Source organism: Cryobacterium sp. HLT2-28 (assembly GCF_004402495.1).
GTDB lineage: Bacteria > Actinomycetota > Actinomycetes > Actinomycetales > Microbacteriaceae > Cryobacterium > Cryobacterium mannosilyticum.
The window spans coordinates 115,344-170,674 of record NZ_SOFH01000023.1 but is presented as its reverse complement, the minus strand read 5'-3'; the positions used below and the strand labels follow the sequence as shown (position 1 = coordinate 170,674).

Genomic DNA, 55,331 nt, shown 5'->3' with positions numbered 1-55,331 from the left:
TTTAGCGCTCGGGTGAGGAGTTCGGCCGTCATGTTCGTCTGCCCGACGCAATGGTGTAAAACGCGTGGGTAAAAAATGGCACCCATGCCCCTTAAAGTGACTAAACCTCATTAGTGTTTACCGTGAACAACCTAGTCCAACGGGACCTCCCCGTTGGCCGCTTACCAAGGAGACCATCGTGAAACGATATTCCATGGGGATACTCGGAGTTTCGACCGTTGCGTTACTCGCTGTGGCCGCACTCGGATCCGGCGCTGCGCAAGCGCACACTCCGCAACCGGCAGGCCCAGGCAAAACTGTAACGCTGACCGCCGATCTCACGGAACTCAACGGCTCTGGGGCATCCGGCATCGCTACCGCGACAATTCGCAACCAGAGGATCAAGCACATAGACGTGCACGCCTCCGGGCTGACACCCGACGCTCCGCACGCGCAACACATCCACTTCGGCGACCAGGCGCTCCACGAGTGCCCCACCCCGGCGCTGGACAGCAACGGTGATGGCCGCGTGAACACGGCGGAAGGTATTCCGGCGTACGGACCGGTCGTCGTTTCGCTGAACACAACGGGCGACACAACTCCGGCCAGCTTCCTGGATGTGACGCGTTTCCCGGTGTCCGAGGACGGCAGCTACGACTACAGCCGCGATAACATCCGCATCACCGCGGTCGCGGGGACGGGCTTCACCGGGCCCGACGGAGCCGGAACAGCCAGACAGATTGCCGAGGCCATCCGCAAGGGCGAAGGCGTTGTTGTGATCCACGGCATCGATTACAACGGCAACGGCGAGTATGACTTCAGCTCAGGTGCAAGCGAACTCGACCCGAACCTGCCTGCAGAAGCGACGGACCCGGCCGCCTGCGGAGTGCTGCACTGAGTCACCAGCCCAGGAACCTGCCGTGGGCAACAATCGCCGGTGGTCCGCCTTCACAGGCGGGCCACCGCTCGCTACCGGTCCGTTGCGCGCAACTCCGGTCTCGACGTGTTGCTTCCGCCGGTTGAATCCGCCTTGTCTCCGTCGGTCTCCGGTGGATCCGGCGATCCTGTCAGCCTGGTGGGCGCACTGCTGCCGGTGTCACTGCGAGTGACCAGCCGACGAGGCGCCGGGGCCGTCGCGGGGCGGGGGGATCTGCTGTGGGGACGCTGGCAATCGATGTACGGAATGACCGAGGCTCCGCGTGCTTGGTAGGTTCGTCGTATGCAAGAAGTGCAGGCGCGAATCATCGCGGAACTGAACGTGTCCCCGACCATTGAGCCGGCGCTCGAGTTGCGCCGCAGAGCCCAGTTCCTCGTGGACTACCTCCGGCGCACCGGGGCGAAGGGCCTCGTGCTCGGGATCAGCGGCGGCCAGGATTCGAGCCTGGCCGGACGGCTCTGCCAGCTTGCCGTCGAGCAGCTGGCCGCCGAGGGGCACCCGGCGACCTTCCTCGCCGTGCGCCTGCCCTACGCGGTGCAACGCGACGAGGACGACGCCCAGCTCGCCCTGGAATTCATCCGGCCCCAGTCGAGCGCAGCCTTCAACATCCAGCGCGCCGTCGACGGGATCGACGCCGAATACCTCGTCAGCATGGGCCGGGAGCTCCCCGACTTCGACAAGGGCAACGTCAAGGCCCGCGCCCGGATGGTCGCCCAATACGCCCTCGCGGGCGCACAGGGGCTCCTCGTCGTGGGCACCGATCACGCGGCCGAGGCGGTCACCGGGTTCTTCACCAAGTACGGAGACGGCGGAACGGACATCCTGCCGCTCACGGGGCTGACCAAACGGCAGGGGCGCGCGCTCCTGGTCGAACTCGGCGCCCCCGAGCGGCTCTACCAGAAACAGCCGACCGCAGACCTGCTCGACGACACCCCCGGCCAGACCGACGAGGACAACCTGGGCCTGCGGTACGAGCAGATCGACGACTACCTCGAGGGGCGCCAGGTCGACGATGCCGTGGCCGACGCCATCGAGAAGCGCTACCTGGCCACCGAGCACAAGCGCCGCGTGCCGGCGTCGATGTTCGATGAGTGGTGGCGTTAGGGCGGATCGTCAGGGCGGATGGATCTAGGACGCGGCGTACGGCGCGGGCCGCACTTCGAGCGCCTGCACGTCGTCGAGGAGGCGCTGGGTCTCCGTCGACGGTGAGGCCGGGGTGGTGGCGTAGTTCAACGGTGCCGGCACCGGCGCAGCCTGCGGGGTCGAGTACTGGTCGTGGTGTTGTTGCGCGGCCCACGCATCCTGCTCGGCGAGCAGGCTCTTCTCGGAGGTGGTGTTCGCCACCTTCCACCGGTCCAGGTCGCTGAGGAAGACCTTGCGCGCCCGAGCAGGCTTGTGCTGCCATTCGATCAGACGGTCACGGAACTCGAGCAGAGCCGGTTCAAGCTGGTAGCCGAAGGTGGCGGAGGTGCGCTTGAGCTCGGCCAGCTGGTGCGCGGCCCAATTCGCGGCCACGGCCGACCCCTTGATCGGCAGGAGGCGCAGCTGGATGTCGGCCTGGCCGACGGCGCGGTCCGCCATGACCTGTTCCTGCGGGCTCAGCGAGTTCCAGACGGATGCCTCGGTCGCCGCGTCCACCAGGGCGCCGATGACGGCCGCCTTCAGCTCTCGATCATGCTGGGCGAGCAGGTGGCGGATTGCTCCTCGGGAGATCCACGCGGCCAGCAGGCTGGCCACGATGATCGCGACGACGAGCACCACGGCGCTGAACACCATGGTCTGATTGCTGGCTGCCGTGAGCCAGGACACGAAACTATTCCACCACTGCATGAGCGGCACTTTACCGGGACCGATCCCGGTTCGCGGGGAACACGCCCGGCGTGCCTGAAAGGTCGTGTCGGCGAAGATGCAGAAGACTCACCGGAAGCAATCCGCGGCGTCGTCGATGTTCCAGAAGGTGCCGAGGGCCGTCGTCCGGGTGGACGCCAGGAGACGCCGCGCGGCGAAGCGCTCGTCGAGGCCGTCGGTGCTTCGTTCGATGTGGCCGAGCACCGCCCCGCTACGGGTGACCACGCGCCAGAGGCCGTCGGCGACGGGCAACAGGGAGAGGCCGCGGACGGTTCCGGTCGCCGGCCCGGGAGGACGGCCGGGCTGAAGAGGAAGGCGGGACTGAAGAGGATGGCCGGACTGAAGAGAACGGTTCGGCAGGGCAGCAGCTGTGGACAAGGAATCCTCCGATATCGGCCGGCCGCGGTTGATGGTGTCTCCACGCTACGGCCGGCCACCGACATTCAATCCGGGGCTGCGGCGACCGGCTCGCTCCCGAGGGCGAGGGCGAGGTCCGGGCTGGCGAGGTCCAGATCGACCGCCTTGTTCACCCGGGCCGTCTGCGCGACCACGATGCCGGCGACACCGAGCAGCGCCATCGCCGCGACGCGAGGAGAGCGTAGAGGTATCCCACCGACTAACGCAGTCCGGTGCCGTGCACGGCGAACGGTTCGATCGCCGCGATCTCGTCCGGGGTCAACGTCGGGGCGTCCAGGGCCGCCACGGTCTGCTCCAGCTGGCCGACGCTGCTCGCCCCGACCAGCACACTGGTCACCGACCGCTGGCGGAGGATCCAGGTCACGGCAAGCTGGGCCAGGGTCTGGCCGCGCTCGGCCGCGATGGCGTTCAGGCCGCGGACCCGCTCGAGATAGGTATCGGTGAGGACATCCGAGGACAGGAACCGGCTTGTCGCCGCCCGGGAATCCGCCGGGACGTTCCCCGACAGGTACCGGTCGGTCAGGAGACCCTGGGCCAGCGGTGAGAAGCAGATGCTGCCCACGCCGAGCTCATCGAGCACCGGGAAGAGGCCGTCTTCGACATGGCGGTCGAACATCGAGTAGCGCGGCTGGTGAATCAGGAGCGGCACGTTGTACTCGGCCAGAGCGGCGGCGGCGGCCCTGGTCTGTTCCGGCGTGTAGCTGGAGATGCCCACGTAGAGGGCCTTGCCCTGCTGCACGGCGGAGGCCAGGGCTCCCATCGTCTCCTCGATCGGGGTCTCCGGGTCGGGGCGGTGGGAGTAGAAGATGTCGACGTAGTCCAGTCCGAGGCGGCCGAGGCTCGCGTCGAGGGAGGACAAGAGGTACTTGCGCGATCCGAAGTCACCGTACGGTCCGGGCCACATGTCGTAGCCGGCCTTGGTTGAGATGACCAGTTCGTCGCGGTAGGGAAGGAAGTCTTCGGCGAAGATCCGGCCGAAGTTCGTCTCGGCCGAGCCATAGGGAGGGCCGTAGTTGTTGGCCAGGTCGAAATGGGTCACTCCGAGGTCGAAGGCCCGGCGCAGGATGGCCCGTTGGGTGTCTGTCGGCCGGTCGTGCCCGAAATTGTGCCAGAGACCGAGTGAGAGTGCCGGAAGCTTGAGGCCGCTCCGTCCGGTGCGGCGATAGGTCATCTCGGAATAGCGGTTCTCAGCAGCAACGAAGGTCATGCAGTTACTCTAGGACCGTGCAAACTTTTGTGGTCGCAGGTGGATGTTTCTGGTGTCTCGACGCCGTGTATCGGGTGCTTCGCGGGGTGACCGACGTCGTGTCGGGCTACACCGGGGGAGACACGCCCGATCCCAGCTATGAGTCGGTCTGCACCGGCCGTACCGGGCACGCGGAGGCGATCGCGGTCACCTTCGATCCGGAGGTCATCCCGGCCGGCGTGATCCTTGACGTCTTCTTCACCCTGCACGACCCGACCCAGCTCAATCGTCAGGGCGCCGACGTGGGAACCCAATACCGCTCCGCGATGTTCTACGCCGACGACGAACAGAAGCAGCTCTTCGAAAAGGCGCGCACGCGTGCCGCCGAATGGTGGGGCGAGGGCATCGTCACGACGATCCAGCCGCTCGGCGAGTACTTCGTCGCGGAGGACTACCACCAGGACTTCTTCGCCAAGAACCCCGGCCAGGGCTACTGCATGGCCGTTGCCCTGCCCAAGGTGAACAAGATCCGCAAGTCCTACGCGCAGTACATTCTTCCCTAGCCCTCCACAGGCAGCGGCACGGTTCCCTCGTCCACGTGGATGGCGGACCGGGCACGCACCGGCACGGCCCTGTCGCAGACTCGGAGCACGCGACCCGGGGGTGACGGAGACAGGCACGAGCGTTCGCTCCCGGGTCGCGCGCGCCGAGCCGTAGCCCGGCGCCCGTCGAGGTGCAGGGAGCACGCAATGAGCGACATCATCACGGTGACCGGGATCGTGGCGACAACACCGCGCCACGTCGTCACGAGCACCGGGCTGGCCATCACCACGTTCCGGCTGGCTTCCGGTCAGCGCAGGTTCGACCGGGCGAAACAGTCCTGGGTGGACGCGGAGACGAACTGGTACACGGTCTCGACCTTCCGGCAGCTGGCCCACAACGTGGTGCGGTCGGTGCGCCGCGGTGAACACGTCGTCGTTGCCGGCCGGCTGGCTGCGCATCCGCGACTGGCACAACGCCGACAAGAACGGCACCGCGGTCGAGATCGAAGCGGACAGTGTGGGCCACGACCTGACCTGGTGCACCACGATCTCCCAGCGTGCGGCCGCGGCGCCCGGGCGGCTGTCCGGGGAGCCGTCCCAGCCTGCAGAGCCGGCAGAACCGTCGGAGCCGTCCTCGGCACAGGAACAAACGGCACAGGATCAGGCTGAGTCCCGCGGCTTCCTGCCGAGGGAGGACGCCGGCCTGGTCACCCTAGACTCTTAGGGTCGGCCGCATCCGTGGCCCCTGGAAGGACGCCCCGTGCAGGTTGGACCTGGGATGGACCCGCGGCGCAGGGCAGGGGCGGTGGTCCCTCGGATGCTCGGTACCGCGGCCGTGCTCGCCCTCGGGGCAGGGCTCGGCCTGGGCCTGTCCGGCTGCGCCGCTGCGCCGCCCGCGACATCTCCGGCACCGTCGCCGAGCGCCTCCGCGCCGGCCGCCTCAAGGCCGGCCGTGGCCCCGTCTCCGTTGCCCGCCCCGACCCTGCGGCCCGACCAGGACGCGCGCACCAATCTCGCCTATTTCGATTTCGTGGCGTCCGGCGTTGTGGCCGCCAACCCGGCGGCCGGCGGTCGCGACTTCATCGACGCGCTCGTCGCGGCCGGCTTCGACCGGGCCCGGATGGAGGTGACCTTCGACGAGACCAGTGCTGCGCTCGCCGCTGACTCGATCCAGTTCGCCGTGCGCTTCGACGCGGAATGCCTGATCGGGCAGAACGGGCCGGCCACCGGCGGCTATCACGGCGCCGTCATGCCGGTGCTGGCGAGCGGCACGTGTCTGGTCGGGGCCACGCGGCAAATAGACTGGTAAGCACTATGGCCGAATTTATTTACTCGATGGTCCGCGCACGCAAGGCGGTTGGCGACAAGCTCATCCTCGACGATGTGACGATGTCTTTTTTCCCCGGCGCCAAGATTGGCGTGGTCGGGCCGAACGGAGCCGGAAAATCCACGATCCTCAAGATCATGGCCGGCCTCGACACGCCGAGCAACGGTGAAGCGAAACTGTCACCCGGCTACAGCGTCGGCATCCTCATGCAGGAGCCCGAACTGGACGAGACGAAGACCGTGCTCGAGAACGTGCAGGAAGGCGTCGGCCCGATCAAGGCCAAGGTCGACCGGTTCAACGAGATCAGCCTCGCCCTCGCCGAGCCGGACGCCGACTTCGACGCCCTCCTGGCCGAGATGGGCACCCTGCAGGAGGCCATCGACGCCGCCGACGCCTGGGACCTCGATTCCCAGCTCGAACAGGCCATGGACGCCCTGCGCACCCCGCCGGGAGACTCGGCCGTTTCCGACCTGTCCGGTGGTGAGAAGCGCCGGGTGGCGCTGACCAAGCTGCTCCTGCAGAAGCCCGACCTGCTCCTCCTCGACGAGCCCACCAACCACCTCGACGCCGAAAGCGTGCTGTGGCTCGAGCAGCACCTCGCGCAGTACCCCGGCGCCGTGCTCGCCGTCACCCACGACCGGTACTTCCTCGACCACGTGGCCGAGTGGATCGCCGAGGTGGACCGCGGTCACCTCTACCCCTACGAGGGCAACTACTCCACCTACCTCGAGAAGAAGCAGGAACGACTGCTGATCGCGGGCAAGAAGGACGCGAAGATGGCCAAGCGCCTCGCGGACGAGCTCGAATGGGTGCGCTCGAACGCCAAGGGGCGCCAGGCCAAGTCCAAGGCCCGCCTCGCCCGGTACGAGGAAATGGCGGCGGCGGCGGAGAGCACCCGCAAGCTCGACTTCGAAGAGATCCAGATCCCGGTCGGCCCGCGCCTCGGCGCCCAGGTCATCGACGCGAAGAACCTCACGAAGGGCTTCGGCGACCGTGTCCTCATAGACGGGCTCAGCTTCACCCTCCCGCGAAACGGCATCGTCGGCATCATCGGCCCGAACGGTGTCGGTAAGACGACACTGTTCAAGTCGATCGTGGGCAAGGAGCCCCTAGACGGCGGCGAGCTCAAGATCGGTGAGACCGTCGCGATCTCCTACGTCGACCAGGACCGCACCGGAATCGACCCGAACAAGACCCTGTGGGAGGTCGTCTCGGACGGCCAGGACTACATCCAGGTCGGCAAGACCGAGATCCCGTCCCGTGCCTACGTGTCCACCTTCGGATTCAAGGGCCCCGACCAGCAGAAGAAGGCCGGCGTGCTCTCCGGTGGAGAGCGCAACCGTCTCAACCTGGCGCTCACCCTCAAACAGGGCGGCAATCTGCTCCTGCTTGACGAACCCACCAACGACCTGGACGTCGAAACGCTCGGCTCGCTCGAGAACGCGCTGCTCGAATTCCCCGGCTGCGCCGTGGTGATCACTCACGACCGGTGGTTCCTCGACCGGATCGCAACCCACATCCTCTCCTATGAGGGCACCGACGAGAACCCGGCGAACTGGTACTGGTTCGAGGGAAACTTCGAATCCTATGAGCAGAACAAGATCGAGCGCCTCGGCCCGGATGCCGCGAAGCCGCACCGTTCCGCCTACCGCAAGCTCACCCGCGACTAGGGCCACGATGAAGCTTCATGTGCCGATCACGCTGCGCTGGTCCGATCTTGACGCGTACGGCCATGTCAACAATGCCGCGATGCTGCGCCTCCTCGAGGAGGCGCGCATCCAGGCGTTCTGGCTGGACGAGGACGCGACCGAGCCGGCGCTGGGAGCGGGCACCGCGGTGCTCGACGGCCGGCCGGGGGCCGCGACGCTGACCCTGATCGGCAGGCTCGAGGCCGAATACCTCGCACCGATTCCCTACCTGCGGCAACCGGTCGTCGTGCGGCTCTGGCTGGGCAAGCTCGGCGGGGCCAGCCTCGAAGTCTGCTACGAGGTGTGGAGCCCCGACGGAGTGCTTCCCGCGGTGCTCTACGCCCGGGCGAGCACCACGATCGTGCTGGTCGACGCCGCCACCGAGCGGCCGCGCAAGATCAGCCCGACCGAGCGCGACGCCTGGACGCCGTACCTGGACGAGCCCGTCAGGTTCTCCCGGAGGGCATCCGTTCCGGAGGACTAGCCCGGTTTCGGAGGGCTACCGCGGGGTCTCGCTGAACGAGCCCTGCCAGATCGCCCGGCTGCCTGATTCGCCCACCAGCACGGTTTGCCAGGTGGCCACGCCACCGAGTCCGAGGGCCAGCAGCACCAGCAGCACGTTGACCGCCCGTCGCCCGGTCCCCGGGCGCGCACGGCGTCGCCGGTCCTGCACGGTGTGCCAGAGCCAGACCAGGACGCCGAGCAGCCCGAGGGAGAGCGTCCAGGGCCAGAGCGCCCCGCCCAGGCCCGCATGCACGCCGATCAGCGGGGTGGGGGCCACCCGGGCCTGCAACCAGGCACCGGCCTGGCTGGTCAGCGGCACCAGCACGATCACCGCCAGCCCCAGCGCCGGCAGCACGATGCCCAGGCGGCGTCGCACCCCGGGGAAGACCGCGGCGAGGAGCACGGCCAGGGCGGTCACCGGCACGAGAACGACGACGAGGTGCACGAGGAGGACGTGCAGGGGGAGACCGTTGACGGAGTAGAGGTCCATGGCCGCCCGGCTCCTAGGTGGCGGTGACCGAGTCGCCGGTCACCGACACCGGCACCGCGACCAGCGGGCTCGGGGCCGGTCCACCGAGGACCTCGCCGGTCATCGCGTCGAACTTCGAGCCGTGGCACGGGCAATCGAATTCCTTGCCGACTGGCTTCACTACGCAACCCCGGTGGGTGCACACGGCGCTGAATGCGATCACCTTCCCCGCGGTGGGCTGGCTGACCAGGATGGGCTTTCCGTTCAGTGACGCCTCGAGCGAGCCGCCGACCGGGATGTCGGCCAGCTTGGCGACCTCCGTCGAACCTCCCGTGTCGGACGTCGTGGCGCCCTCCTGGTCGGTGGGTGCGGCATCCCCGGTCGCGGCCGGCCCTGTGCTGCAACCGACGAGTGCGACGGCGGCTCCCGAGCCTCCGATCAGGAGGGCGGCCCGGCGGGAGATGCCCACGGCGGTATCGGCTGGAATCGTGGTGGAGTTCGTCATGGTTCTCCTTGACCGGGTTCGCGAATAGGTTGGGGTCGGCAGGGCGATGCTACCCAGTGGACCTGTTACTCAGTACAACGACACGGTGGCGCTTTCGGTTCAGCGTCCGGGTGAACCCCGCCGGCGGGTCCGACGTGTTAATGACGGGAGGTGCATGGTGACGGACGAGCGGGCCGAACTCCTGCGTGCCCTCCACGATGAACATGCCCCGGCGCTCTGGCGTTATGTGGTGCGACTGACCGGGGACGCCGCCCTCGCCGACGATGTGGTGCAGGAAACCCTGCTCCGGGCCTGGCGCCTGCCCCGCGTGCTCGACCAATCGGAGACGTCCGCCCGGGCCTGGCTGTTCACGGTGGCCCGCAACCTCGTCATCGACGACCGCCGGTCGGCCAGGCACCGCCACGAGTTCACGACCGATCAGCTCCCCGAACAGCTGACTGTCGACCAGACGTCCGCCCTGCTCGATTCCTGGCTGGTCGCCGACGCGCTGGCAGGGTTGTCCCCCGAACACCGGGCCGTGGTGATCTGCGCGTACTACCGCGGCCAGTCGGTCGCCGAGACCGCCCGGCTGCTGGACATTCCGCCCGGCACCGTGAAGTCCCGCCTGCATTACGCGCTCCGGGCGATGCGGCTGACCCTGCACGAGCGGGGGGTGAGCGAACGATGACCACCCCGGATGCCTACGCCGACTGGGATGCCGCCTATGTGCTCGGGGCGCTGACCTCCGGTGAGCGGCACGAGTTCGAGCGTCACCTCGCCGAGTGCCCCGACTGCGCCCGGATGGTCGCCGAGCTCGCGGCACTGCCGGGGCTGCTCGGCACCGTTCCGGCCGAAGAGGCGCTCGCGCTGGACCGGCAGGCAGCGGAGCCGCACCCCGACTCGGCGCCGCGGGACGCCGACCGTGCCGGCGGGCCGGGCCTGTCCGGCCTGTCCGGCCTGTCCGGCGAGAGCCTGCCGCGGCTGATGGACCGGGTGCGGCGGCGCCGTCGTCGCGTGCGCGTGCTCGTGGCCGGGGCCGTCGTGGCGGTGGCCGGTGCCTCTGCAGCCGCCGCCCTCGTGCTGGCCACGGTGCTCCCGGGGGCTCCCGGCGCGCCGGTCGCGGCTCCCGTTGCCTCCCCGGCTCCCGCAGCCTCCGCGGCGCCGGGCAGTGCCCAGCCCCGGGCAGCCCGCACGGTGATGGAGCAGGTCGTGCCCAGCCCGCTCAGCGCCAGTTTCGTGCTGACCGGCGAGGCCTGGGGAACCAGGATCGACTCGTCGTGCAGCTACGCGCAGACCGGCGGAGGCTCCGGCTCCGCCGAACGGGCGTATTCGATGTACGTGACCGACACCCGCGGCAGGGTGACCCTCGTGGCGACCTGGCTGGCCGGCCCGGGCACCGCGATCGAGGCCGTAGGCACGACCAGCGTCGCCCGGCACGACATAGCCTCCGTCGACATCCGTCTCGAACCGGACGGCCTGGTGCTGCTGGCCGGCCGGCCGCAGTCCTGAGCTGAGCGGGACTACTCGGCGTTGGTGGGCACCCTGAGCATGCCCTCCTGGGCCACCGTGGCCAGGAGGAGCCCGGACCGGCTGAAGATGCTTCCGGTGGACAGGCCGCGGCCACCCTGCGCCGAGGGGGAATCCTGCACGTAGAGCATCCACTCGTCGGCACGTCCGAAGCGGTGGAACCACATGGCGTGGTCGAGGCTCGCGACCTTGAGCCCGGGGGTGGCCCAGGCGATGCCGTGGCGCCTCATGATCGGCTCCATGATCGAGTAGTCGCTCGCGTAGGCCAGCGCCGCGCGGTGCAGGTCGGGGTCGTCCGGCAGTGGGCCGAGCGTCTTCATCCACACGGCCTGGCGCGAGGTGTGCTCGCCGTTCACCGTCAGGTAGATCGGCGACGGGATGTGGCGCATGTCGAACGGGCGTTCGCTGGCCCAGTAGCGCGCGATCGAGTGGTCGACCCTCTCCAGGGACTCCGCCGCGGTCGGCAGGGATTCCGGGTCGGGCAGGTCGGTCGGCATGTCGATGTGATGTTCGAGGCCCTGGTCGTCGTCCTGGAACGACGCGATCATCGAGAGGATCGGCCGCCCGTCCTGGTAGGCCTGCGTGCGGCGGGTCGCGAAGGAGCGTCCGTCGTGGATCCGGTCGACCGAGAACGTGATCGGCTGGCCCACGTCGCCCGGACGGAGGAAGTAGCCGTGCATCGAATGAACGTGCCGGTCGTCCGGCACCGTGCGCATCGCCGCGACGAGCGACTGGGCCAGGACCTGTCCGCCGAACACCCGGCCGAGCGGCATCCATTGCGACGGCCCGGTGAAGATGTCCTCGTTCGTGCGGGCACCCGTGTCGGTGAGGTCGAGGGCGGTCAGGAGACCTTGCATCGGCTCGTCCATGTGGCCTCCTCAGGCGCGTGAAGGGGGGTTCGTGTGAGCCCCGTCGTACCTTGGTAGTTTAGGAGCAGATGAGCAAGTCATTTTCTCTCACGGATTCCCATTCCCTCAGCGACCTCCAGGTGTACCTGTCGCGTGCCAGCCGGGTGGAGGACGGTTCCGTGCGCCTGATTTCGGCGGCCGGGGTGCTCGCCGTCTACACGGCCATCCTCTACCCGCGCGGACTCCTTGACGGTAGCCCGACGGTGCTCGGCCTGCGCACGTTCGCGCTCGGCACGCCGGTCGAGCTCGATGCGGTCGTGCCGGTGCGCTCACTGCTCGACCGGCTGGCCAGGCTCGTGTCCGCCGTGACCCTGCCGGACGCGCCGGTCAACGTGACCGTGCCGCTCGAGGTGACCACCGTGACCTGGGCCGGGATCTCCCCGCCCAAGGGCGGCTGGACTGCCCTGGGCGAGACGGATGCCGCCCTGCTGCAGGCATCCGCGGACGCCGGGATCGAGGAGGTCGCCGCGGTGATCCCGACCGGGACGGGCGGCCAGATCGTGCAGCGCGTACGCTCCGAGGTGTGGGGCCGGCCGATCCCCGGACTGGAGATCGTGCCGGCCGGCGCGGCCTTCGCCGCCGTCAGTCTCGGCTTCCTGCCGAAGGAAGAACCCGTGCGCCTGTTCGAGACCGGCCCGTGGACCCGGCTGAGCACGAGCCGCGGCCACATCCTGGTGCGCCGCAAGCCCTGGTCGCTCCGCAGCTGACCGGCGTCGTCCGGCGGCGCAGTTGCGGAGAAAGCACCCTCCCGTCCACGTCGAGGGTGCTTTCCCCGGAACTCAACCGCTGAGCGGGTGAGCGTGTTGCTACTGGCCGGCCGTGATTCCCGCGGGCTCGACTTCGGGCTCGACTTCGGGTGCGGCGTCGGCATCGGGGGCGGCTTCGGACGTGTCCCGGCCCCGCCCGCCTCGGTAGCGCCAGATGCCGATCCCGACCACGACGGCCGCGAGGAGCAGCGACAGCAGCAGCGACTGGCGCGTCGATTCCTCGACTATCAGCATGCCGCCGAGCAGGGCCAGGATGCTGACGATCGCGAACCAGGTGAGGTACGGGAAGGCCCACATCTTCAACGACAGGTTCGCCTGCTCGACGGGACTCATCCGGCGGCGGAGCACCAGCTGCGAGACCGCGATGACGAGCCACACGAAGAGCGCGATCGCCCCCGACGTGTTGGCGAGGAAGAGGAAGACCGTGTCGGGGGCGACGTAGTTGAGCGCCACGGTGATGAAGCCGACGACGGTCGCGGCCAGCACCGCGCTGCGCGGCACGCCTGTCGCCGAGATCGTCGCCCAGCTCTTCGGCGCGTCACCACGCGTCGACAGCGAGAACAGCATCCGGCTCGCCGTGTACAGCCCCGAGTTCAGGCAGGAGAGCACGCTCGTGAGCACGATGACATCCATGATGGTGCCCGCTCCGGGGATGCCGAACAGCTCGATGACGGCGACATAGGGGCTCTTCGCGACCGAAGCGCTGTCCCACGGCAGGAGCGTGACGACGACGGCGATGGAGCCGATGTAGAAGATGAGGATGCGCCAGACCGTTGACTTGACGGCCTTCTTGACGGCGTCGACCGGGTGTGCCGACTCTCCGGCCGCGATCGTGGCGATCTCTGCGCCGAAGAACGAGAACACGACGACGAGGACGCCGCCGAGGACGGCGCCTGGGCCGTTCGGGAAGAAGCCGCCGTGGCCCGTCAGATTGCTGAGGCCGGGAGCCTGGACGCCGGGAAGCAGGCCGAAGATCGCGGCGACGCCGAGCAGGAGGAAACCGATGATCGCGACGACCTTGATCGATGCGAACCAGAACTCGAATTCGCCGAACGACTTGACGGAGGCGATGTTGGTCAGCGTCAGCAGCACCATGAGCACCAGGGCCCAGACCCACTGGTCGACGCCGGGAACCCAGCGATGCACGATCGCCGCGCCCGCGGTCGCCTCGATTCCGAGGACGATGATCCAGAACCAGGCGTACAGCCAGCCGATGCTGAAGCCGGCCCAGCGGCCGAGGGCGCGCTCGGCGTAGGTCGAGAACGACCCGGTCTCCGGGCTCGCGGCGGCCATCTCGCCCAGCATGCGCATGACGAGGATCACGACGAAGCCGGCGGCCGCGTAGGCGACGAGGATGCCGGGCCCCGCCTGCTGGATGGCGGCGCCGGACCCGACGAACAGGCCGGCGCCGATGACGCCGGCGATCGCGATCATGGACAGGTGGCGGGGCTTGAGAGTCTTGGACAATTCCCCCGGCCCGGCCTTGTTTTTCGAATCAGGGGTACCAGCTCGAGGCATCATTGCCATTAAGTTCCAAAAAGTTGTGGGGACATCCCGCGCGCCCATCGGCGATCCGCAGGGCAATCGGACGATTGACTTCGGTCACGGTACAGGACGGCCCGGGGAGCGCCAAACCGGGACCGGCCCCCGGCTGCGACGTATCAGGGCGCCAGGACGTCTCCGGTTGCGAGCAACGCGGCCCACACATCGGCGCGGGCGTGGAAGGTGCCGAGGTCACGGCCGAGCAGCTGCTCGGCCTGGCCGATCCGGGCGCGGACGGTGTGCCGGTGCACCCCGAGCACCTCGGCCGCCGGCCCGAACTGGCCGTTCTGCTCCAGCCACACCCGCAGCGTGGCCAGGAGCGCGGTGCCATGGGCGGCGTCATGGTCGCTCAGCGGCGCGAGGGCCGCGCGGGCGACCTCCGAGGCATCCGTCCTGGCCAGGAAGGCGAGCACCCCCTGCCGGGAGATCAGGTCGAAGGCCACAATCCCCGGTTCGCCCTCCTGCGCACGCTCGAGCGCCTGGCGGGCCTGGGCGAGCGCCCTGGGCAGTGACCGGTACGGGGCCGGGTCTGAGACCCCCACGTGCAGGCCGAACCCGACCAGATCGTCGAGCAGAGGGCCGGCCTCGGAGTCGAGGCAGACGACGACGCCGGCACCGACCCGGGCGTAGAAGAGGTGCCCGCCGCGCTCCTCGACCCGGAGCTCGAGGAACTCGGTCAGCGCATCCAGGCGCTCCGGGGGAGGGTCGGCCACAGCGACCCGCACCGGCTCAGCCGGGAAGGCGCCCCACAGCTCGGCCGAGATCGTGTGCGCCAGCTCGACCTGACCGCCGAGCAGCGCGTGCAGCAGCCCGGAGCGGAGGTGCCCCCGGGCGCGGGCGAGCGCCGTGTTCTGCTCGAGGGCGAGCCCGGCGAGCGCGATCACGCTGGTCACGACCTCCTGGCCGGCCAGGTCGAGCGGGGTGCGGCCGCCGAGCGCGAGCACGCCGCGTAGCTGGTCGCGGCGCCCGAGCGTCTGCAGGTTGAGCGTCTCGTCGCCGTCGTCGACGGTGAGGCTGGCGCGCTGGCCGCGGCGGAGCATCCGCGCGGCCTCGTGCTGCGCCCGGTCGAGGGAGCCGGGGGAAGCGGATGCCCCGGTGAACGCATCGCGGGGGAAGACCCGGTCGAGCGCCCCGCTCGGGTCGAACAGGGCGACCCAGTGGCCGAGCTGACGGGACAGCTCGCTCAGGGTGGCGCTGAGGCCGTCGGGGCGGAGGGCTGCGAGCGAGATGGCGCGCTGCGCGGCCAGCGTCCAGGTGTCCCTGGCGAAGCGCAGTTCGGCGACGAGGTCCCCGGCGGTGCGGGCCACGGCGATGAACGGCGTGCCGTAGGGCACCTCGACGAGGGGGATGCCCCTGGCCAGGCAGGCGGCGACCAGCGCGTCGGGCGTGCCGTCGCGCACGACCTCGGTGCCGAAGCCGAGGCAGGCGATGCCGAGGTCGGCCAGCCGGTCCACGTAATCGGTGTAGAAGGCATCCGTGGTCGCGTCGGAGGTGAACTGACGACCGGTGGTGAGCAGCATCTGGCTGGCGGAGAGGAACGGGGTCGGATCGGGCAGGTCCGAGCTGTGCACCCAGTCCACCGGCGCATCGAGCGCGCCGGCCGGGAGGTCGGACTCCGGGGTCAGCAGGCGCAGGTCCAGGCCCGGCTGGGCGAGGAGGCGGCGCAGGGGAGGGAGCAGCGGTGGGGCCACGGACGGAGACATGCGACGAGTGTACAGGGCGGCGAAAGATCGGACGTAGGTTGTACATAATGGCAGGCGCGGGTGGGGGCTGCCGTGCATAGCATTGCGCAATTGGCATCGTCGCCGGCAGCGCGGCGATGCACCTGTGTCGCAGAACTGGAGCAGCCATGACCATCGTCGAAACCCCCACATCCACCGTGCCGCTCGGCGGACCGAGCCTCCCGCAGGAGCGTCGCCTGGTGACGAGCATCCCCGGCCCGAAATCGCAGGCTCTGCAGGCGCGCAAGGCGCAGGCGGTCTCGGCCGGCGTGGGGGTGACCCTTCCGGTCTACATCGTCGCGGCCGGCGGCGGCGTGCTCGTCGACGTCGACGGGAACTCGCTGATCGACCTCGGCAGCGGCATCGCCGTCACCGGCGTCGGCAACAGCGCTCCGCAGGTGGTCGAGGCCGTCGCGGCCCAGCTCGCCCAGTTCACCCACACCTGCTTCACCGTCGCCCCCTATGACTCCTACATCGAGGTGGCCGAGACCCTCAACCGGCTCACCCCGGGCGACCACGCCAAGCGCAGCGCCCTCTTCAACTCGGGGGCCGAGGCCGTGGAGAACGCCGTCAAGATCGCCCGGCACTACACCGGCAAGCAGGCCGTCGTCGCGTTCGACCACGCGTACCACGGCCGCACCACCCTGACCATGGGGCTGACCGCGAAGAACCAGCCCTACAAGAACGGCTTCGGCCCGTTCGCCGCCGAGCTCTACCGCGCGCCGATGTCCTACCCCTACCGCGACGGCGGCCTGGACGGCGTCGTCGCCGCGAAGCGGGCCATCTCGCAGATCGAGAAGCAGATCGGCGCCGAGAACCTCGCCGCAGTGATCATCGAACCGATCCAGGGCGAGGGCGGCTTCATCGTCCCCGCGCCGGGCTTCCTGCCCACGCTCGTGGACTGGTGCCGGGCCAACAAAGTCGTCTTCATCGCCGACGAGGTGCAGACCGGTTTCGCCCGCACCGGCGACATGTTCGCCAGCGACCACGAGGGCATCGTTCCGGACCTGATGGTGATGGCCAAGGGCATCGCCGGCGGCCTCCCGCTCTCCGCGGTCACCGGCCGCGCCGAGATCATGGACTCCCCGCAGGTCGGCGGCATCGGCGGCACCTACGGCGGCAACCCGCTCGCCTGCGCCGCGGCCCTGGCCACCATGGCGGCGTACGAGTCCGAGAACCTGGTCGCCCGGGCCAGGGAGATCGGCGCCATCCTCACCGGCCGGCTGAACGCCATCCGGACCGCCGACAAGCGCGTCGGCGACGTGCGCGGCCGTGGCGCCATGATCGCGGTCGAACTGGTCGACGCCGCGACGGGCGAACCGGATGCCGCCCTCACCGGACGCGTCGTCGCCGCCGCCCACGCGCAGGGTGTCATCCTGCTCACCTGCGGCACCTATGGCAACGTGATCCGTTTCCTGCCGCCGTTGAGTATCCCCGATGGACTCCTCATCGAGGGCCTTCAGGTCGTCCAGGCCGCGCTGGCCGCCGCATGAGCCTCCTCGAGGCCGCACCGACGGCCCTCCTGACCGCACCGGCGACCCCGCTCGCCACCCCGCTGATCGATGCCCGCGCCCAGCTGGCCAGCGCGATCGACGTGCTCGGCTACGGCGCGGGGCTGCAGTCCCTGCTCTCCACGCCGCGCCGGGAGATGACCGTGGCCGTGCCGCTCCGCCGGGACGACGGCAGCACCAGCCTGTTCACCGGCTACCGGGTGCAGCACAACCTCTCCCGCGGACCGGCCAAGGGCGGTCTGCGCTACAGCCCGGGAGTCACCCTCGACGAGGTGCGCGCCCTGGCGATGTGGATGACCTGGAAATGCGCCCTGATCGACGTGCCGTTCGGCGGCGCCAAGGGCGGGGTCACCATCGACCCTCGCCAGTTCTCCCAGGCCGAGCTGGAACGGGTCACCCGGCGCTACACCAGCGAGATCCTGCCGATCATCGGCCCGGAGAAGGACATCCCCGCCCCCGACATGGGCACCGACGAACGCACCATGGCCTGGATCATGGACACCTACTCCGTCAACGTCGGCTACACCGTTCCCGGCATCGTGACCGGCAAGCCGATCAGCCTCGGCGGGTCGCACGGTCGCGCCAGCGCCACCTCCCGCGGGGTCACCCACATCGCGCTCGCGGCGCTCCGGCACCGCGGCATCAGCCCGCACGGCGCCACCGCCGCGGTGCAGGGCTTCGGCAAGGTCGGCCACGACGCCGCCGTGTTCCTCACCGACGCCGGCGTGCGTGTGATCGCGGTGAGCGACCAGTACGGCGCCGTCTACAACCCGAACGGACTGGACTTCACCCGGCTCGGCGCCTACGTCGCCGCCACCGGACGGGTCGTCGGCTACGACGGCGCCGAGCCGTTGGGCGGCGACGCCCTGCTCGAACTGCCCGTCGACCTGCTCGTGCCGGCCGCCGTCGAAGGAGTGCTGCACGAGGGCAACGCCGCCCGGGTCAGCGCCCGGATCATCGTCGAGGGCGCGAACGGTCCCACCTCCCCGGCCGCCGACCGCATCTTCGCCGAGAACGGCCAGCTCGTCGTTCCCGACATCCTCGCGAACGCCGGCGGTGTGCTCGTCTCCTACTTCGAGTGGGTGCAGGGCAACCAGGCCTACTGGTGGAACGCTGACGAGGTCGAGCACAAGCTGGAAGAACGGATGCTCGGCGCCTGGCAGCAGGTCGTCGAATACGCCGCGGCCCGGGACCTCTCCCTGCGCGCCGCCGCGACCGTGCTCGCGGTCGAACGCGTCGCCGAGGCCCACCTGCTCCGCGGCCTGTACCCCTGACAACGGCCCGGCGCGGCCGTGCCGGACGAGAGAACCTGCGTGAACCAGAACCAACCGAAAGAGAACATCGTGTCCCGTCGTGAAACCGACCTGCTCGCCCGCGTCCCCGACGGGCTCTACATCAACGGGGCCTGGCAGCAGGGCGGCGGCGACCCGATCGAGGTGACCGACCCGGCGACCGGGCTCGTGCTCAAACGGATCGCGAACGCGGATGCCGCCGACGGCATCCGTGCCCTCGACGCCGCGGTCGACGCGAGCGCGGCCTGGGCGGCGACCGCCCCGCGGGTGCGCGCCGAGATACTGCGCCGCGCCTTCGACCTGCTGCAGGAGCGCCGCGACGACTTCGCCCTGCTGATGACGATGGAGATGGGCAAGCCGCTGGCCGAGGCGAACGGCGAGGTCACCTACGGCGGCGAATTCCTGCGCTGGTTCAGCGAGGAGGCCGTGCGGATCAGCGGCCGCTACGGGCTGAACCCCGAGGGCACCGGGTCGATGGTCGTCTCCCAGCACCCGGTGGGTCCGTGCCTGCTGATCACGCCGTGGAACTTCCCGCTGGCCATGGCGACCCGCAAGATCGCGCCGGCTCTCGCCGCGGGATGCACCGTCGTGATCAAACCGGCCGAACTGACCCCGCTGACCACCCTCTACTTCGTGCAACTGCTCGAGGATGCCGGGGTGCCGGCCGGGGTCGTGAACGTGATCACCACCTCCGCCTCCTCGGCCGTGGCCGGGCCGATCATCGCCGACCCGCGGCTGCGCAAGCTGAGCTTCACCGGGTCGACCCCGGTCGGTCGCAAGCTGATCCAGCAGGCCGCCCAGGGCGTGCTGCGCACCTCGATGGAGCTCGGCGGCAACGCCCCGTTCGTCGTCTTCGAGGACGCCGACCTGGACAAGGCCGTCGACGGAGCGATGCTCGCCAAGTTCCGCAACATCGGCCAGGCCTGCACCGCCGCCAACCGGTTCATCGTGCACGAATCGATCGCCGCCGAGTTCGGCCGCCGGCTCACCGAGCGGGTCGCCGCTCTCACCATGGGCCGCGGCACCGAGGAGGGCGTCACCATCGGGCCGCTCGTCAACGAGGCCGCCGTGGCGAGCACCGACGCGCTCGTGCAGGACGCCCTGTCGAAGGGTGCCACCCTGCTCGCCGGCGGGGTGCGCCCCGAGGGCCCCGGCTCGTTCTACGCGCCGACGGTGCTCACCGGCGTCGCACCCGGCAGCGCCATCCTGCACGAGGAGATCTTCGGACCGGTCGTCGGCATCGTCACCTTCGCCGACGAGGACGAGGCCGTGCGCCTGGCCAACTCCACCGAGTACGGCCTGGTCGGCTACGTCTTCACGAGGGATCTCGCCAGGGGACACCGGATGATCGGCCGCCTGGAGACCGGGATGATGGGCCTGAACACGGGGCTCGTCTCCAACGCCGCGGCGCCGTTCGGTGGCGTCAAGCAGTCCGGCCTGGGCCGCGAGGGCGGGCTCGAGGGAATCCACGAGTACCTCCAGGCCAAGTACACCCTGATCCCGGTCTCCTGACCCCGATCGAACCCGAAGACACCAACTCACACTGCAGGGGAGCAATCATGACCACGATTGAACGCGACATTGTCATCATCGGAGCCGGGGCATCCGGCCTCACCGCCGCGACCGAGCTTCGGAAGGCGGGCCTCACCGTCGCCGTGCTCGAGGCCAGGGACCGGGTCGGCGGCCGGCTTTGGACCGACGACATCGACGGCGCCATGCTCGAAATCGGCGGCCAGTGGGTCTCGCCTGACCAAGACGCGCTAAAGGAGACGATCGCCGAACTCGGCCTCGAGACCTTCGCGCGGTACCGCACCGGCGAGAACGTGTACATCAACGCCGCCGGGGAGCGCACCCTGTTCGAGGGCGAGATCTTCCCGGTGTCGGCCGAGACCGAGCGTGAGATCCTCCGCCTGATCGAACTGCTCGACGGCCTCGTCGCCCAGACCGACCCCGACCGCCCCTGGGCGCACCCGCGCGCGAAGGAACTCGACGAGATCTCCTTCAGCGCCTGGCTGGAGAACGAGACGACCGACCAGGAGGCCCGCGACAACATCGGCATGTTCATCGCCGGCGCCATGCTCACCAAGCCGGCGCACGCGTTCTCCACCCTGCAGGCGCTGCTGATGGCGGCCAGTGCCGGCAGCTTCAGCAACCTCGTCGACGCCGACTTCATCCTCGACGAACGAGTTGTGGGAGGCCTCCAGCAGGTGCCGATCCTCCTCGCCGAACGGCTCGGCGACGACGTGCACCTCGGCCAGGCCGTGCGCACCCTGCGCTGGAACGAGGACGGCGTCGTCGCCGTCACCGATGACCTCGAGGTGCACGCGCGCCGCGTCATCGTGGCTGTCCCGCCGGTGCTCTACAGCCGGATCTCGTTCGAGCCTCCGCTGCCGCGCCGCCAGCACCAGCTGCACCAGCACCTCTCGATGGGCTTCGTGATCAAGGTGCACGCCGTCTACGAGACCCCGTTCTGGCGAGAGGACGGCCTCTCCGGTACCGCATTCAGCCCCTACGAGCTCGTGCATGAGGCCTACGACAACACGAACTTCGGCGACAGCCGTGGCACCTTCGTGGGCTTCGTGTCGGACGAGGCCGCCGACCTGGTGTTCACCCTCACGCCGGAGGAGCGGAAGACCCGCATCCTCACCTCGCTCTCGCACTACTTCGGCGAGAAGGCGCTCACGCCGGTCGTCTACTACGAGAGCGACTGGGGCACCGAGGAGTGGACCCGCGGGGCCTACGCGGCGAGCTTCGACCTGGGCGGGCTGGCCCGCTACGGCGCCGATCTGCGCACCCCCGTCGGGCCGATCTCCTTCTCCTGCAGCGACCTGGCCGGAAAGGGCTACCAGCACGTTGACGGCGCCATCCGGATGGGACGCGACACCGCCGCGGCGATCGTCGCCTCCGCCGAACTCGTCTAGCGCTCTCGCGCCGCGGCGACCTCAGGTTGTCGCGGCGCACCTTTGGGCAGCGGGCGCACGTTCTACCGTGCGCCCGCTGCCCAAAGGTGCGCCATGAGGCCGCGGTCGGGCGGGGCGGACCTACAGCGCCGCGGCGACCGCGCGGCCCGCGGTGCGGCCCGAGAACAGGCAGCCACCGAGGAACGTGCCCTCGAGCGAGCGGTAACCGTGCATGCCGCCCCCGCCGAAGCCGCTGGCCTCCCCGGCCGCGTACAGGCCGGGAACGGGCTGCCCATCGGGACCGAGCGCGCGCGCGAACAGGTCGGTCTCGATGCCGCCGAGGCTCTTCCGGGTGAGGATGTGCAGCTTGACGGCGATCAGCGGCCCGTTCTTCGGGTCGAGCAGTTTGTGCGGGCTCGCCACGCGGATGAGCCGGTCGCCGCGGTAGTGCCTGGCCTGCCTGATCGCGGTGATCTGGGCATCCTTCGTGAAGTCGTTGTCCAGCTCCCGGTCGCGAGCCCGGATCTCCCGTTCGATCCGGGCGAAGTCGAGGCGCACCTCCGGTGAGCGGCGCTGCATGCCGGCCAGCAGTTCGTGCAGGGTGCCGGCGACGACGAAATCGGCGCCCTTCGCCTTGAACGCCTCCACCGGTCCCGGCGCCCCGGGGGTGACCCGTTTGGCGAGCAGGGCGAGGTCCTTCCCCGTCAGGTCGGGGTTCTGCTCGCTGCCGGAGAGGGCGAACTCCTTCTCGATGATCTTCTGGGTGAGCACGAACCAGCTGTGGTCGTGGCCGGTGCCGAGAATGTGCTCGAGAGTGCCGAGGGTGTCGAAGCCGGGGAACAGCGGCGCGGGCAGCCGTTTGCCGGTCGCATCGAGCCAGAGCGACGACGGACCGGGCAGGATCCGGATGCCGTGGGCCGCCCAGACCGGATCCCAGTGCTCGATTCCCTCGGTGTAGTGCCACATCCGGTCCCCATTGATCAGGCGGGCGCCGGCCCGCTCGCTGATGCCGAGCATCCGGCCGTCGACGTGCGCGGGAACGCCGGAGAGCAGGTGCTCCGGGGCGGCGCCCAGCCGGGACGGCCACTGGGCGCGCACGAGGTCGTGGTTGCCGCCGATCCCGCCGCTTGTCACGATCACGGCCGAGGCCGCCAGCTCGAACTCGCCGACCCGGTCGCGGGAACTCGCCGCGCCGCGGGCGGCAGGGCTCGGCGCGAGCACGCCGCCGCGCACCCCGGTCACGGTCCCGCCGGTGACGACGAGGTCGTCGACCTGGTGCCGGTGCAGCGCCGTGACGTGCCCGGAGGCCACGCCCGCCCGCACCCGGGCGATGAACGGCGCGAGTAGGGCGGGCCCGGTGCCCCAGACGATGTGGAACCGCGGCACCGAGTTGCCGTGCTCGAGCGCCGTGTAGCCGCCCCGTTCGGCCCAGCCGACGACCGGGAAGAACCGGATGCCGCGCTCGTGCAGCCAGGCGCGCTTGTCCCCGGCCGCGAAGTCGAGGTACGCCTCCGCCCACCGCCTGGGCCAGTAGTCCTCGTCTCGGTCGAAACCGGCGCTGCCGAACCAGTCCTGCCGGGCCAGCTCGGACGAGTCGTGCACGCCCAGGCGGCGCTGCTCAGGGGAGTCGACCAGGAAGAGCCCGCCGAAGGACCACCAGGCCTGGCCACCGAGCGAGGACGCCGGTTCCTGCTCGACCAGGATCACCCGTTTGCCGGCGGCAACCAGTTCGGCCGTCGCGACGAGGCCGGCCAGGCCGGCCCCCACGACGATGGCGTCGGCCTCGGCCGAACTGCTGGACGGGGGGACGGCGCTCATCGTGGCTCACCCTCACTCGTCAAGTTCGACGGACATTTTGCCGGAATCGGCTCAAAATCGCCCTGTTGAGCGCCGGAACACGAAAATGTCCGTCGAATTCGACAGGGGCGGCTACTCGTCGAACGTGTTCAGCATGGCGTGGGCGGCCCGTTCCAGGTAGTCCCAGAGGGTCTCCCGCTGCAGCGGCGGCAGGTCGGCGCTGTCCACGGCCTCCCGCATGTGCGCGAGCCAGCGGTCGCGTGCCTCCGGGTTCACCTTGAACGGCTGGTGTCGCTGGCGCAGCCGCGGGTGGCCACGCTGCTCACTGTAGGTGCCCGGCCCGCCCCAGTACTGCTCGAGGAACATGGTCAGGCGTTCCTCGGCCGGACCGAGGTCGGCCTCGGGGTACATCGGCTTCAGCACCGGGTCGGTGGCGACGCCGCGGTAGAACTCGGCGACGAGCCTCGCGAAGAACGGCCGTCCGCCGACCTGTTCGTAGAACGAGGCACCGATCGCGGCGCCGTTCTCGCCGTCACGCAGATGCACGCGAGACGGAGTGGCGGCGGCCGCCGCGGCCGGGGCGGATGCCGGCATAAGCGTGGGCGTGGGCGCGGGCGTGGGCGTGGGCGTGCGGTTGGACTCAGGCGTCATCGCGGATCTCCGGATCTGGTGCCGACTTCGGCGAGCTCGGGGTGGGGTGTTCGGCGTCCAGCTCCGCGGCGGACTTCACGGGCTTCCCGGCCGGCGCCTCGGCGGGTTTCACTGCAGCGTTCCCTGCCGGCTTCCCGGCCGGCTCCTGGGCTGGGGCGCTGCCGCCGGATGTCGTGTCTGCCGGGTGCTCGGCGGCATTCGTCGCGGCATCCGTGGCCGCGACACGGCCCTTGCGCGGGGCGCGGGGGAGTCGGGATTTCTTCCGCACCTGCACCGGCGCGGTGAACGGGGCGGTGATCGCATCGGGAACGGCGGCGGCGGCCTCGGCGGCGGCGTCGGACGGTTCATCGGTGCCGGGGATTGCTGCCGCGTTCACGGAGCCGTCCGGTCCGGTCATCACGACGCTGTTCAGCGGGGTCAGCCCGATGCCCAGCCCGTCCAGCGCCTTCTTGAGGTGCAGGCGGAGGTCGCGCGCGAAGTCCCACTTGGCCGAAACCCGGGTCTTCACCACGAGGCGCACGACGAGGGCCTCGGCCGAGATCGACTCGAGTCCCCACACCTCGGGCTTCTCCAGGATGACGGGGCGCCACTTGCGGCTGGAGGCGAGCGCCCTGGCCACCCGGAGCAGCTCGGCCTGCACAGCCTCCACATCGGAGGCGTACGGGATGGCGAGGTCGATGATCACCCTGGCCCAGCCCTGGGACATGTTGCCGACACGGAGGATCTCGCCGTTGCGCACGAACCACAGGGTGCCGTCGACGTCGCGCACCTGGGTGACCCGGATGCCGACCGTCTCGACGACGCCGGAGGCGAAGCCGACGTCGACGATGTCGCCGACGCCGAGCTGGTCCTCCACGACCATGAACAGGCCGTTGAGGATGTCCTTGACGATGTTCTGCGCGCCGAAGCCGAGCCCGGCGCCGAGCGCGGCCGTGAGCAGGGCGAAGGAACCGAGGATGTCCGTGTTGACGATGTTCACGATCAGCAGCACGGAGACGATCAGCAGGGTGACGTTGACGATGTTGGTGAGCACGGAGCCGAGCGTGCGGGTGCGCTGCACCACGCGCACGGCGGCCACCGGGGAGACGCTCAGCGCCTGGGTGTCCATCACGTTCTGGGTCTTCTTCACGCCGGAGACGATCTGCCCCACGACCCGGTCGATCACGAAGTGCAGCCCCCAGCGCAGCAGGAAGGCTCCGATGACGATTGCGGCGATGTTGATGACCTTGAGCCACAGATCGACGGTGAAGAATTGGGTGAGTTCAAGCCAGATTGCGTCGAAATTCATATTGGTACCAGTCTACCGAGAGCCGCCGGGCAGAGGCTGGGACCCTCGCCGACAACGCGGGACGGGATACCCAAAACCCCCGCCGTGCGCCCGGTGCGGGCGGCGGCGAGGGCCGTGAGGCGTTCCAGACGGATGCTCCGGGCCGGTTAGACCGCGTCCCGCGCCTGGGCGGCGAGGGCGCGCTCCACCCCGGCCAGGTTCTCGATCACCAGGCGGCGCAGGGCGAGCGGCTCCGGGTTGGCGTCGAGCCAGGCGCGGGTCGCATCGGCCAGGGCCTGGTCGGCCAGCGGGGACGGGTACAGGCCCAGGATCAGCTTCTCCGCGATCGAGAAGCTGCGCGACTCCCACACCGACTGCAGCATGGCGAAGTACCGGTCCACGAACGGCTCGAGCAGCGTGGTGTCGTTGGCCCGGAGGAACCCGGCCGCGGTCACGCGCACGATCGTGTTCGGCGCGGTGTCGACGTCGATCAGTGACGACCAGGCAGCCTGCCTGCCCTCCGGCGTCGGGATGGCCGCGCGCGCCTGGGCGGCCGACTGGGCGCCCGTCGCGGTGTTGTCACGGGCCAGGGCCGCGTCGATCTCGGCCGTGCCGGCCTTGCCGCCGGCGACGAGCGCGATCAGCAGCTCCCAGGCCAGGTCGGTGTCGATCGTGAGGCCGTCCAGCGGTGCGGAGCCGTCCAGGAGCGCCGCGACCGAAGCCAGGTGGCTGCCGGTGGAGGCGACCGAGGCGAAGAACTTGACGAACTGGAACTGGGCGTCGGTGCCGGGTTCGGCGTGCCGGGCGAGGGACCAGAGGGCGTCGCCGACCTCGGTGACCGTGTTAGCGCGGAACTCCTCGGCGACATAGTGGGTCGCGGCGAGCACGACCTGGCCGAGCACGGTGCGCAACGTGGTCGACTCGGTTTCGGTGGCGACGTTGCCCAGCACGAGGCTGATGAAGTCGCGTGGTGCCGTCTCTGCGTCGCGGGTCGCGTCCCAGACGGCGCCCCAGACGATCGCCCGGGCGAGCGGGCTCTCGATCGAGGACAGGTTCTCGAGGGCGACGTCCTGCGACGCGGCGTCGAGGCGGATCTTCGCGTAGGCGAGGTCGTCGTCGTTGAGCAGGACGAGGGCGGGACGGGCCAGTCCGACGAGCTCGGCGACATCCGTTCTCGGCCCGTCGACGTCGATCTCGACCCGGTGGGTGCGCACGAGGGAGCCGTCGGCGAGGTCGTAGAAGCCGATCGCCAGGCGGTGCGGGCGGATCGTGGGGTAGTCCGCTGCGGCGGTCTGCAGCACGGTGAAGCCGGTGATGGTTCCGGCCGGATCGACCGTGACCTCGGGGCGGAGCGTGTTCACGCCCGCCGTTTCGAGCCAGAGTTTCGTCCACTCGGTGAGGTCGCGGCCGCTGGAGGCCTCGAGCTCGACCATCAGGTCGTTCAGTTCGGTGTTGCCCCACTCGTGCTTGGCGAAGTAGGAGGCAACGCCGGCGAAGAACGCGTCCCTGCCGACCCAGGCCACGAGCTGCTTGAGCACCGAGCCGCCCTTGGCGTAGGTGATGCCGTCGAAGTTGACCTGCACGTCTTCGAGGTCGTTGATGGTGGCCGTGATGGGGTGCGTCGACGGGAGCTGGTCCTGCTTGTAGGCCCAGCTCTTCTCCATCACGGCGAAGGTGGTCCACGCCTCGGTCCACTCGGTGGCCTCGGCGGTGGCCATGGTCGACGCCCATTCGGCGAACGATTCGTTCAACCACAGGTCATTCCACCACTTCATGGTGACCAGGTCGCCGAACCACATGTGCGCCAGCTCGTGCAGCACGGTGACCACGCGGCGCTCCTTGATGGCGTCGGTGACCTTCGAGCGGAAGACGTAGGTCTCGGTGAAGGTGACCGCGCCGGCGTTCTCCATCGCGCCGGCGTTGAACTCCGGCACGAACATCTGGTCGTACTTGTCGAACGGGTATGGGTAGTTGAACTTCTCCTCGAAGTAGGTGAAGCCCTGGCGGGTCTTCTCGAACAGATAGTCCGCATCGAGGTACTGGAACAGGCTCTTCCGGCTGAACAGGCCGAGGGGGATCGTGCGTCCGTCGCTCGAGGTCAGTTCGCTGCGCACGACGGAGTACGGGCCGGCGACGAGGGCCGTGATGTAGCTGGAGATGGTGTGGGTGGGCGGGAAGACCCAGGTCTTCGCGCCGTTGCCGGCATCCGTCGGGACGGGCGTGACGGAGTTGGAGATGACTTCCCAGGCCCCGGGCGCGGTGACCGTGAAGGCAAACGTCGCCTTGAGGTCGGGCTGCTCGAACACGGCGAAGACGCGGCGGGAGTCCGGCACCTCGAACTGGCTGTAGAGGTAGACCTCGTTGTCGACCGGGTCGACGAAGCGGTGCAGGCCCTCGCCGGTGTTCGTGTAGACGGCGTCGGAGACGACCGTGAGGGTGTTCTCGGCGGCGAGGCCGTCGAGCTGGATCCGGATGCCGTCGCTGACGGCTGTAGGGTCGAGGGAGACCCCGTTGAGGGTCACCGAGTGCACTGCGCTGGTGATCGCGTCGATGAAGGTGGACGAGCCGGGCGTGGCCGAGAACTCCACCGTCGTCGTGCTGCCGAACGTCTCCGCACCGGTGGTGAGGTCGAGGGCTACCGCGTAGCTCCGCACGGCAATGAGCGCCGCACGCTCCTGGGCTTCGATCCGGGTGAGGTTTTCTCCAGGCAACTTATTCTCCATCTCAGTTTCGACCGGGGCTTCTGGCTCCGGACGCACGACGGTTAAGCCTAGCCACTATTGCGGCGGAGGCAGGGAAAACGCGGGCAGGAGCCCGGTCCGGTGCGTCCCGTGACCCGCCGGGAACGGAATAGGAGCGGCCGGGCGGTGGTTGGCCGGGAGATGAAAGCAATAACCTATGCGCGCTACGGCAGCCCCGATGTCCTCGAACTCACCGATCAGCCGATGCCCAAGGTCGCTCCTGGCATGGTGCTGGTGCGGGTCAAGGCTGCGGCGGTCAACCCGGTGGACTGGAAGGTCATGGCCGGTTATCTGGACCCGCTGATGGACATCCAGTTCCCGGCGATCCCCGGCTGGGACGTCGCGGGCGTCGTGGAATCGGTGGGGATCGACTCGCCGGAGTTCGCCGTCGGTGACGAAGTCATCGCCTACGGCCGGAAGGACTACGTGCAGGGTGGAACGTTCGCCGAGTTCGTCGCGCTTCCAGAACGTATCCTGGCACGCAAGCCGGCGTCGCTGGGCTGGGAGCGGGCGGCCGGGCTGCCGCTGGCCGGGCTCACCGCCTACCAGGTGCTGACCCGCCTGGGCGTGGGCGCCGAGGACACGGTCCTGATCCACGGCGGTGCCGGCGGCGTCGGACTGCTCGCGATCCAGATCGCCGTCGCCCGCGGCGCCCGGGTGATCGCCACGGCCTCCGAGGCGACCCACGCTTTCCTGAGCGCGCTCGGCGCTGAGCCGGTGCGCTACGGCGACGGCCTCACCGAGCGGGTGCTCGCGGCCGCTCCCGGCGGCGTCGATGTCGTCGCCGATTTCGTCGGCGGCGTGCTCGAGACCACGCTCGCCGTGCTCGCTCCCGGCGGCCGGCACGCGTCCATCGCCGACGGCACGGTCGAGCAGCACGGAGGCACCTGGATGTGGGTGAACCCCGTGGCCGCCGACCTTCGGGCGGTCGCCGCCCTGGTCGAGGCCGGAACCCTCACCGTTGAGGTGGCCCTTTCATTCCCGCTCGAGGAGGCCGCGGATGCCTTCCGCCTGAGCATGGAGGGCCACACCCGCGGCAAGATCGTGGTGCGGGTGAGCTGAGGCCGGTCCCGGCGGCCGGCGCGGCCGCCGGGGTCCGCCCACGGGATGAGTTGCGCCGACTACCTGTGGGGCGCCCTGGGCACTCGGTCCCTCGCATCGGATGCGATCAGGTCCGCGCGGGGAGCGCCTGCCAGCCGTCGGCGCGCAGCCTGCCCTGGCGTTCGCGGCGCCAGGAGTCCGACTCCGCCACGGCGGCGAGGTGCAGCACCACCCCGACGGTGGGCTCGTCGGAATAGTGCGCGAACGGGGCATGCTCGACGTGGTGCACCACAGTCCGTTGGGCGGAGAACCCCGTCAGTTGCCCGGGGACGAAGCTCTCGCCGGCCCGCGGAACGGCGTCGACGAGCGTGCGCCGGTGCAGTGCTTCGCCGGTGAACTCCGTGCAGGCGTCGTCGCCGAAGACCAGCAGTCGCACGTCGATCGCGGTGCGGTTCTTCGTGACCGAGTGCACCGGGCGCCCAGCGACCGCGGGAGCGCGTTCGGCGACCTGACCCCGGGTGATCGCACCGGCCTGGTATTCGACCATCGCCGTTGCCACCGCACCGAGACTGACCCGCTCGGCGTCGTTGCCGATCAGGAACTCCACCTCGTCGTACACCGGGTGAACGGGCTCCACGATCAGCACCGCGCGGGCGTCCGGGGTGATCGCATGATCGCCGCGGCGTGCCCGCCCTGCGCCGCTTCCGAGGAGCGTCTCCACCTCGTCGTAGACCGGGCTGCCGAGTTCGAGCACAAGAACCGGCCGTTCCCGCGGCACAATCCGCTCGGTGGTGGCGCGAAGCGTGCTGCGCATTTCACGCAGGAGAGCTTCCCTGAGTTCTGTGGAGATTTCGGTCATCGTCGGCTTTCCGTTTCGTTGCATCGTGCAGTGGCGGGGTCGTGCCGTTCGGGGATTCGGGCGGAGGCTAGGCTCCGGGCGCTGCCACCTGGGTTTGGGGGAGGGCGATGTCCCACCCCTCCTTGCGCAGTTCTCGCTGTCGTTCCAGTCGGCGCTCGCCCGATTCGGCCAGTGCTGCCACATGCACCACGACCAGGACCGTCGGTATGGCGCAGTTCTCCGGGAAGGGCGCGTGCTCGACGCGTTCCACCATCGGCCGCAGCGTGTCGAATCGACTCAATTGGCCGGGGGAGAAGAATTCTCCGGCGCGGGGCACGGCATCGACCAGGGTGCGGCGGTGCAGCGCCTCGCCCGTGTAGTGCGTGCAGTCCTCGTCGCCGAACACCATCACCCAGAGGTCGATGGCGGTGCGGTGCGCGGGGGGCGCCTCGGCAGGTGCTGCGGGGGTGCTGCGCGCATCCGCTGGAATGCGCCGCAGCCGTGCCATCCGGGTCTGGTGCTCGACCAGGGCGGTGGCCACGAGGGCGAGGCTCTCATGCTCGGCGATGGTGTCCAGGCGGGACTCGACCTCGTCATAGAGCGGACTCGCGGCGACCGGGTGGGCGCTCACGTGCGCCCGAGGACGCCGGGCGAGCGGTGGTTCGCTCGGGGCGAGGGAGGCCAGCATGTCGCGCAGCGACAGCTCCCTGGTCGGCGTGGGCGTCTCAGTCATCCGGTGGTTCCGTTCCGGTCGTCATCGGCAGTCGGCGGCACGCACAGCGTTGCGCAGGTCCGTTTGACCTCATCCGGGTCGGGAGCGAGCAGCCTGTCGGCAGGGCGTGGAGACCGCAAACGAGCACTGACCCCCCAAACTAGTCACAGTTGGGATGAGAACCTAACGGACCTGTCGCTTGGGCGCGCCGTGAACGCGGGCGGCGGCCCGCCGGTCGGAGGACGCCTCGGGCGTGACCCACCGGGCGACCCCGGCCAGAATTAGGAGCACGGCCCCGACGACGGCCGCGCCCAAGAACGCGGCGCCCGCGCCTGCCGCCTCGACGAGCACCCCGGCCAGGGCGCTTCCGGCCGCGGCCCCGACGTTGTGCGCCGTATTGACCCAGGTCGTCGCCTCGATCTCCCGTCCGCCGCGGCCGAAGTCACTCGCACCGACGTAGGCCACGATCATGATCGGGGACAGGCAGAGCCCGGCCAGCGCGATCAGGACGCCAAGCGCCAGCGTCGACGTGGCCAGTCCGGCGGCGGCGATCCCGGCCGCGAAGAGAGCGGCGATGACGAACAACTGTCGTCGTGCCGATGACCGGATCCGCAGGGCGCCGTAGACGAGCCCGCCGACCGCGCTGCCGGCGGCGAAGAGAGCGAGCACGATTCCCGCCTCGGCGGTCGAACCGGCATGGCCGGTCGCGCCGCCCGGAGCGGTGGCGCCAATCCAGGCTGGGACCGCGATGTAGACCGTGCCGACGAGGACCCCGGCCGCGAGTACGGGCAGCAGCAGGGCCGCGAAGCGCGGGTCGGTCAGAAGAGCATCGCCCGGCGTGCGCCCGTCGGCCTCGGCCGGGGCCTGGCCGGGCAGCATGGCCGGGGAGGAGACCATCAGCGCGGTCCCGACCACGATCAGGGCCGCGGGAATGAGCAGGGCCGTGCTGGGAGAGATCCAGAGCAGGATCGCCCCGGCGAGCACCGGGCCGGCCAGGTAGAGCACCTCCTCCAGCACGGCGTCGAGGCTGAGGGCCTTCCGGAGGAGTCCGGGGGCCGGCAGGAGAGCCGCCCAGAGCACACGCATGATCGGTCCGAGCGGCGGCGCGACGGCGCCGACGACGCCGGCCAGCGCGATGCTCCACCAGGCCGAGTCGCCGGTCCCGGTCGCGAGGGCGAGCAGGCCGAGGGACGCGGCGAAAGAGAGTGAGAGCGTGAGCAGCGTCCGTCGGCGGCCGAACCGGTCGATCAGCCGGGCCCGCAGCGGCGCCAGGAAGCCGGCGGTGGCCCCGTAAGCGCCCATGGCGGCCCCGGCAACCGCGTAAGACCCGGTGGCTGTTTCGACCGCGATGAGCATCGGCAGGCCGACGAGCGCATACGCGAAGCGGCCGGCGAGGGCGCTCGCGAAGACGAAAGGAACCCCGGGTGTCGTGAGCACGGCGGCGTAACCCGGCCGGGCGGCGTCGAGGGGCCGTGACGGCGGAATGGGTACTGAGGAAGAGGAGGGCATGGACGAAACTCCGAAGAATGTGCGCGCCGTGCGCGAGTGAAGGAACCGGGTGGTCGAAGCCGAACCGGTCGCTAATCACACAAGGGGAGCATTCGGCCACCATAGCCGATCGGATGCCGCCCGGCCGGTTTCACCAGGTGGCGGGCTTGTAGTCCTTGAGGAAGACACCATAGAGGTCTTCGCCGGCCTCGCCGCGCACGATCGGGTCGTAGACGCGCGCCGCACCGTCGACGAGGTCGAGCGGGGCGTGGAACCCCTCCTCGGCGAGGCGCACCTTGGTGGGGTGGGGGCGTTCGTCGGTGATCCAGCCCGTGTCGACGCTCGTCATCAGGATTCGGTCGGAGCGCATCTCTTTCGCGCTGGTGCGGGTGAGCATGTTCAGCGCGGCCTTGGCCATGTTGGTGTGCGGGTGGCCGGGGCCCTTGTACCCGCGGCCGAACACGCCCTCCATCGCGGACACGTTGACGATGTAGGTTCGCCGGGCGCCGGATGCGGCCATCGACGCACGCAGGCGGCTCACCAGCAGGAACGGCGCAGTGGTGTTGCACAGCTGCACCTCGAGCATCTCGAGCGGGTCGACGTCCTCGACGTTCGCGGTCCAGCTGTTCGCCTCATGCAGGTCGGGGACGAGCCCGCCGGCGTCGATGGCGGTGCCGGCGGCGAGGCGTTCGAGCGACGACGAGCCGGGGGCGAGGGCCAGGGCGGTGAGGTCGTCGGCGGTCAGCACGGATGAGGCCGTGCCGGCGGCCGCGGCGGCCAGGATCGGGTGGCTGGTCACGGACGCCGCCAGGGCCGTCGGGTGCGCGTCATTGGTGTGGCCGAAGCTGACGATCTCGGGGATGCTGCCCTCGGGAAGCGGCGACGACTCGGCCTCGACCAGCATCGAGTAGGAGCCGGGGGAGCGACGCACGGTCTGCGCCGCGTTGTTGATCAGGATGTCGAGCGGGCCGGCCGCAGCAACGGAGTCGGCCAGGCCGATCACCTGGGCCGGGTCGCGCAGGTCGATCCCGACGATACGCAACCGGTGCAGCCACTCGGACGAATCCGGCATGGCACTGAACCGGCGCACCGCGTCGCGCGGGAACCGGGTGGTGATGGTGGTGTGGGCGCCGTCGCGCAGCAGGCGCAGGGCGATGTACATGCCGATCTTCGCGCGGCCACCGGTGAGCAGGGCGCGCTTGCCGGTCAGGTCGGTGCGGGCATCCCGTTTCGCGTGACTCATCGCCGCGCAGGCCGGGCAGAGCTGGTGGTAGAAGGCGTCGACGAGGGTGTACTTCTGCTTGCAGATGTAGCAGGCCCGGGGAACGAGCAACTCGCCCGCGGACGCCCGGTCCGTGCCGAGACGCAGCTGGGCGCCGATGGTCTCGTCGTCGATGCGGGTGGGGGCGCCCGTGGCGGTCGCGGCGATCACTTCACGGTCGGCGTCCGCGATGGCCTGGCGCTTCTCGCCGCGCCGGGCGATCTTCACCGACTTGAACATCTTGGCGGTGGCCTGCCGCACGGTGACGAAGTCGGGGTCTTCGGGGTCGATCTCGCTCAGCGAGGCGAGCACGCGCAGTGCGATCGCCATCTCGGCGGGGTCGATGGTGGGTGCTGCCTCCGTCGAGGGTGCGGGCTCGGTCGAAGGCGCGGTGCTCATCCGTCAAGTCTACGATCCTCTCCCGAACCAACTGTTGCCCGGCCGGACAACTGTTGCCGGTGTACCGGCAACAGTTGTCCGTTCGGGCAACAAATGGTGGAGAAAGTCGGGCTAGACCTTGAGCGACTCCGGCTGGTCGTCCAGCACCGGAAGCTCAATCGACGAGGTCGGCGGCTCATAGGTGTGGTCGAACGGCATCTCGTCGGTGTTCAGGTCGGGGTTGTCGTCCTGGGTGGCGACGAGTTCACGGGCCTCGAAGACCGAGTCGACGCTCGGCATCGACCCGAGCAGCGGCAGGCCCGCGGTCTCCCGCATGAAGAAGATCGCGATTCCCCCGACGACGGATGTTCCCATCAGGTAGTACGCCGGCATCATGTCATCGCCGGTGCCCGCGATCAGCGCCGCGATGATGAACGGCGTGGTCCCGCCGAAAATGGCGACGGAGAAGTTGTACGCGATGCCCATCGCACCGTAACGGCTTTCGGTCGGGAACAGCGCCGGCAGGGCCGAGGCGAGGTTGGAGACGTAGAACGTGACGGGCAGGGCGATCAGGGCCAGGCCGAGCAGAGTCGACCAGATCTCGCCGACGCCGATCAGCATGAAGGCGGGGACGGACAGCACGATGGCCGTCGCCGACCCCATCCAGAGCACGGGACGGCGGCCGATCTTGTCGGAGAGGCGTCCGGCCAGCGGGATGCACAGGGACATGATCACCAGGATCGGGATCGTCAGCAGGGTGCCGTGGAGCTCGTCGTACCCCTTGGTCGCGGTCAGGTATGTCGGCATGTACGAGGTCAGGGCGTAGCCCAGGCTGTTGGCCGCGGCGACGAGGATCATGGCGACGATGATGCCGCGCCAGTGCGCCTTGAAGGTGCTGACCGGACCGTTCGAGGTGCTGGACTCGTCGGTGAACGACGGGTCCGTGGCGGCCAGTTCCTTGGCATCCAGGGACGCCTGGAAGGTGGGGGATTCCTCGATCTTCAGTCGGAACCAGATCGCGATCAGGCCGAGAGGTCCGGCGATGAGGAACGGGATTCTCCAGCCCCAGTCCTCCATGACCGGCTGTCCGAGCGTGACCTGAAGCACGGACACGAGCGCGGCACCGATGGCGAAGCCGAGGTAGCTGCCCATGTCGAGCAGGCTCGCGAAGAAACCGCGGTGCTTGTCGGGCGAGTGCTCGCTGACGAAGGTGGTGGCGCCCGCGTACTCACCGCCGGTGGAGAAGCCCTGCACGAGCTTGGTGAAGACGAGGAGCGCGGCGGCGAGCATGCCGACCATGGCGTAGCTGGGCAGCAGGCCCACCGCGAAGGTGGATGCGGCCATCAGGATCAGGGTCATCGACAGGACCCTCTGGCGGCCGATCTTGTCGCCGAGCCAGCCGAAGAAGACTCCACCGAGCGGGCGGGCGATGAAGGTCGCAGCGAAGGTGCCGAGCAGGAAGAGCGTCTGAACGGTCTTGTCCGCCTCGGGGAGGAACACCGGGCCCATCGTCGTGATCAGGTAGCCGAACACTCCGACGTCGTACCATTCCATGGTGTTACCGACGATGGTTCCGCCGAGTGCCTTCTTCAGGCGGGACTGGTCGACCACGTTGACGTGGGACACCTTTAAGCGGCGCTTCAGGAGTGGATTCTTCATCTTCCCGGAGGCGTTTTTGACGCCCTTTTTCAGGTCGGTCATGCTGGGGTCTCTCGGCATTTTGGCTTCTCTCGTGGAGGTCATGTGCAGGTGAAGTTGAGGGGCCCGTTCTCGGGCATAGCAAACAATTTTAGCGCAAAAACGCCGTCAACCCGAATTTCTGCCGGAGATAGGGCCCCTGGACAGGGGTTTACACAAGGGTGGTGCCGGGCATTCGGGGGGCATTCGGCTCCTAGGCTGGTAGCCATGGCTGACTCCGTGAAGTTCTGGTTCGACCCCTCCTGTCCCTGGGCCTGGATGACATCCCGCTGGGTGGGAGAGGTCGCCGAATTGTGCGGTTTCGACGTGACCTGGTGCGTGATGAGCCTTGCCGTGCTCAACGAGGACAACGAGGTCAGTGAGGAGTACCGTTCCTTCTTCCCGCGGGCGCTGAAATACACCCGCCTGGTGCAGGCCGCGCAGGAACTGCACGGCCAGAAAACCGTCAAGGTGCTTTACGACGCGCTCGGCACCCGAATTCACCCGGGCGGCAGCATCGAGCCCGATGAGGTCATCCCTGCCGCACTGGCCGAGGTCGGACTACCCGCCTCCTTCGCGGCCTGGGCCGACAGCACCCACTATGACGAGCAGATGCGGACCAGTCACTTCGACGGGATGAACCGGGTCGGCCAGGACGTGGGCACCCCGGTGATCGCGGTCAACGATGTGGCCTTCTTCGGCCCGGTGGTGTCCCCGGCGCCCAAGGGCGACCAGGCGCTCGCGCTCTGGGACGGCGTTGTCGCCGTGGCCGGCTACGACGGTTTCTTCGAGATGAAACGCACCCGCACGGTCGGCCCCATCTTCGACTAGGCACGCGTGGGCGACCGACGCTGAACGGTGCCGGACTAAATAGACTCGTGTCATGCGCATCTACATCGCCACCGATCACGCCGGGCTCGATTTCAGCCGCCACCTGTTCGAGCATCTCACCGAGGCCGGCCACGACGTCATCGACCACGGCCCGCAAACCTACGACGCCCTGGACGACTACCCGTCGTTCTGCATCAACGCGGCTCAGGCCGTCGTCAACGACCAGGCCGCGGGCATCGAGGCGCTCGGCGTGGTCTTCGGCGGCTCGGGCAACGGCGAGCAGATGGCGGCCAACAAGGTCGTCGGGGCCCGGGCGGCCCTGGTCTGGAGCCTCAACACGGCCAGGCTTGCCCGCGAGCACAACAACGCGAACGTCATCTCGATCGGGGCCAGGCAGCACACCATCGACGAGGCGATCACCTTCATCGACGCGTTCATCGCCGAGCCGTTCCCGGCCGACGAACGGCACCTGCGTCGCATCCGCCAGCTCGCCGAGTACGAGGCGACCCGCGACATCGTCGGCAAGAATATCGTCGGCGAAGACATCGTGCGCTAGCGTGCCCGAGGGCCACTCCGTACACCGCATCGCCCGCCAGTTCGCCCGCAATTTCGTCGGCCGGAGGGTGCATCTCTCCTCGCCGCAGGGACGTTTCGCCGCGGGTGCCGCGCTGCTCGACGGCCATGTGATGACGGATGCCCGCGCCGTGGGCAAGCAGATGTTCCTCGAGTTCGACCACGGGCTGTGGCTGCGGGTGCACCTGGGCATGTACGGCGCGTGGGACTTCGCCGGGGACATCCTGATGGATGCGACGATCGCGTCCGCGAACGGCCGGATGGGCCAGACCAGCCAGCGCGGAACCGACGTGGACTCCGCCGTGCTGGATGCGGCGGTGCTGGATTCCGCGGGGGAGAACTCGATGCACAGCATCGGCGCGCCACGGCGCACCCGGGTGCGAATGGCCGAGCAGGAGAAGGAGATCGACCAGCCGGGCACCTTCCCACCGGAGCCGGTCGGCCAGGTGCGAGTGCGCCTGCTCACCGACACGGTGTCGGCCGACCTGCGCGGGCCGACGGCGTGCGAGGTGCTCGACCCGGCGCAGGTGCAGGCCGTGATCGACAAGGCCGGACCGGACCCGCAACTCGACGACAGCACGGCCGCGGAGGACCGGTTCACCGCCGTGGTGCGGCGCAAGCCCACCCCCATCGGTCTGCTCCTGATGGACCAGTCCGTCGTCAGCGGCATCGGCAATGTCTACCGCGCCGAGCTGCTCTTCCGGGCCCGGGTGAACCCGTACGCCCCGGGGAAGTCGCTCCCGGAAGACACCGTGCGCGACCTGTGGCGGGACTGGGCGCACCTGCTGAAGATCGGGGTGGAGACCGGTCAGATGATGACCATGGACGACCTCGACGGTGACGAGTGGCGGCTGGCCATGAAGAACCGCGCCGACCGGCACTGGGTCTACAAACGCGAGGGTCTGCCCTGCCGGATCTGCGGCACCCACATCACCCTCGCCGAGATGGGTGCCCGCAAGCTGTACTTCTGCCCGCGCTGCCAGGCCTGAACCATGCCCAGAGACAGGAACCTCGACCGATGAGACACAATCCCTCCTTCGCGCTGGACGACCCGGCCGAGATCAGGCGCCTGGTGCGGGAGAACCCGTGGGCGACCATGATCAGCCACACCTCCGACGGGGAACTCGTCGCCTCGCACTACCCGGTCGTGCTCGACGAGGACAGCGACGAGATCGTACTGCTGAGCCATGTCGGCCGGCCGGACGAGCAGCTGCACGAGCTCGGCCGGCACGAACTGCTGGTGGTGATCCAAGGGCCCCACGGCTACATCTCGCCCGGCTGGTACGACGCGTCACCGGCCGTCCCCACCTGGAACTTCATCACCGCCCACCTCTACGGCACCCCCGAACTTCTCGGCGCCGCCGAGAACCTCGCCGTGCTCGACCGGCTCGTCGATCACTTCGAAGACCGGATGCCCGAGCCCCGGCGGTTGAACGGCACCGCCGAGAATGCCGCCTACGCCGCCCGGATCTCGGCCGGCACGGTCGGCTTCCGGCTGCGGGTGACCCGGGTGGTTGCCAAGAGCAAGCTCAGCCAGAACAGGCCCGCCGAGACCGTCGCCCGGATCCTGACCGAACTGGAAGGCTCCGGGCCCTATGCCAGCCCGACCCTTGCCGCCGAGATGCGCCGGGTGCACGGCCGGACCGACCTTGCCGCCGAGATGCGCCGGGTGCACGGCCGGACCGACTCACCGGGCGACCGGTCGTGACCGGGCTCTCGCTCACCCTGCGCAACGCACGCCTGCCCGGCAGTGACGAACGGGTCGACGTCACGGTCACCGACGGGGTGATCCGTCAGATCGGGTACCAGGGCAGGACGGCTCCCGGGCAGGAGAGCGTCGACCTCGGCGAGCGCTGGCTGATCCCCGGCCTGTGGGACAACCACGTGCATTTCAGCCAGTGGGCGCAGACCGCCCGCCGCCTCGACCTGTCCGCCACGGCCAGTGCGACCGAGGCGGCCGGGCTCGTTCGCGAACGGGCCGGGGAGACGCTGACGGGGGAGACCCTCGTCGGCTTCGGTTTCCGCGACGGCCTCTGGCCGGATGTCCCCGGCCGGGCCGTGCTCGACGCCGCCTCCGGCGACCTCCCCGTCGTGCTCGTCAGCGGCGACCTGCACAGTTGCTGGCTGAACTCCGCGGCGCTCGCCGCCCACGGCTTCCCCGACCACCCCACCGGGCTGTTGCGCGAGGACGACGCCTTCGCCGTCGTCAATGCCCTCGGCACCGTGCCGGACACGGTGATGGACGGCTGGGTCGACACGGCGGCGCGCGCCGCGGCCGCCCGCGGCGTGGTCGGCATCGTGGAGATGGAGATGGCCTGGAACCCCGGTGACTGGCAACGCCGGATCGCGGCCGGGACCGACACGCTGAGGGTCGAGACCAGCGTCTACAGCCAGCACCTGGAGCAGGCCATCACGCTCGGCCTTCGCTCAGGAGCCGTGCTCGCGCGCACCGGCGGACTGGGCGTGATGGGGCCGTTCAAGGTCATCACGGACGGGTCGCTCAACACCCGCACCGCGTACTGTTTCGACGAGTATCCGGGGCTGGCGGGCCAACCCGGTGCGCACGGGCTGCTCACCGTGCCCCAGGACCGGCTCGTCGGCCTGATGCGCCGGGCGGCGGCGGGCGGCATCCGCCCCGCCGTGCACGCGATCGGTGACCGGGCCAACGCCCTGGCCCTCGACGCCTTCGCCGAGGTCGGCTGCGCGGGGAGCATCGAACACGCCCAACTGCTCCGCGCCGAGGATGTGGCCCGGTTCGCGGCCCTCGGCGTCGTCGCCAGCGTGCAGCCCGAGCATGCCCTCGACGACCGGGACGTCGCCGACCGCTACTGGGCCGGCCGCACGGGACGGGCCTTCGTACTGAAGTCCCTGCTCGACGCGGGCGCCACCCTGGCTCTCGGCAGTGACGCCCCCGTCGCGCCACTGGATCCCTGGGTGACCATCGCGGCGGCGGTCGGGCGCACCCGGGGAGGACGTGAGGCGTGGCAGCCGGGGCAGGCGATCTCCAGGCAGGCCGCGCTCGCCGCATCCGCCCGCGGCCGGCACGGGATCTCGATCGGCGACGTGGCCGACCTGGTGGTCTGCGAGACCGACCCGTTCGTCGCATCCGTCGCCGACCTCCGGGTCATGCCCGTGGCCGCCACCCTGATCGCCGGAAGGTTCACGCACAACACCCTCCAGCCCTGACCCTTCGACCCTGACCCGATAGCCCCGCCGACAGCCCTGGCCGTGTGCCTCCGGGACGCCCGCGTGCGGGGGTTTTCCCCCGAGGCGATCCGGTTGCCAGCCGGATGCCGCCGAGACGGCCCACCGGGAAGGCTGGATGCAGGCACACTGGCTGGAGGAAGAACATGAGCACCACAGAAACAACAACATCCGCGACGATCGACGACCGGAGGGAGAACACCGTGCAGGACCCTGCTGTGCGGCGGGGCGGCTATCGGGCGCTGTGGCGCCGGGTGCCGCGGGAGCTCGGCTTCCTGCTGCCGACGCTGCCCATCGCCGTGGTCGGGCTCTCCCTGCTCAGCACCGTGTTCTTCACGGGTGCCGGCATGATCGCCATCTTCGTCGGCCTGTTCATCGTCGCGCTGGCCCTCTACATCGCCCGGGGGTTCGGCATGTTCGAGCTTGCCCGGCTGCGCTGGGCAGGGCAGAACCCGATCACGCCGCCACGCTGGGACCCGGCCGGCGAACCGGCAACGCCGCTCCGCACGGTGCTCGGCCCGCTCGTCAACGGGCACTACTGGCTCTACCTGTTGCACGGTATGGTCGTGAACTTCATCGCGGGACTGGTCAGCTGGATCGTCACCGTGGTCTGGCTGGCGGTCGGGCTGGGCGGGATCAGCTACTGGTTCTGGGGCCGGTTCCTGGAGAACGGCAACGGGGTCAGGGTGCCGCTCTCCACGCTCGTGACCGACTGGATGCGCCAGGGCAACCCGCCGGCCATCGACCCGTTCGTCGCTGAGAGCCTGTTCCAGCTCATCCTGGGTGCGGCCTTCCTGGCCACCCTGCCCTTCATCACCCGGGGATTCACCGCGATGCACCAGTTCATCGCCCGGGGCTTGCTCGGCGCGTGGCGCTCCGAGGCTCTCCAGCGGGAGGTCGCCGACCTGAGCGCGTCTCGGGGGGCCGCCGTCTCCGCGGAGGACCGGTCGCTCCGCCGGCTCGAGCGCGACATCCATGACGGACCCCAGCAACGCCTGGTGCGCCTGCAGATGGACCTGGCCAGCGCCGAGCGCAAGCTCGAGACCGACCCGGCGGCCGCGCGCGGGCTGCTCGCCGAGGCCAGGCAGCAGGCGAACGACACCCTCGAGGAGCTGCGCGCGTTGTCCCGCGGCCTGGTCCCCCCGATCCTCCAGGACCGCGGCCTGATCGTCGGCCTCGAATCGCTCGCCGCCCGCAGCACCATCCCCGTGCAACTCGAACTGACCGTCGACCCGGCGCTGCGGCTGCCATCCGAGATCGAACGCAGCGCGTACTTCGCGGCGTCCGAGCTGCTCACCAACGCCGCCAAGCATTCCGGGGCCACCGGCATCCGGCTGCACCTGGCGCTCCGCCGGGTGCCGGACGACGACACCACCTGGCTGGACCTCTGGGTGATCGATGACGGCGTGGGCGGCGCGGTCCCGACCGAGGCGCACGGCCTGCGCGGTCTCGACGAGCGCCTCCGCGGCCTGCGCGGGGTGCTGTCGATCGACAGCCCGGCGGGTGGTCCGACCGCGGTGGGGGCTCATATCCCCCTCACCGACACCGCGCCCAGCTCGATCGCCCTATCCTGAACAGGTGACCCAGTCTGCGAGCGTGACGGATGCCGCACCGGCGGCCGCCCCCTTGCGACTGGTGCTGGCCGAGGATTCGCTCCTGCTCCGGGAGGGGCTGATCCGGCTCTTCGATGAGGCCGGCTTCGTGACCGTCGCGTCCTACGGCGACGCCGACGCGCTGCTCGCCGAGATCGACGCGTTGCGGCCGGACATCGCCGTGCTCGATGTGCGGATGCCGCCCACCTTCCGCGACGAGGGGGTGCGTGCAGCGCTGGAGCTGCGGCGAAGGCTGCCGTCGGTGGGCATCCTGCTGCTCAGCCAATACGTGGAGGGCACCTACGCCCATGAGCTGCTCGCGGCCGGGGAGGGTGGCATGGGCTACCTGCTCAAGGACCGGGTGGCGTCGCTGGACGACCTCACCGACGCGCTCACCCGGATCAGCGCCGGCGGCACCGTGCTCGACCCGCAGGTGGTGCGCGAGCTGCTGGGTCGCCGCACCGACCCGCTCGCGGCGCTCACCCCGCGGGAACGCGACGTGCTCGCACTGATGGCCGAGGGCCGCACGAACGTGGGCATCGCCTCCGCCCTCGTGATCGGGGTCGGCGCGGTGGAGAAGAACGTCACCTCGATCTTCCAGAAGCTGCAGCTCGACGACTCCGGCTCGGACCACCGCCGGGTGCTCGCGGTGCTCGCCTTCCTCCGGCGCTGAGCCCCTCGCCCGTCCCGCGAGTCGCACCCCCGTGTGTCGCACCCGGGTGTCGCATCCCGGAGTAGTTCGGAACATGGATGCCGGGCCGAGGGGGGAGGATAGGAACATGAGCGCAATCGAGAATTCCAAGCTGGCCATCATCGGGGCGGGTGCCGTGGGCACCTCCCTCGCCTACGCCTCCCTGATCCGCCAGTCCGCGCGCGAGGTTGTGCTCTACGACATCAACGAGGCCAAGGTCGAGGCCGAGGTGCTCGACCTCGCCCACGGCACCCAGTTCACCGGCGCATCCTGCGTGTCGGGCGGGTCAGACCTGGACGCGATCGCGGGCGCCAACATGGTCGTGATCACGGCCGGCGCCCGGCAGCACCCCGGCCAGTCCCGCCTCGACATGGCCGGGGTCAACGTGGGAATCCTGCGCGAACTGATGCCCAAGCTCGTCGAGCGCGCCCCGGATGCCGTGTTCATGATCGTCACCAACCCCTGCGACATTCTCACCTACGCGGCCTTGCACTTCAGCGGGCTTCCGTCGGCCCGCGTCTTCGGCTCCGGAACCGTGCTCGACTCCTCACGGCTGCGCTGGTTGCTCGCCCACCGGGTCGACGTCGCGATCGCGAACGTGCACGCCGTGATCGTCGGTGAGCACGGCGACTCGGAGTTCCCGCTCTGGTCCCAGGCCAGGGTCGGCCCGATCTCGCTCGCCCAGTGGGTGGCGGACGACATCTCACCCGTCACGAACGGGCGCGCGAAGTTCTCGGAGGCCGAGTTCGAGACCATCACCGAGGACGTCAAGACCGCGGCGTACCGGGTCATCGCCGGAAAGGGTGCCACCAACTACGCGATCGGTCTCTCCGGGGCCCGAATCGTGGAGGCGGTGCTGCGTGACGAGGGCGCCGTGCTTCCGGTCAGCTCGGTGCTGACCCGGTACCGCGGCGTGAGCAAGGTGGCGCTGTCGGTGCCGACCGTGGTCAACGCCGATGGCGTGTCCCGGGTGATCGAGGTGCCGTTCTCCGACTCGGAGCAGACCCTGTTCCAGCACTCGGCAGACACCCTCCGGGCGACCCTGGACCGGCTCGGACTGGACTGAGCCCGGCGCATCCGTCTCAACCGGTGATCTGCACCGGCGCACCATCGGCGACGAGCGCCCAATCGACGCGTGCGAACGATGCTGGTTCCACCACCTGCGCCCGGGTGACCCAGTCGATGATCAGCTGTCGGATCTCCTGCTGGGCGTTGTGCACCACCGGTGCGGTCGTGACCCCGGGGAAAGCGCCGCCGCCGGACTGCCGGTAGTTGTTGATGGCGATGACGAATTGCGCCGCGGCGTCGATCGGAGCGCCGTCGTAGGCGAGGTCGGCGATCCTCGAGCCGGGGTCCCTGGCGACGTCGATCGTGTAGCTGAGGGATGCGTCGAGGCCGCCCATCACGTCGTAGTTGTAGTCCGGCGTGCCGGTCGGCGTCACGGCGGTGACCGCGTTCGTGAGCTGGTCCGGCGTGAACGGCCCCGCCCCGACGACCTGTCTGAAGTACTGGGCCGACTTTTCGAGGTAGGCCTTCACCTGGGCGCCGGTGAAAACGATGCCGAGGAGGGTGTTGTCGAAGCTGTACAGTCCGGCCACGTCGCGAACGGTCACCTCGCCGGCGGGGATCGCGGCCTCCCGATTGAACGGGGCCGCGATCGACAGGATCGGCAGGCCGGCCTGCGGGGTCCCGGCGATCGCCGCGCGCACCGCCTGCCCCTGCACGAGATTGATGAAGTCCAGCGCCGCGGTGTCCTCGTAGCGCGCGGTGGCGCACGACATCGCCTCGGTGCAGCTGCCGATGACTGAGTTGACGTACCCGACGACCGTGTCGTGGTCGGCGCGGAGCAGGTCGGCCACCTTCGGGTCCTCCGGGACGGTGTTGCTGTTGAGCACGCTGGATCCGGCGCTCGCCACCTCCCAGCGGCCCCGGCGCTTGACCAGTGACAGTTCGATCAGGGACAGCCGCATGCCCCAGCGCAGCGGCTCCGTCAGAATCACGGTGCGACCGGTCTGCGCGTTGACGACTCGCCGCTCCGGAATCTCCTGGTGGGCATGACCGACCAGGATCGCGTCGATCCCGGGAACCTGCTCGGCCACCAGGGTCGCCGCGTTCTCGGGGTAGGGGAGGGCGTCGCCGTACGACGACGAGGTCGTGGCGCCGGAGTGCGCGGCCACGATGACGACATCCGCCCCCGCGGCACGCAGGCGCGGCACCCAGACGGCGGCCTGCTCGACGAGGCCGGGGAAGGTCAGCCGGCCCTCGACGTTCGCCTTGTCCCAGATGGCGATCCCCGGATTGGTCAGGCCGAGGATGCCCACCTTGATCGGCTTCTCACCGGCCGGCTTGATCGTCTTGATGACGTAGGGCGCGAAGGCAGGCAGCCCGGTCGCCGAGTCCAGGGCATTCGCCCCGAGCAGCGGAAAGTCGAGCTGGTCGGCGAAGGTCCGGAGCAAGGGGATGCCGTAGTTGAACTCGTGATTGCCCAGGGCTGCGGCGTCGTAGCCGATGTAGTTCATCGCCGCGGCCATCGGGTGCAGGTGACCGTCGGTGATCGGCGCGATGCGCGCGAAATAGTAGGCCAGGGGAGTGCCTTGAATCGTGTCGCCGGCGTCGATCATCAGCGTGTTCTCGCGCCCGCGCTGCACGCGCACCGCCTCGACGAGCGTGGCCACCTTGGCCAGGCCGATGTCGTTCCGAGCCGAGTCGTCGTATTCGGTGTTCTGGAAGTAGTTCCAGTTGAAGACGCAGCCGTGCAGGTCGGTCGTGCCCATGATCGTCAGGGAGACGGGGTCTCCCGGCCGATGCCCGCCCCCGCGCTCTGCCGCCTGGGCCGGGGTCATGCCGGCGGCGGTCAGCACGCTCACCGCCGCGAAACTGCCCAGCACGTTGCGTCGAGTCAGTTGGATTGGCACATTCACTCCCCAGGTGTACCTCTCGAGAGAGGCGTTGTGAGGCAGTAACCAACCCCACCGGCCACGCTAGACCCGTGCGAGAATCCCTGTCAATCAATCCGGATTCGCACGGGGCGTGGGCTGTCGCAATTCGGATGCTGCGTCTAACCTGCCAATGAGGTCTGCAAGTCACTGAGGTCTGCAAATCACTGACGGCATCGCGAAGGGGAGGATCAGATGGCGACGGACGGACGGGCACGGGTGATCGTGCGGGACGGGCCATGGGGCTTCGTTTTCCTGTTGGCCTATATCGGGGCGGCCATCTACTTCATCTCCCTCTCGACGGGCACGTTCTGGGGCGTCATCCTGGGTCTGCTCCAGGCCATCGTCTGGCCGGTCTACGTCGTCTACCACGTGTTGCTCCTGATCGGCGCCTGAGACAGCGGAGCCAAGCCTGATCACGCAGAGCCAGAAAGGACTCGGCCATGACTCAACTCGTCCTGTTCCACCACGCCCAGGGATTGACTCCGGGGATCACCGCGTTCGCCGACCGGCTGCGCGCCGACGGCCATGACGTGCACACGCCCGACCTGTTCGACGGCCGCACATTCGACAGCATCGAAGCCGGCATGGCCTACGTCGGAGAACTGGGGTTCGGCGAGGTCATGGAACGCGGAACCCGGGCCGCCGACGCCGTCGGCGACAACCTCGTCTTCGCCGGCTTCTCTCTGGGCGTGGTGCCGGCCCAGATGCTCGCCCAGACCCGCCCGGGCGCCCTGGGCGCCGTGTTGTGCTACTCCTGTGTGCCTGTGTCCGAATTCGGCGGGGCCTGGCCGGTCGACGTTCCGGTGCAGATCCACGGCATGGATGCCGACCCCTACTTCGTCGACGAGGGCGACATAGACGCGGCCCGGGCCATCGTCGCCTCCGCTCCGAGTGCCGAGCTGTTCCTCTACCCAGGCGATCAGCACTACTTCGCCGACAACTCCCTGCCCTCCTACGACGCGGATGCCACCGAACTCCTGCTGCGCCGGGTCATCGATTTCCTGGGCCGGATTCGCGGGTAGCCGACTCGGTCCAGGGCAGCCGGGCGCCGACTGGTCATTGGCCGGCGGGCGGTTGCCAGAGCTCTACCCTGTTTCCTTCCGGATCGATGACCCAGGCGAACTTCCCGTACTCGGACTCGCCTGTGTTCTCCTGAACGTCTGGGTTCTCCAGAACGTTGCAGCCTTCTTCTCGCAGGGCCTCAACCAGGGCATCGAGATCCTCGACCCGGTAGTTGACCATGAACGAAAGTCGCGGACATGACCGTTCTAGGTGCCGCCCGCAATCGCGGCGGGATACGCGACGTCGACCCATTCCTGGCCGAGGGATTCCAGCTGCGCGCTTCCGGCCGTTACGCCGGCGACGACCGCGGCGAGTAGCGCAGCGTCGTCGTGCGCAATCCGCAGCACCGCGTCCTCCCCGTAGTCCGTACCCAGGATGAGCACTCCGCGCTGGCGCAACTCCGCCTCGATTCGACCGGCATCCGCGTGGGACAAAGCGAGCGTGAACAGTTCACGGCGTGCACGCTGCACGACCAACCCGCGGAACCGGGCCTCGTCGATCGTGGTCAGAACGGCATCCGAGTAGGCGCGCACGAGGCCGCCGGCACCGAGAAGGGTGCCACCGAAGTAGCGGCTGACGACGGCCGTGCAATCGACGAAGCCGCGCCCGGACAGCGCCTCGAGCATCGGCCGGCCCGCAGTCCCTGACGGTTCACCGTCGTCATTGGCCCGGCGCACCTGATCGGGAGTGCCGGTCGGACCCAGCACGAATGCCGAGCAGTGGTGGCGTGCGCTCCAATGTTCCTTGCGCGCCTCGTCGACCGCAGCACGCGCGGCATCCTCGGTCTCGGTTCTGACCAGGCGGCAGAGGAACCTGGATCGCTTCACTTCGATCTCGGTGTCAACGCGGCTGCCGACGCCGCCGTGCAAGGTGAGATCAGGCATACGCCTAGTCTCCCGCGTTATCGCCTAGTGCGTTTCAGACGGAAGGGGCGAAAACCGACCGCGCGGAGCCGGACCTGCGGTGCTTTACTGACATGAGGAAATCTCAGAGGAGGTGCACGATGAAGACTCAGACTTACCTGGGTACTGACATTGCAGGGATGATGCAGGCGGCGCGGGCGGAAGCGCGCCGCATCATGGAGGCGAACAACGGCGACCTGGTCGCCGATCACAAAGCGATCCTGGACCGGCTGGAAGCGGCCGAACTGATCACCGACGAAGAAGTGCAGACGCTGCTGGACCTCTACAAGCTCGGGTTCGAGGCCGGGGAAGGGAAAGCCGACCCCCAGCGGGCGTTCTTCGAGTCACGGGACGTCTACGGCAAACTGGCCGCCGGCGGCAAAGCCAGCCCCGTCGCGCTGGTCGTTGCGTCGGCTGCCGTCGGGTCGTTCGATATCGCAGTGAATCCTGAAGGAACGACGACGGTCACGATCGCCAAGGTGAGCTACGGCTCCAGCCTTGCGGGTATCGGAGCCGGCATCGGGTCGCTCCTGGGAGGGCCGGCCGGAGGGGTGCTCGGTGGAGCGATCGGCGGCCTCTTGGGCGGGATAGTGGACGACAAGAAGGGCAAGAAGTAACCCGGCCGGCCAATCTGGAGGGGATGACGGGAATCGAACCCGCGCCATCAGTTTGGAAAACTGAGGCTCTACCATTGAGCTACATCCCCAGGCGCGATCTCCCGCGCACTCGATCACTGTAGTACACGTTCCGGGGTGACGGATGCACGGCGGGTCGCTTTCGCGTCCTGACCGTGCAGTAGACTTACCGAGGTCATTCCGCTGGTGCGTGAGCTTTGCGCTCCGAAGGATGACTCCAACGGGTTGAGAAAATATCCGGGGCGTAGCTCAGCTTGGTAGAGCGCTCGGTTTGGGGCCGAGAGGTCGCAGGTTCGAATCCTGTCGCCCCGACAGTCACCCCCCAGAACATCGTTCGAACACAGGAGATACCCACGTGAAGTCCACGGTCGAAAAGCTGAGTCCCACGCGCGCCAAGGTCACCATTGCGGTGACCCCCGAGGAGCTGAAGCCCAGCATCACCCACGCCTACGGGCACATTGCCGAGGACATCAACATCCCCGGTTTCCGCAAGGGCAAGGTTCCGCCGCCCATCATCGACCAGCGCGTCGGAAAGTCCGCCGTGCTCGAGCACGCGGTCAACGAGAGCCTCGACGGTTTCTACCGGAAGGCCGTTGAAGAGCACAAGCTGCGCCCCCTCGGCCGTCCGGAAGCCGACATCGTCGAATGGCCCAGCGACAAGGACTTCTCCGGAGACCTGCTCCTCGCCATCGAGGTCGACGTGCGCCCCGAGATCGACCTTCCCGCCTACGAGGGCCTGAAGCTCACCGTTGACGCCGTCGAGGTGTCCGATGAAGACGTCGCCGAGGAGCTCGACCAGCTGCGCAGCCGTTTCGGCACGCTCGTCACCGTCGACCGCCCCGCCACCACCGGCGACTTCGCCCAGATCGACCTGGTCGCCAGCATCAACGAGCTCGAGGTCGACAATGCGACTGGCATCTCCTACGAGGTCGGCTCCGGCGACTTGATCGACGGCATCGACGAGGCGCTCGACTCCCTCAGCGCCGGCGAGACCACCACCTTCAACTCGAAGCTGATGGGTGGCGACCACGAGGGCGAGACCGCTGAGATCACCGTCAAGGTCATCGCCGTCAAGGAGCGCGAGCTTCCCACCGCCGACGACGACTTCGCGCAGATCGCCAGCGAGTTCGACACCATGGCCGAGCTCACCGAGAGCCTCAAGGCGCAGGTCCTGCGTTCGAAGGCCTTCGGTCAGGGCAGCCAGGCCCGGGAGAAGCTCGTCGAACAGCTCCTCGCCTCGGTCGAGGTTCCGATCCCGACGTCGATCATCGAAGACGAGGTGCGTCGCCACCTCGAGGGCGAGAACCGCCTCGAGGACGACGAGCACCGCGCCGAGGTGACCGAGTCCAGCGAGAAGACCTTCCGCCAGCAGATCCTGCTTGACACGATCGCCGAGGCCGAGAAGGTCCAGGTCAGCCAGGACGAGCTCACCCAGTACCTGATCCAGGGTGCCAGCCAGTACGGCATGGACCCGAGCGAATTCGTGCAGGCGCTGAGCGGCAACGGCCAGATCCCGTCGATGGTTGCCGAGGTCGCCCGTAACAAGGCCCTCGCGATCGCGCTGGGCAAGGCTGAGGTCGTGGACTCCAACGGGGCGCCGGTCGACCTGTCCGAGTTCGCCGCCGTTGCCGCGAACGACGAGGCCGCCGACGAGGAAGAAACCGAGGAGGCCGACGAGGCACCCGAGGCCGACGCCGCCCCGGCCAAGCCGAAGAAGAAGGCCGCAGCAAAGAAGTAGCACGCCACGAGAACGGGGCCGGATGTCGCAGACATCCGGCCCCGTTTTTGCGTGTCGCCCCGTCCTTCGCCACTTCAGCGTCCCGGGGGAGCGTCGCGGGGGCGGCGCGCAATCTGCCGAGGGCGAACACGGCCGTTCTCGCGCGTCCGACCCTATAGATTCATTCTGAAGCGACAAGCGAAACGGAGCGCGACATGGCCGATATGGCACCTACACCCGGCGTTTTTGACCGACTGCTGAAAGACCGCATCATCTGGCTCGGTTCAGAGGTTCGGGATGAGAACGCCAACGAGATCTGTGCCAAGATCCTGCTGCTGGCCGCAGAGGACTCTGAGCGGGACATCTTCCTCTACATCAACTCGCCCGGCGGCTCGATCACGGCGGGCATGGCCATCTACGACACGATGAAGTTCGTTCCGAACGACATCGTCACCGTCGGCATCGGCCTGGCCGCGTCGATGGGCCAGTTCCTGTTGTCCTCCGGCACCAAGGGCAAGCGCTACATCACCCCGAACGCACGCGTTCTGCTGCACCAGCCGTCCGGCGGATTCGGTGGCACCGCCGCCGACATCCAGACCCAGGCCAAGGTGATCCTGGACATGAAGAAGCGGATGGCCGAACTCACCGCAGAGCAGACCGGCAAGTCGGTCGAGCAGGTCCTCATCGACAACGACCGCGACAACTGGTTCACCGCCCAGGAGGCCGTGGCATACGGCTTCGTCGACCACTTGCGCGAATTCGCGTCGGATGTGGTCGGCGGCGGCGGCACCGACGACTCAGTGAACAAGAAGTAGGACGGGCAGAAACGACATGGAATTCACGAATTTTGGTCACCAGGCCGGGGGCCGCGCCCCGCAGTCGCCCGAGGCCCGCTACATCCTCCCCACTTTCGAAGAGCGCACCGCCTACGGGTACAAGCGTCAGGACCCCTACGCGAAGCTGTTCGAGGACCGCATCATTTTCCTCGGCGTGCAGGTCGACGACGCGTCCGCCGATGACGTCATGGCCCAGCTCCTCGTGCTGGAGAGCCAGGACCCCGACCGCGACATCGTGATGTACATCAACTCACCGGGTGGTTCCTTCACCGCGATGACGGCGATCTACGACACGATGCAGTACATCCGACCGCACATCCAGACGGTGTGCCTCGGCCAGGCAGCGTCCGCCGCCGCCGTGCTGCTCGCCGGCGGAACGCCCGGAAAGCGCCTCGCGCTTCCGAACGCGCGCATCCTCATCCACCAGCCTTCGGCCGGCGGTCAGGGTGGCGGGCAGGCGTCCGACATCGAAATCCAGGCCGCCGAGATCCAGCGGATGCGCGAGTGGCTGGAATTCACCATCTCCCACCACTCCAACCGCACGGCGGAGCAGGTCCACAAGGACATCGACCGCGACAAGATCCTCGGCGCCCCCGAGGCCCTCGAATACGGCCTGATCGACCAGATCCTGACCAGCCGCAAGAACGTTCCCACGCTCGTCAAGTAGCGCTTCGCAACAATCGCACGTCGAAAATGGCGGATGCCCGGCTGGCTGACAGCCGGGCATCCGCCATTTTCGGGGCCTCACGGCCGTTTCTCGCCCAGCCGCCGTTATCGCATTTCCACCGGTCCGCACGGCTTGCACACCACAGTCACAGGCACAGGCTAGGCTCAGTTCAGCGTTACCAGCAATACCGATGGAGGAGGCTGACGGATGGCCCGAATAGGCGAGAGTGCAGACCTGTTGAAGTGTTCCTTCTGTGGGAAGAGTCAGAAGCAGGTCCAGCAGCTCATTGCCGGTCCCGGTGTGTACATCTGCGACGAGTGCGTCGAGCTGTGCAACGAGATCATCGAGGAACGCCTGGCCGAGGCCGGCGCCGAAGAAGGCAACGGCGAGTTCGACCTCCCCAAGCCCAAGGAGATCTTCGGATTCCTCGAGGAATACGTCATCGGGCAGGAAGCCGCCAAGCGCGCCCTCGCCGTGGCCGTCTACAACCACTACAAGCGCGTGCGCGCCCGGGCCACCCTCACCGCCGCCGACGCCATCCACGACGACGTTGAGATCGCCAAGTCCAACATCCTGCTGATCGGCCCGACCGGCTGCGGCAAGACCTACCTCGCCCAGACCCTCGCGAAGCGGCTGAACGTTCCCTTCGCGGTGGCGGATGCGACGGCCCTCACCGAGGCAGGTTACGTCGGTGAAGACGTCGAGAACATCCTGCTCAAGCTGATCCAGGCCGCCGACTACGACGTCAAGCGCGCAGAGACCGGCATCATCTACATCGACGAGATCGACAAGATCGCGCGCAAGGCCGAGAACCCGTCGATCACCCGCGACGTCTCGGGCGAGGGTGTGCAGCAGGCGCTGCTGAAGATCCTCGAAGGCACGGTCGCATCGGTTCCGCCGCAGGGCGGCCGCAAGCATCCGCACCAGGAGTTCATCCAGATCGACACGACGAACGTGCTGTTCATCGTGGCCGGCGCCTTCGCGGGCCTCGATGACATCATCTCCACCCGGGCCGGCAAGAAGGGTATCGGTTTCGGCGCTCCGCTTCACAGCAAGGGCGACGACGTCAACCTTTTCAGCGAGGTGCTCCCCGAAGACCTGCACAAGTTCGGTCTGATCCCCGAATTCATCGGCCGGCTGCCGGTCGTCACCACGGTCACCCAGCTCGACCAGGTGGCCCTGATGCAGATCCTCACCGTGCCGCGGAACGCCCTCGTTCGCCAGTACCAGCGCATGTTCGAGCTCGACGGCGTCGAACTCGAATTCGAGCAGCCGGCCCTGGAGGCCATCGCCGACCTAGCGGTGCTCCGCAAGACCGGCGCCCGGGGCCTGCGAGCCATCATGGAAGAGGTGCTCGGGCCGATCATGTTCGAGGTGCCGTCGAGCTCCGAGGTCGCCAGGGTCGTCGTGACCCGGGCCGCCGTGCTCGACAACGCCGAGCCGACCATCGTGCTGCACAAGGCGCGCCGGGTGGACAAGTCCGCCTGAGCCGACGGACCTCGTAGCCCAGCGCTGGGCTCGCGCAGGGCGCAAACTGTTGCCGCAACGGACAACTGTGGTCGGTGTGCGGACAATTGCTGTCCGCACTGGCAACAGTTGCCGGAGCGCGGGGCGGCTAGGTCAGGCCGCGCCGGTCGAGCAAGGGCTGGATGCGGGCGTCCCGGCCGCGGAAGTCCCGGTAGGCCGCCAACTGGTCGGCGCTCCCGCCCACGGCGAGCACGTGCTGGCGGAACCGTTCGCCGTTCTCCCTGCTGAGGCCTCCGTTCTCGGTGAACCAGTCCACCGTGTCAGCGTCGAGCACCTCGCTCCAGATGTAGGAGTAGTAGCCGGCGTCGTAACCGCCGCCGAAGGTGTGCGCGAAGTAGGTGCTCGCGTAGCGGGTGGGCACCGCCTCGTTCGCCAGGCCGGCGGCGGCGAGGGCGGATGCCTCGAACTCCGCGACATCCGTCACCACGGTGTCGGCGTCGATCAGGTGCCAGGCCTGGTCGAGCAGGGCCGCAGCCAGGTACTCGCTGGTGAGGAAGCCCTCATTGAATGTCGCCGAGGCACGGATGCGGTCGACCAGCTCGTGCGGCATGCTCTCGCCGGTCACGGTGTGCTTCGCGAAATTCGCCAGCACCTCCGGCCAGAGCAGCCACATCTCGTTGACCTGGCTGGGAAACTCGACGAAGTCCCGGTAGACGCTGGTGCCGGCGAACTTCGGATAGGTGACCCGGGCGAAGAGACCGTGCAGGGCATGACCGAACTCATGGAACAGGGTCGTCGCTTCGTCGTAGCTGAGCAGGGTCGGCTCACCGGGCGCGGGTTTGGGCACGTTGAGGTTGTTGCAGACCACCGCTGGGGTGCCCAGCAGCTCGGACTGGGAGACGAGGGGGTTCATCCAGGCGCCGCCGCGCTTGGAATCCCGGGTGTACAGGTCGAGGATGTACAGCCCGACGGGGGAGCCGTCGGCCTCGGCGACCTCGAAGACGCGAGCCTCCGGGTGCCAGGCGACCAGGTCCTCCCGCTCGGTGAACGTCACCCCGTACAGGCTGGTCGCGGCGTAGAACACGCCGTCGTGCAGCACGCGTTCGACGTCGAAGTAGGGCCGCAGGGCCTGGCTGTCCACGTCGAACCGGGCCCGGCGCACCTTCTCGGTGTAGAACGCCCAATCCCAGGCGGCCAGGGTGAAACCGCCGCCCTCACTGTCGATGACCGTCTGCAGGTCGGCCTGCTCGGCCAGCGCGTTCCGGGCAGCGGCCGGCGCAAGCCGTCCGAGCAGGTCGGCGACCGCGTCCGGCGTCTTCGCAGTCTCGTCCGCGGTGACCGCGGACGCGTGGTTAGCGAACCCGAGCAGCCGGGCCCGGGCGGCGCGCAGGGCGGTGATCTCGAGCACCAGGGCCCGGTTGTCGTGAACCCCGCCACGGATGCCGCGGGCACGGGAGGCGGCCAGCAGCCGCTCCCGGACGCCCCGGTTGGTGAGTTGCGCCAGGTAGGGATGGCTGGTGGGAAGCACGAGGGTGATCACGTAGCGTCCGGCCAGCCCGCGGGATTCGGCCGCCAGGGCCGCCGCCGAGATCTCCCCGGCCGAGAGCCCGTCGAGCTCGGCGACATCGTCGAGCACGAGGGCCAGGTCGTTGGTGTCGGCCAGCAGGTTCTTCTCGAACCGGGTGCCGGCGACACCGAGCCGCGCGTTCAGGTCGCGCAGGATGGCCTTGTCCTCGTCCGACAGGCCGGCCCCGGCGAGCGTGAACTCGGTGAAGTACCGTTCGACCAGATACCGCGACTCCGGGTCCAGGCCCAGCGCATCCCGTTGCTCATGCACGGCGGCGATGCGGGCGAAGAGCGCGGGGTCGAGCCGGACGGCGTCGGCGTGCGCGGCGAGCAGCGGCGCCAGCTCCTCCTCGAGCGCGTTGGTGAAGTCGCTCGAGTGCGACGAGCTCAGGTTGAAGAAGACCTCCGCCACCCGGCTGAACGCCTGGCCGCTGCGTTCGAGGGGCAGCAGGGTGTTCTCAAAGGTCGGCGGTTCCGGATTCGCTCCGATGGCCGCCACCTCGGCTCGCTGCTCCGCCATCCCCTCGAGGAAGGCGGGGCGGTAGTGCTCCTCGGTGATCTCCGCGAACGGGGGAAGCCGGAACGGGAGCGTGCTCGGGCGCGAGAAGGGATTCATCGATTCACCATGAAACAAACCTAGTTCGACCGACACCGGTTCCGCTTCCGTGCGTAGGCTCGGGGCATGACCGACCAGCGCGACCAGCCCGAACGCCCCGAGACCGCACCGCGCGACCACTACACGCACGGTCACCACGAAAGCGTGCTCCGCTCGCACACCTGGCGCACCGTGGCGAACTCGGCGGCCTACCTCATCCCGCACCTCCACCCCGGATCAACCCTCCTCGACGTGGGCTGCGGGCCCGGCACCATCACGGTCGACCTGGCCCGGCGCCTCTCACCCGGCCAGGTCACCGGCATCGACGCCGCGGAGGAGATCATCCACCGCGCGGCCGGGCTCGCCTTCGACGAGGGGGTGCGCAACGTGGTCTTCCAGGTCGGCGACGTCTACGCCCTCGACTTCCCGGACGAGTCCTTCGATATCGTGCACGCCCACCAGGTGCTGCAACATGTCGCCAACCCGGTGGCGGCGATGAAGGAGATCCGGCGGGTGCTCAGGCCCGGCGGGGTGTTCGCGGCGCGGGACGTCGACTACGGCGGGGTGATGATGCATCCCAAGCTGCCCGGCCTGCTGCTGTGGATGACCGCCTACCGTGACGTGCACTATTGGAACGGCGGCGACCCCGACGCG

At 69.0% G+C, this 55,331-nt stretch carries 53 protein-coding genes, 2 tRNA genes and 1 pseudogene (1 of these 56 only partly in view); 33 read left to right on the top strand and 23 right to left on the bottom strand.

The features are described 5' to 3' along the window. Positions 1-178: 178 nt before the first annotated feature. Both E3O48_RS12205 and nadE read left to right on the top strand, forming a co-directional pair. Complete coding sequence (locus tag E3O48_RS12205) at positions 179-877, top strand: CHRD domain-containing protein (RefSeq protein WP_134539150.1); 699 nt, start codon at positions 179-181, stop codon at positions 875-877. Between the two features lie 321 nt (positions 878-1,198). Beyond that, positions 1,199-2,020, top strand: a complete 822-nt coding sequence (gene nadE / locus E3O48_RS12200; protein ID WP_134539148.1) for an ammonia-dependent NAD(+) synthetase — start codon at positions 1,199-1,201, stop codon at positions 2,018-2,020. 24 nt (positions 2,021-2,044) lie between these two features. On the opposite strand, the gene E3O48_RS12195 is transcribed toward nadE, so the two are convergent. The 4 genes from E3O48_RS12195 to mgrA form a co-directional block, all read right to left on the bottom strand. Beyond that, positions 2,045-2,746, bottom strand: coding sequence for a hypothetical protein (locus tag E3O48_RS12195; protein ID WP_134539146.1), 702 nt, complete (start codon positions 2,744-2,746; stop codon positions 2,045-2,047). 87 nt (positions 2,747-2,833) lie between these two features. Next, positions 2,834-3,016, bottom strand: coding sequence for a hypothetical protein (locus E3O48_RS12190; protein WP_134539145.1), 183 nt, complete (start codon positions 3,014-3,016; stop codon positions 2,834-2,836). 191 nt (positions 3,017-3,207) lie between these two features. After that, positions 3,208-3,342: a hypothetical protein gene (locus E3O48_RS18185; protein WP_255453758.1), complete on the bottom strand. Its 135-nt coding sequence runs from the start codon at positions 3,340-3,342 to the stop codon at positions 3,208-3,210. Positions 3,343-3,380: 38 nt separating this feature from the next. Continuing rightward, positions 3,381-4,388 carry an L-glyceraldehyde 3-phosphate reductase gene (gene mgrA / locus E3O48_RS12185; protein WP_134539143.1) on the bottom strand — a complete coding sequence of 336 codons (1,008 nt, stop codon included), beginning with the start codon at positions 4,386-4,388 and terminating at the stop codon, positions 3,381-3,383. 17 nt (positions 4,389-4,405) lie between these two features. Here mgrA and msrA point away from each other — a divergent pair, with 17 nt between their 5' ends. The 6 genes and pseudogenes from msrA (at position 4,406) to E3O48_RS12160 (ending at position 8,408) form a co-directional block, all read left to right on the top strand. Then, positions 4,406-4,930, top strand: coding sequence for a peptide-methionine (S)-S-oxide reductase MsrA (gene msrA / locus E3O48_RS12180; RefSeq protein ID WP_134507169.1), 525 nt, complete (start codon positions 4,406-4,408; stop codon positions 4,928-4,930). Positions 4,931-4,969: 39 nt separating this feature from the next. Beyond that, positions 4,970-5,308: pseudogene (locus tag E3O48_RS18350) on the top strand (single-stranded DNA-binding protein); the annotation flags it as partial. Between the two features lie 22 nt (positions 5,309-5,330). Then, entirely contained in the window at positions 5,331-5,633 is a 303-nt protein-coding gene (locus E3O48_RS18050) for a hypothetical protein (protein ID WP_241982515.1), read from the top strand. A 36-nt stretch (positions 5,634-5,669) separates the two neighbouring features. Continuing rightward, positions 5,670-6,218, top strand: coding sequence for a hypothetical protein (locus E3O48_RS12170; RefSeq protein WP_241982514.1), 549 nt, complete (start codon positions 5,670-5,672; stop codon positions 6,216-6,218). A 5-nt stretch (positions 6,219-6,223) separates the two neighbouring features. Further along, entirely contained in the window at positions 6,224-7,906 is a 1,683-nt protein-coding gene (gene ettA, locus E3O48_RS12165; RefSeq protein WP_134539141.1) for an energy-dependent translational throttle protein EttA, read from the top strand. Positions 7,907-7,913: 7 nt separating this feature from the next. Then, a complete protein-coding gene (locus E3O48_RS12160; protein WP_134507175.1) occupies positions 7,914-8,408 on the top strand; it encodes a thioesterase family protein in 495 nt (164 codons plus the stop codon). 15 nt (positions 8,409-8,423) lie between these two features. On the opposite strand, the gene E3O48_RS12155 is transcribed toward E3O48_RS12160, so the two are convergent. Further along, a complete protein-coding gene (locus E3O48_RS12155) occupies positions 8,424-8,918 on the bottom strand; it encodes a DUF2231 domain-containing protein (protein ID WP_134539139.1) in 495 nt (164 codons plus the stop codon). Positions 8,919-8,931: 13 nt separating this feature from the next. Further along, entirely contained in the window at positions 8,932-9,402 is a 471-nt protein-coding gene (locus tag E3O48_RS12150) for a ubiquinol-cytochrome c reductase iron-sulfur subunit (protein WP_134539137.1), read from the bottom strand. Positions 9,403-9,556: 154 nt separating this feature from the next. On the opposite strand from E3O48_RS12150, the gene E3O48_RS12145 reads away from it, so the two are divergent. Both E3O48_RS12145 and E3O48_RS12140 read left to right on the top strand, forming a co-directional pair. Further along, entirely contained in the window at positions 9,557-10,069 is a 513-nt protein-coding gene (locus E3O48_RS12145; RefSeq protein ID WP_134539135.1) for a sigma-70 family RNA polymerase sigma factor, read from the top strand. After that, positions 10,066-10,890, top strand: a complete 825-nt coding sequence (locus E3O48_RS12140; protein ID WP_134539133.1) for a zf-HC2 domain-containing protein — start codon at positions 10,066-10,068, stop codon at positions 10,888-10,890. Before E3O48_RS12145 ends, E3O48_RS12140 begins: the two co-directional genes overlap by 4 nt. Positions 10,891-10,901: 11 nt before the next feature. On the opposite strand, the gene E3O48_RS12135 is transcribed toward E3O48_RS12140, so the two are convergent. Beyond that, complete coding sequence (locus tag E3O48_RS12135; protein WP_241982513.1) at positions 10,902-11,777, bottom strand: acyl-CoA thioesterase II; 876 nt, start codon at positions 11,775-11,777, stop codon at positions 10,902-10,904. 68 nt (positions 11,778-11,845) lie between these two features. On the opposite strand from E3O48_RS12135, the gene E3O48_RS12130 reads away from it, so the two are divergent. Continuing rightward, positions 11,846-12,523 (top strand): hypothetical protein, encoded by a 678-nt coding sequence (locus tag E3O48_RS12130; RefSeq protein WP_134539131.1) that lies wholly within the window; start codon positions 11,846-11,848, stop codon positions 12,521-12,523. A 99-nt stretch (positions 12,524-12,622) separates the two neighbouring features. Here the strand turns inward: E3O48_RS12130 and E3O48_RS12125 are convergent, their stop codons facing one another. Next, entirely contained in the window at positions 12,623-14,101 is a 1,479-nt protein-coding gene (locus tag E3O48_RS12125; protein ID WP_134539616.1) for an amino acid permease, read from the bottom strand. Between the two features lie 143 nt (positions 14,102-14,244). Further along, on the bottom strand, positions 14,245-15,828 hold the full coding sequence (locus E3O48_RS12120) for a PucR family transcriptional regulator (RefSeq protein WP_134539129.1): 1,584 nt from the start codon (positions 15,826-15,828) through the stop codon (positions 14,245-14,247). A 146-nt stretch (positions 15,829-15,974) separates the two neighbouring features. Between E3O48_RS12120 and gabT the strand changes: the two genes are divergently transcribed. The 4 genes from gabT (at position 15,975) to E3O48_RS12100 (ending at position 21,570) form a co-directional block, all read left to right on the top strand. Continuing rightward, the gene (gene gabT, locus E3O48_RS12115) at positions 15,975-17,339 is read left to right on the top strand and encodes a 4-aminobutyrate--2-oxoglutarate transaminase (protein ID WP_134539127.1); all 1,365 of its coding nucleotides are present in this window, start codon (positions 15,975-15,977) and stop codon (positions 17,337-17,339) included. Further along, a complete protein-coding gene (locus E3O48_RS12110) occupies positions 17,336-18,631 on the top strand; it encodes a Glu/Leu/Phe/Val dehydrogenase (RefSeq protein ID WP_134539125.1) in 1,296 nt (431 codons plus the stop codon). Before gabT ends, E3O48_RS12110 begins: the two co-directional genes overlap by 4 nt. A gap of 69 nt (positions 18,632-18,700) precedes the next feature. Continuing rightward, positions 18,701-20,161 carry an NAD-dependent succinate-semialdehyde dehydrogenase gene (locus E3O48_RS12105; protein WP_134507228.1) on the top strand — a complete coding sequence of 487 codons (1,461 nt, stop codon included), beginning with the start codon at positions 18,701-18,703 and terminating at the stop codon, positions 20,159-20,161. A gap of 47 nt (positions 20,162-20,208) precedes the next feature. Beyond that, positions 20,209-21,570 carry an NAD(P)/FAD-dependent oxidoreductase gene (locus E3O48_RS12100; RefSeq protein WP_134539123.1) on the top strand — a complete coding sequence of 454 codons (1,362 nt, stop codon included), beginning with the start codon at positions 20,209-20,211 and terminating at the stop codon, positions 21,568-21,570. 120 nt (positions 21,571-21,690) lie between these two features. Here E3O48_RS12100 and E3O48_RS12095 read toward each other — a convergent pair whose 3' ends face one another. From E3O48_RS12095 to pepN, 4 genes are all read right to left on the bottom strand, one after another. After that, complete coding sequence (locus tag E3O48_RS12095) at positions 21,691-23,367, bottom strand: FAD-binding dehydrogenase (RefSeq protein WP_134539121.1); 1,677 nt, start codon at positions 23,365-23,367, stop codon at positions 21,691-21,693. 111 nt (positions 23,368-23,478) lie between these two features. Next, entirely contained in the window at positions 23,479-23,940 is a 462-nt protein-coding gene (locus E3O48_RS12090) for a globin (RefSeq protein ID WP_134507526.1), read from the bottom strand. A 46-nt stretch (positions 23,941-23,986) separates the two neighbouring features. Beyond that, positions 23,987-25,285 (bottom strand): mechanosensitive ion channel family protein, encoded by a 1,299-nt coding sequence (locus E3O48_RS12085; RefSeq protein WP_134539120.1) that lies wholly within the window; start codon positions 25,283-25,285, stop codon positions 23,987-23,989. A gap of 146 nt (positions 25,286-25,431) precedes the next feature. Beyond that, complete coding sequence (pepN, locus tag E3O48_RS12080) at positions 25,432-27,975, bottom strand: aminopeptidase N (RefSeq protein WP_134539118.1); 2,544 nt, start codon at positions 27,973-27,975, stop codon at positions 25,432-25,434. A 171-nt stretch (positions 27,976-28,146) separates the two neighbouring features. Between pepN and E3O48_RS12075 the strand changes: the two genes are divergently transcribed. Continuing rightward, the gene (locus tag E3O48_RS12075; protein WP_134539116.1) at positions 28,147-29,067 is read left to right on the top strand and encodes an NADP-dependent oxidoreductase; all 921 of its coding nucleotides are present in this window, start codon (positions 28,147-28,149) and stop codon (positions 29,065-29,067) included. A gap of 106 nt (positions 29,068-29,173) precedes the next feature. Here E3O48_RS12075 and E3O48_RS12070 read toward each other — a convergent pair whose 3' ends face one another. From E3O48_RS12070 to E3O48_RS12050, 5 genes are all read right to left on the bottom strand, one after another. Further along, on the bottom strand, positions 29,174-29,905 hold the full coding sequence (locus E3O48_RS12070; protein WP_134539114.1) for a hypothetical protein: 732 nt from the start codon (positions 29,903-29,905) through the stop codon (positions 29,174-29,176). Positions 29,906-29,972: 67 nt separating this feature from the next. Further along, a complete protein-coding gene (locus E3O48_RS12065; protein ID WP_134539112.1) occupies positions 29,973-30,617 on the bottom strand; it encodes a hypothetical protein in 645 nt (214 codons plus the stop codon). A 162-nt stretch (positions 30,618-30,779) separates the two neighbouring features. After that, a complete protein-coding gene (locus E3O48_RS12060; RefSeq protein ID WP_134539110.1) occupies positions 30,780-32,105 on the bottom strand; it encodes an MFS transporter in 1,326 nt (441 codons plus the stop codon). Positions 32,106-32,235: 130 nt separating this feature from the next. Beyond that, a complete protein-coding gene (locus tag E3O48_RS12055) occupies positions 32,236-33,744 on the bottom strand; it encodes an SDR family NAD(P)-dependent oxidoreductase (protein ID WP_134539108.1) in 1,509 nt (502 codons plus the stop codon). Between the two features lie 111 nt (positions 33,745-33,855). After that, on the bottom strand, positions 33,856-35,442 hold the full coding sequence (locus E3O48_RS12050) for an MFS transporter (RefSeq protein WP_134539107.1): 1,587 nt from the start codon (positions 35,440-35,442) through the stop codon (positions 33,856-33,858). A gap of 186 nt (positions 35,443-35,628) precedes the next feature. Here E3O48_RS12050 and E3O48_RS12045 point away from each other — a divergent pair, with 186 nt between their 5' ends. The 8 genes from E3O48_RS12045 (at position 35,629) to E3O48_RS12010 (ending at position 43,357) form a co-directional block, all read left to right on the top strand. Continuing rightward, entirely contained in the window at positions 35,629-36,231 is a 603-nt protein-coding gene (locus E3O48_RS12045; RefSeq protein ID WP_134539105.1) for a disulfide bond formation protein DsbA, read from the top strand. Between the two features lie 52 nt (positions 36,232-36,283). Then, a complete protein-coding gene (locus E3O48_RS12040; protein WP_134507464.1) occupies positions 36,284-36,787 on the top strand; it encodes a ribose-5-phosphate isomerase in 504 nt (167 codons plus the stop codon). 1 nt (position 36,788) lies between these two features. Further along, positions 36,789-37,793: an Fpg/Nei family DNA glycosylase gene (locus tag E3O48_RS12035; protein ID WP_134539103.1), complete on the top strand. Its 1,005-nt coding sequence runs from the start codon at positions 36,789-36,791 to the stop codon at positions 37,791-37,793. A gap of 29 nt (positions 37,794-37,822) precedes the next feature. Beyond that, positions 37,823-38,512, top strand: a complete 690-nt coding sequence (locus tag E3O48_RS12030; protein ID WP_134539101.1) for an FMN-binding negative transcriptional regulator — start codon at positions 37,823-37,825, stop codon at positions 38,510-38,512. Next, entirely contained in the window at positions 38,509-39,990 is a 1,482-nt protein-coding gene (locus E3O48_RS12025) for an amidohydrolase (protein WP_134539100.1), read from the top strand. The genes E3O48_RS12030 and E3O48_RS12025 overlap by 4 nt, the downstream gene beginning before the upstream one ends. A gap of 164 nt (positions 39,991-40,154) precedes the next feature. Continuing rightward, a complete protein-coding gene (locus tag E3O48_RS17790) occupies positions 40,155-41,582 on the top strand; it encodes a sensor histidine kinase (protein ID WP_134539098.1) in 1,428 nt (475 codons plus the stop codon). Between the two features lie 4 nt (positions 41,583-41,586). After that, positions 41,587-42,273, top strand: a complete 687-nt coding sequence (locus E3O48_RS12015) for a response regulator transcription factor (protein ID WP_241982512.1) — start codon at positions 41,587-41,589, stop codon at positions 42,271-42,273. Between the two features lie 106 nt (positions 42,274-42,379). Beyond that, positions 42,380-43,357: an L-lactate dehydrogenase gene (locus E3O48_RS12010; protein WP_134539096.1), complete on the top strand. Its 978-nt coding sequence runs from the start codon at positions 42,380-42,382 to the stop codon at positions 43,355-43,357. Between the two features lie 16 nt (positions 43,358-43,373). Here E3O48_RS12010 and E3O48_RS12005 read toward each other — a convergent pair whose 3' ends face one another. Next, positions 43,374-45,206, bottom strand: coding sequence for a bifunctional UDP-sugar hydrolase/5'-nucleotidase (locus tag E3O48_RS12005; protein ID WP_241982511.1), 1,833 nt, complete (start codon positions 45,204-45,206; stop codon positions 43,374-43,376). Between the two features lie 216 nt (positions 45,207-45,422). On the opposite strand from E3O48_RS12005, the gene E3O48_RS12000 reads away from it, so the two are divergent. Together E3O48_RS12000 and E3O48_RS11995 are read left to right on the top strand one after the other, a co-directional pair. Beyond that, a complete protein-coding gene (locus E3O48_RS12000; protein WP_134507470.1) occupies positions 45,423-45,623 on the top strand; it encodes a hypothetical protein in 201 nt (66 codons plus the stop codon). A gap of 47 nt (positions 45,624-45,670) precedes the next feature. Then, a complete protein-coding gene (locus E3O48_RS11995; RefSeq protein ID WP_134539084.1) occupies positions 45,671-46,252 on the top strand; it encodes a dienelactone hydrolase family protein in 582 nt (193 codons plus the stop codon). A 34-nt stretch (positions 46,253-46,286) separates the two neighbouring features. On the opposite strand, the gene E3O48_RS11990 is transcribed toward E3O48_RS11995, so the two are convergent. Together E3O48_RS11990 and E3O48_RS11985 are read right to left on the bottom strand one after the other, a co-directional pair. Next, positions 46,287-46,472, bottom strand: a complete 186-nt coding sequence (locus E3O48_RS11990; protein ID WP_134539083.1) for a VOC family protein — start codon at positions 46,470-46,472, stop codon at positions 46,287-46,289. Between the two features lie 26 nt (positions 46,473-46,498). Continuing rightward, positions 46,499-47,176: a YigZ family protein gene (locus E3O48_RS11985; RefSeq protein ID WP_134539081.1), complete on the bottom strand. Its 678-nt coding sequence runs from the start codon at positions 47,174-47,176 to the stop codon at positions 46,499-46,501. A gap of 119 nt (positions 47,177-47,295) precedes the next feature. Between E3O48_RS11985 and E3O48_RS11980 the strand changes: the two genes are divergently transcribed. Beyond that, positions 47,296-47,811, top strand: a complete 516-nt coding sequence (locus tag E3O48_RS11980; protein WP_134539079.1) for a hypothetical protein — start codon at positions 47,296-47,298, stop codon at positions 47,809-47,811. A 15-nt stretch (positions 47,812-47,826) separates the two neighbouring features. Here E3O48_RS11980 and E3O48_RS11975 read toward each other — a convergent pair. Further along, positions 47,827-47,900 (bottom strand) — tRNA-Gly (locus E3O48_RS11975). A 167-nt stretch (positions 47,901-48,067) separates the two neighbouring features. Between E3O48_RS11975 and E3O48_RS11970 the strand changes: the two genes are divergently transcribed. The 5 genes from E3O48_RS11970 to clpX all read left to right on the top strand — a co-directional run bounded on the left by E3O48_RS11970 (position 48,068) and on the right by clpX (position 52,537). Beyond that, a tRNA-Pro gene (locus E3O48_RS11970) sits at positions 48,068-48,141 on the top strand. A 43-nt stretch (positions 48,142-48,184) separates the two neighbouring features. Continuing rightward, positions 48,185-49,567 carry a trigger factor gene (gene tig, locus E3O48_RS11965; RefSeq protein ID WP_166788696.1) on the top strand — a complete coding sequence of 461 codons (1,383 nt, stop codon included), beginning with the start codon at positions 48,185-48,187 and terminating at the stop codon, positions 49,565-49,567. 194 nt (positions 49,568-49,761) lie between these two features. Continuing rightward, complete coding sequence (locus E3O48_RS11960; protein WP_134507475.1) at positions 49,762-50,361, top strand: ATP-dependent Clp protease proteolytic subunit; 600 nt, start codon at positions 49,762-49,764, stop codon at positions 50,359-50,361. Between the two features lie 16 nt (positions 50,362-50,377). After that, complete coding sequence (locus E3O48_RS11955; RefSeq protein ID WP_134507476.1) at positions 50,378-51,049, top strand: ATP-dependent Clp protease proteolytic subunit; 672 nt, start codon at positions 50,378-50,380, stop codon at positions 51,047-51,049. A gap of 207 nt (positions 51,050-51,256) precedes the next feature. Beyond that, the gene (clpX, locus tag E3O48_RS11950) at positions 51,257-52,537 is read left to right on the top strand and encodes an ATP-dependent Clp protease ATP-binding subunit ClpX (protein ID WP_134507477.1); all 1,281 of its coding nucleotides are present in this window, start codon (positions 51,257-51,259) and stop codon (positions 52,535-52,537) included. Between the two features lie 127 nt (positions 52,538-52,664). Here the strand turns inward: clpX and E3O48_RS11945 are convergent, their stop codons facing one another. Then, complete coding sequence (locus tag E3O48_RS11945) at positions 52,665-54,698, bottom strand: M3 family metallopeptidase (RefSeq protein ID WP_134539077.1); 2,034 nt, start codon at positions 54,696-54,698, stop codon at positions 52,665-52,667. A 66-nt stretch (positions 54,699-54,764) separates the two neighbouring features. Here E3O48_RS11945 and E3O48_RS11940 point away from each other — a divergent pair, with 66 nt between their 5' ends. Continuing rightward, on the top strand, positions 54,765-55,331 hold the 5' portion of the coding sequence (locus E3O48_RS11940; RefSeq protein WP_134507479.1) for a methyltransferase domain-containing protein. The gene runs 276 nt beyond the window's last position; only the first 567 of its 843 coding nucleotides appear in the window; its start codon is at positions 54,765-54,767; its stop codon lies off the right edge, out of view.

What these genes read in the sequence shown, in the direction of transcription:
- E3O48_RS12010 (WP_134539096.1), top strand. Translation starts at nt 42,380, where the DNA reads ATGAGCGCAATCGAGAATTCCAAGCTGGCCATCATCGGGGCGGGTGCC.
- E3O48_RS12140 (WP_134539133.1), top strand. Translation starts at nt 10,066, where the DNA reads ATGACCACCCCGGATGCCTACGCCGACTGGGATGCCGCCTATGTGCTC.
- ettA (WP_134539141.1), top strand. Translation starts at nt 6,224, where the DNA reads ATGGCCGAATTTATTTACTCGATGGTCCGCGCACGCAAGGCGGTTGGC.
- E3O48_RS12065 (WP_134539112.1), bottom strand. Translation starts at nt 30,617, where the DNA reads ATGACTGAGACGCCCACGCCGACCAGGGAGCTGTCGCTGCGCGACATG.
- E3O48_RS12060 (WP_134539110.1), bottom strand. Translation starts at nt 32,105, where the DNA reads ATGCCCTCCTCTTCCTCAGTACCCATTCCGCCGTCACGGCCCCTCGAC.
- gabT (WP_134539127.1), top strand. Translation starts at nt 15,975, where the DNA reads ATGACCATCGTCGAAACCCCCACATCCACCGTGCCGCTCGGCGGACCG.
- E3O48_RS12130 (WP_134539131.1), top strand. Translation starts at nt 11,846, where the DNA reads ATGAGCAAGTCATTTTCTCTCACGGATTCCCATTCCCTCAGCGACCTC.
- mgrA (WP_134539143.1), bottom strand. Translation starts at nt 4,388, where the DNA reads ATGACCTTCGTTGCTGCTGAGAACCGCTATTCCGAGATGACCTATCGC.
- E3O48_RS12195 (WP_134539146.1), bottom strand. Translation starts at nt 2,746, where the DNA reads ATGCAGTGGTGGAATAGTTTCGTGTCCTGGCTCACGGCAGCCAGCAAT.
- E3O48_RS17790 (WP_134539098.1), top strand. Translation starts at nt 40,155, where the DNA reads ATGAGCACCACAGAAACAACAACATCCGCGACGATCGACGACCGGAGG.
- E3O48_RS11985 (WP_134539081.1), bottom strand. Translation starts at nt 47,176, where the DNA reads ATGCCTGATCTCACCTTGCACGGCGGCGTCGGCAGCCGCGTTGACACC.
- E3O48_RS11990 (WP_134539083.1), bottom strand. Translation starts at nt 46,472, where the DNA reads ATGGTCAACTACCGGGTCGAGGATCTCGATGCCCTGGTTGAGGCCCTG.
- E3O48_RS12085 (WP_134539120.1), bottom strand. Translation starts at nt 25,285, where the DNA reads ATGAATTTCGACGCAATCTGGCTTGAACTCACCCAATTCTTCACCGTC.
- E3O48_RS12150 (WP_134539137.1), bottom strand. Translation starts at nt 9,402, where the DNA reads ATGACGAACTCCACCACGATTCCAGCCGATACCGCCGTGGGCATCTCC.
- E3O48_RS12145 (WP_134539135.1), top strand. Translation starts at nt 9,557, where the DNA reads ATGGTGACGGACGAGCGGGCCGAACTCCTGCGTGCCCTCCACGATGAA.
- E3O48_RS12100 (WP_134539123.1), top strand. Translation starts at nt 20,209, where the DNA reads ATGACCACGATTGAACGCGACATTGTCATCATCGGAGCCGGGGCATCC.
- E3O48_RS11960 (WP_134507475.1), top strand. Translation starts at nt 49,762, where the DNA reads ATGGCCGATATGGCACCTACACCCGGCGTTTTTGACCGACTGCTGAAA.
- E3O48_RS12070 (WP_134539114.1), bottom strand. Translation starts at nt 29,905, where the DNA reads ATGACCGAAATCTCCACAGAACTCAGGGAAGCTCTCCTGCGTGAAATG.
- E3O48_RS12045 (WP_134539105.1), top strand. Translation starts at nt 35,629, where the DNA reads ATGGCTGACTCCGTGAAGTTCTGGTTCGACCCCTCCTGTCCCTGGGCC.
- E3O48_RS12135 (WP_241982513.1), bottom strand. Translation starts at nt 11,777, where the DNA reads ATGGACGAGCCGATGCAAGGTCTCCTGACCGCCCTCGACCTCACCGAC.
- E3O48_RS12055 (WP_134539108.1), bottom strand. Translation starts at nt 33,744, where the DNA reads ATGAGCACCGCGCCTTCGACCGAGCCCGCACCCTCGACGGAGGCAGCA.
- E3O48_RS11995 (WP_134539084.1), top strand. Translation starts at nt 45,671, where the DNA reads ATGACTCAACTCGTCCTGTTCCACCACGCCCAGGGATTGACTCCGGGG.
- clpX (WP_134507477.1), top strand. Translation starts at nt 51,257, where the DNA reads ATGGCCCGAATAGGCGAGAGTGCAGACCTGTTGAAGTGTTCCTTCTGT.
- E3O48_RS12075 (WP_134539116.1), top strand. Translation starts at nt 28,147, where the DNA reads ATGAAAGCAATAACCTATGCGCGCTACGGCAGCCCCGATGTCCTCGAA.
- nadE (WP_134539148.1), top strand. Translation starts at nt 1,199, where the DNA reads ATGCAAGAAGTGCAGGCGCGAATCATCGCGGAACTGAACGTGTCCCCG.
- E3O48_RS12160 (WP_134507175.1), top strand. Translation starts at nt 7,914, where the DNA reads ATGAAGCTTCATGTGCCGATCACGCTGCGCTGGTCCGATCTTGACGCG.
- E3O48_RS12090 (WP_134507526.1), bottom strand. Translation starts at nt 23,940, where the DNA reads ATGCCGGCATCCGCCCCGGCCGCGGCGGCCGCCGCCACTCCGTCTCGC.
- E3O48_RS12155 (WP_134539139.1), bottom strand. Translation starts at nt 8,918, where the DNA reads ATGGACCTCTACTCCGTCAACGGTCTCCCCCTGCACGTCCTCCTCGTG.
- E3O48_RS12120 (WP_134539129.1), bottom strand. Translation starts at nt 15,828, where the DNA reads ATGTCTCCGTCCGTGGCCCCACCGCTGCTCCCTCCCCTGCGCCGCCTC.
- E3O48_RS12000 (WP_134507470.1), top strand. Translation starts at nt 45,423, where the DNA reads ATGGCGACGGACGGACGGGCACGGGTGATCGTGCGGGACGGGCCATGG.
- E3O48_RS12030 (WP_134539101.1), top strand. Translation starts at nt 37,823, where the DNA reads ATGAGACACAATCCCTCCTTCGCGCTGGACGACCCGGCCGAGATCAGG.
- E3O48_RS12050 (WP_134539107.1), bottom strand. Translation starts at nt 35,442, where the DNA reads ATGCCGAGAGACCCCAGCATGACCGACCTGAAAAAGGGCGTCAAAAAC.
- E3O48_RS12125 (WP_134539616.1), bottom strand. Translation starts at nt 14,101, where the DNA reads ATGCCTCGAGCTGGTACCCCTGATTCGAAAAACAAGGCCGGGCCGGGG.
- E3O48_RS12040 (WP_134507464.1), top strand. Translation starts at nt 36,284, where the DNA reads ATGCGCATCTACATCGCCACCGATCACGCCGGGCTCGATTTCAGCCGC.
- E3O48_RS11955 (WP_134507476.1), top strand. Translation starts at nt 50,378, where the DNA reads ATGGAATTCACGAATTTTGGTCACCAGGCCGGGGGCCGCGCCCCGCAG.
- E3O48_RS12095 (WP_134539121.1), bottom strand. Translation starts at nt 23,367, where the DNA reads ATGAGCGCCGTCCCCCCGTCCAGCAGTTCGGCCGAGGCCGACGCCATC.
- E3O48_RS18185 (WP_255453758.1), bottom strand. Translation starts at nt 3,342, where the DNA reads ATGGCGCTGCTCGGTGTCGCCGGCATCGTGGTCGCGCAGACGGCCCGG.
- E3O48_RS11945 (WP_134539077.1), bottom strand. Translation starts at nt 54,698, where the DNA reads ATGAATCCCTTCTCGCGCCCGAGCACGCTCCCGTTCCGGCTTCCCCCG.
- E3O48_RS11980 (WP_134539079.1), top strand. Translation starts at nt 47,296, where the DNA reads ATGAAGACTCAGACTTACCTGGGTACTGACATTGCAGGGATGATGCAG.
- E3O48_RS12110 (WP_134539125.1), top strand. Translation starts at nt 17,336, where the DNA reads ATGAGCCTCCTCGAGGCCGCACCGACGGCCCTCCTGACCGCACCGGCG.